This is a genomic window from Pseudomonas sp. FSL R10-1350, from assembly GCF_009600525.1.
GTDB lineage: Bacteria > Pseudomonadota > Gammaproteobacteria > Pseudomonadales > Pseudomonadaceae > Aquipseudomonas > Aquipseudomonas helleri.
The window spans coordinates 1-50,552 of the sequence record NZ_WIVR01000037.1; the positions used below are offsets into that span (position 1 = coordinate 1).

The 50,552-nt window shown below is 59.5% G+C and carries 42 protein-coding genes and 1 pseudogene; 24 read left to right on the forward strand and 19 right to left on the reverse strand.

All coding sequences use genetic code 11. From position 1 onward, the window contains the following. The 5 genes and pseudogenes from GHO25_RS16320 to GHO25_RS16340 all read right to left on the reverse strand — a co-directional run. Positions 1–633, reverse strand: a pseudogene (locus tag GHO25_RS16320) (electron transfer flavoprotein subunit alpha/FixB family protein); the annotation flags it as partial. Beyond that, positions 630–2,573, reverse strand: coding sequence for a dimethylglycine demethylation protein DgcB (dgcB, locus tag GHO25_RS16325; RefSeq protein ID WP_048372351.1), 1,944 nt, complete (start codon positions 2,571–2,573; stop codon positions 630–632). The gene dgcB and the pseudogene GHO25_RS16320, both read right to left, overlap by 4 nt. A 114-nt stretch (positions 2,574–2,687) precedes the next feature. Further along, positions 2,688–4,748: a dimethylglycine demethylation protein DgcA gene (gene dgcA, locus GHO25_RS16330; protein WP_153391260.1), complete on the reverse strand. Its 2,061-nt coding sequence runs from the start codon at positions 4,746–4,748 to the stop codon at positions 2,688–2,690. Positions 4,749–4,763: 15 nt separating this feature from the next. Then, a complete protein-coding gene (locus GHO25_RS16335; RefSeq protein WP_048372356.1) occupies positions 4,764–5,294 on the reverse strand; it encodes a 4-vinyl reductase in 531 nt (176 codons plus the stop codon). Between the two features lie 146 nt (positions 5,295–5,440). Beyond that, complete coding sequence (locus GHO25_RS16340) at positions 5,441–6,418, reverse strand: dipeptidase (RefSeq protein ID WP_048372357.1); 978 nt, start codon at positions 6,416–6,418, stop codon at positions 5,441–5,443. Between the two features lie 229 nt (positions 6,419–6,647). On the opposite strand from GHO25_RS16340, the gene GHO25_RS16345 reads away from it, so the two are divergent. The 3 genes from GHO25_RS16345 to GHO25_RS16355 all read left to right on the forward strand — a co-directional run bounded on the left by GHO25_RS16345 (position 6,648) and on the right by GHO25_RS16355 (position 7,982). After that, positions 6,648–7,049 (forward strand): lysozyme inhibitor LprI family protein, encoded by a 402-nt coding sequence (locus GHO25_RS16345; RefSeq protein WP_048372358.1) that lies wholly within the window; start codon positions 6,648–6,650, stop codon positions 7,047–7,049. A 14-nt stretch (positions 7,050–7,063) separates the two neighbouring features. Next, positions 7,064–7,480, forward strand: coding sequence for a DUF3010 family protein (locus GHO25_RS16350; RefSeq protein WP_153391262.1), 417 nt, complete (start codon positions 7,064–7,066; stop codon positions 7,478–7,480). Between the two features lie 247 nt (positions 7,481–7,727). Continuing rightward, positions 7,728–7,982, forward strand: coding sequence for a hypothetical protein (locus GHO25_RS16355; protein WP_048384993.1), 255 nt, complete (start codon positions 7,728–7,730; stop codon positions 7,980–7,982). Positions 7,983–8,071: 89 nt separating this feature from the next. On the opposite strand, the gene GHO25_RS16360 is transcribed toward GHO25_RS16355, so the two are convergent. Together GHO25_RS16360 and GHO25_RS16365 are read right to left on the reverse strand one after the other, a co-directional pair. Then, positions 8,072–9,175, reverse strand: coding sequence for a GlxA family transcriptional regulator (locus GHO25_RS16360; RefSeq protein WP_153391264.1), 1,104 nt, complete (start codon positions 9,173–9,175; stop codon positions 8,072–8,074). Between the two features lie 380 nt (positions 9,176–9,555). After that, a complete protein-coding gene (locus GHO25_RS16365; protein ID WP_153391266.1) occupies positions 9,556–10,656 on the reverse strand; it encodes an RHS repeat-associated core domain-containing protein in 1,101 nt (366 codons plus the stop codon). Positions 10,657–11,170: 514 nt separating this feature from the next. On the opposite strand from GHO25_RS16365, the gene GHO25_RS16370 reads away from it, so the two are divergent. After that, positions 11,171–11,518, forward strand: coding sequence for a DUF6124 family protein (locus GHO25_RS16370; protein ID WP_048373969.1), 348 nt, complete (start codon positions 11,171–11,173; stop codon positions 11,516–11,518). A 63-nt stretch (positions 11,519–11,581) separates the two neighbouring features. On the opposite strand, the gene GHO25_RS16375 is transcribed toward GHO25_RS16370, so the two are convergent. Beyond that, positions 11,582–12,673, reverse strand: a complete 1,092-nt coding sequence (locus GHO25_RS16375; protein ID WP_153391268.1) for an RHS repeat-associated core domain-containing protein — start codon at positions 12,671–12,673, stop codon at positions 11,582–11,584. Between the two features lie 158 nt (positions 12,674–12,831). Further along, on the reverse strand, positions 12,832–13,830 hold the full coding sequence (locus tag GHO25_RS16380) for an RHS repeat-associated core domain-containing protein (protein WP_153391270.1): 999 nt from the start codon (positions 13,828–13,830) through the stop codon (positions 12,832–12,834). A gap of 514 nt (positions 13,831–14,344) precedes the next feature. Here GHO25_RS16380 and GHO25_RS16385 point away from each other — a divergent pair. Then, positions 14,345–14,692 (forward strand): DUF6124 family protein, encoded by a 348-nt coding sequence (locus GHO25_RS16385; RefSeq protein ID WP_153391272.1) that lies wholly within the window; start codon positions 14,345–14,347, stop codon positions 14,690–14,692. A 57-nt stretch (positions 14,693–14,749) separates the two neighbouring features. Here the strand turns inward: GHO25_RS16385 and GHO25_RS16390 are convergent, their stop codons facing one another. Next, complete coding sequence (locus tag GHO25_RS16390) at positions 14,750–16,126, reverse strand: L-serine ammonia-lyase (protein WP_048373966.1); 1,377 nt, start codon at positions 16,124–16,126, stop codon at positions 14,750–14,752. A gap of 332 nt (positions 16,127–16,458) precedes the next feature. On the opposite strand from GHO25_RS16390, the gene GHO25_RS16395 reads away from it, so the two are divergent. The 3 genes from GHO25_RS16395 to choV all read left to right on the forward strand — a co-directional run bounded on the left by GHO25_RS16395 (position 16,459) and on the right by choV (position 19,495). Continuing rightward, positions 16,459–17,406 carry a choline ABC transporter substrate-binding protein gene (locus GHO25_RS16395; RefSeq protein ID WP_153391274.1) on the forward strand — a complete coding sequence of 316 codons (948 nt, stop codon included), beginning with the start codon at positions 16,459–16,461 and terminating at the stop codon, positions 17,404–17,406. Positions 17,407–17,474: 68 nt separating this feature from the next. Next, positions 17,475–18,320, forward strand: coding sequence for a choline ABC transporter permease subunit (choW, locus tag GHO25_RS16400; protein ID WP_048373962.1), 846 nt, complete (start codon positions 17,475–17,477; stop codon positions 18,318–18,320). Next, a complete protein-coding gene (gene choV, locus GHO25_RS16405) occupies positions 18,317–19,495 on the forward strand; it encodes a choline ABC transporter ATP-binding protein (protein ID WP_048373959.1) in 1,179 nt (392 codons plus the stop codon). The genes choW and choV overlap by 4 nt, the downstream gene beginning before the upstream one ends. Before the next feature lie 111 nt (positions 19,496–19,606). On the opposite strand, the gene betT is transcribed toward choV, so the two are convergent. Beyond that, entirely contained in the window at positions 19,607–21,601 is a 1,995-nt protein-coding gene (betT, locus tag GHO25_RS16410; RefSeq protein ID WP_048373956.1) for a choline BCCT transporter BetT, read from the reverse strand. A gap of 403 nt (positions 21,602–22,004) precedes the next feature. On the opposite strand from betT, the gene betI reads away from it, so the two are divergent. The 10 genes from betI to GHO25_RS16460 all read left to right on the forward strand — a co-directional run bounded on the left by betI (position 22,005) and on the right by GHO25_RS16460 (position 36,252). Beyond that, a complete protein-coding gene (gene betI, locus GHO25_RS16415) occupies positions 22,005–22,598 on the forward strand; it encodes a transcriptional regulator BetI (protein ID WP_048373954.1) in 594 nt (197 codons plus the stop codon). A 110-nt stretch (positions 22,599–22,708) separates the two neighbouring features. Then, positions 22,709–24,181 (forward strand): betaine-aldehyde dehydrogenase, encoded by a 1,473-nt coding sequence (betB, locus tag GHO25_RS16420; protein WP_048373953.1) that lies wholly within the window; start codon positions 22,709–22,711, stop codon positions 24,179–24,181. A 124-nt stretch (positions 24,182–24,305) separates the two neighbouring features. Further along, positions 24,306–26,009 (forward strand): choline dehydrogenase, encoded by a 1,704-nt coding sequence (gene betA / locus GHO25_RS16425; RefSeq protein WP_048373952.1) that lies wholly within the window; start codon positions 24,306–24,308, stop codon positions 26,007–26,009. A gap of 200 nt (positions 26,010–26,209) precedes the next feature. Beyond that, positions 26,210–27,652, forward strand: a complete 1,443-nt coding sequence (locus GHO25_RS16430) for a TldD/PmbA family protein (RefSeq protein WP_153391276.1) — start codon at positions 26,210–26,212, stop codon at positions 27,650–27,652. Further along, the gene (locus GHO25_RS16435; RefSeq protein ID WP_048370835.1) at positions 27,652–28,989 is read left to right on the forward strand and encodes a TldD/PmbA family protein; all 1,338 of its coding nucleotides are present in this window, start codon (positions 27,652–27,654) and stop codon (positions 28,987–28,989) included. Before GHO25_RS16430 ends, GHO25_RS16435 begins: the two co-directional genes overlap by 1 nt. Positions 28,990–29,126: 137 nt before the next feature. Next, positions 29,127–30,557 (forward strand): multidrug transporter subunit MdtD, encoded by a 1,431-nt coding sequence (mdtD, locus tag GHO25_RS16440; RefSeq protein WP_048370838.1) that lies wholly within the window; start codon positions 29,127–29,129, stop codon positions 30,555–30,557. Positions 30,558–30,774: 217 nt separating this feature from the next. Beyond that, positions 30,775–32,112: an ATP-dependent RNA helicase DbpA gene (gene dbpA, locus GHO25_RS16445; RefSeq protein WP_241486415.1), complete on the forward strand. Its 1,338-nt coding sequence runs from the start codon at positions 30,775–30,777 to the stop codon at positions 32,110–32,112. Positions 32,113–32,222: 110 nt separating this feature from the next. Beyond that, positions 32,223–33,401 (forward strand): NAD(P)/FAD-dependent oxidoreductase, encoded by a 1,179-nt coding sequence (locus GHO25_RS16450; RefSeq protein ID WP_153391279.1) that lies wholly within the window; start codon positions 32,223–32,225, stop codon positions 33,399–33,401. Between the two features lie 149 nt (positions 33,402–33,550). Beyond that, the gene (gene yccS, locus GHO25_RS16455) at positions 33,551–35,725 is read left to right on the forward strand and encodes a YccS family putative transporter (protein WP_048370844.1); all 2,175 of its coding nucleotides are present in this window, start codon (positions 33,551–33,553) and stop codon (positions 35,723–35,725) included. Between the two features lie 74 nt (positions 35,726–35,799). Continuing rightward, positions 35,800–36,252 carry a GNAT family N-acetyltransferase gene (locus tag GHO25_RS16460; RefSeq protein ID WP_178110113.1) on the forward strand — a complete coding sequence of 151 codons (453 nt, stop codon included), beginning with the start codon at positions 35,800–35,802 and terminating at the stop codon, positions 36,250–36,252. On the opposite strand, the gene GHO25_RS16465 is transcribed toward GHO25_RS16460, so the two are convergent. Both GHO25_RS16465 and GHO25_RS16470 read right to left on the reverse strand, forming a co-directional pair. Next, complete coding sequence (locus tag GHO25_RS16465) at positions 36,249–36,545, reverse strand: helix-turn-helix domain-containing protein (protein WP_153391281.1); 297 nt, start codon at positions 36,543–36,545, stop codon at positions 36,249–36,251. The two genes, GHO25_RS16460 and GHO25_RS16465, sit on opposite strands and share 4 nt — an antisense overlap. A gap of 98 nt (positions 36,546–36,643) precedes the next feature. Next, the gene (locus tag GHO25_RS16470) at positions 36,644–37,138 is read right to left on the reverse strand and encodes a YgjP-like metallopeptidase domain-containing protein (RefSeq protein ID WP_048385012.1); all 495 of its coding nucleotides are present in this window, start codon (positions 37,136–37,138) and stop codon (positions 36,644–36,646) included. Between the two features lie 189 nt (positions 37,139–37,327). Here GHO25_RS16470 and GHO25_RS16475 point away from each other — a divergent pair, with 189 nt between their 5' ends. Next, positions 37,328–37,720, forward strand: a complete 393-nt coding sequence (locus GHO25_RS16475; protein ID WP_153329435.1) for a hypothetical protein — start codon at positions 37,328–37,330, stop codon at positions 37,718–37,720. 129 nt (positions 37,721–37,849) lie between these two features. Here GHO25_RS16475 and fba read toward each other — a convergent pair whose 3' ends face one another. The 5 genes from fba to tkt all read right to left on the reverse strand — a co-directional run bounded on the left by fba (position 37,850) and on the right by tkt (position 43,761). Further along, positions 37,850–38,914, reverse strand: coding sequence for a class II fructose-bisphosphate aldolase (gene fba, locus GHO25_RS16480; RefSeq protein ID WP_007913760.1), 1,065 nt, complete (start codon positions 38,912–38,914; stop codon positions 37,850–37,852). Positions 38,915–39,145: 231 nt separating this feature from the next. Beyond that, positions 39,146–39,364 carry a hypothetical protein gene (locus GHO25_RS16485; protein WP_048370857.1) on the reverse strand — a complete coding sequence of 73 codons (219 nt, stop codon included), beginning with the start codon at positions 39,362–39,364 and terminating at the stop codon, positions 39,146–39,148. Between the two features lie 32 nt (positions 39,365–39,396). Next, positions 39,397–40,560 carry a phosphoglycerate kinase gene (locus GHO25_RS16490; protein ID WP_048370859.1) on the reverse strand — a complete coding sequence of 388 codons (1,164 nt, stop codon included), beginning with the start codon at positions 40,558–40,560 and terminating at the stop codon, positions 39,397–39,399. A gap of 26 nt (positions 40,561–40,586) precedes the next feature. Continuing rightward, complete coding sequence (epd, locus tag GHO25_RS16495; RefSeq protein WP_048370861.1) at positions 40,587–41,642, reverse strand: erythrose-4-phosphate dehydrogenase; 1,056 nt, start codon at positions 41,640–41,642, stop codon at positions 40,587–40,589. Between the two features lie 121 nt (positions 41,643–41,763). Next, a complete protein-coding gene (gene tkt, locus GHO25_RS16500) occupies positions 41,764–43,761 on the reverse strand; it encodes a transketolase (RefSeq protein ID WP_153391283.1) in 1,998 nt (665 codons plus the stop codon). Between the two features lie 261 nt (positions 43,762–44,022). Between tkt and GHO25_RS16505 the strand changes: the two genes are divergently transcribed. The 4 genes from GHO25_RS16505 (at position 44,023) to GHO25_RS16520 (ending at position 48,584) form a co-directional block, all read left to right on the forward strand. Then, complete coding sequence (locus GHO25_RS16505) at positions 44,023–45,018, forward strand: metalloregulator ArsR/SmtB family transcription factor (RefSeq protein WP_048370865.1); 996 nt, start codon at positions 44,023–44,025, stop codon at positions 45,016–45,018. Positions 45,019–45,037: 19 nt separating this feature from the next. Next, positions 45,038–46,228, forward strand: a complete 1,191-nt coding sequence (gene metK, locus GHO25_RS16510) for a methionine adenosyltransferase (RefSeq protein ID WP_048370866.1) — start codon at positions 45,038–45,040, stop codon at positions 46,226–46,228. Between the two features lie 234 nt (positions 46,229–46,462). Then, positions 46,463–48,100: an NAD-dependent DNA ligase LigB gene (gene ligB, locus GHO25_RS16515; RefSeq protein WP_153391285.1), complete on the forward strand. Its 1,638-nt coding sequence runs from the start codon at positions 46,463–46,465 to the stop codon at positions 48,098–48,100. A gap of 88 nt (positions 48,101–48,188) precedes the next feature. Next, complete coding sequence (locus tag GHO25_RS16520) at positions 48,189–48,584, forward strand: DUF1090 domain-containing protein (RefSeq protein WP_048370869.1); 396 nt, start codon at positions 48,189–48,191, stop codon at positions 48,582–48,584. Positions 48,585–48,668: 84 nt separating this feature from the next. Here GHO25_RS16520 and GHO25_RS16525 read toward each other — a convergent pair whose 3' ends face one another. Next, positions 48,669–49,118 (reverse strand): cytochrome c, encoded by a 450-nt coding sequence (locus GHO25_RS16525; protein ID WP_153329427.1) that lies wholly within the window; start codon positions 49,116–49,118, stop codon positions 48,669–48,671. 129 nt (positions 49,119–49,247) lie between these two features. Between GHO25_RS16525 and GHO25_RS16530 the strand changes: the two genes are divergently transcribed. Continuing rightward, on the forward strand, positions 49,248–50,390 hold the full coding sequence (locus tag GHO25_RS16530) for a murein transglycosylase A (RefSeq protein ID WP_153391287.1): 1,143 nt from the start codon (positions 49,248–49,250) through the stop codon (positions 50,388–50,390). The last annotated feature ends 162 nt before the right edge of the window (positions 50,391–50,552 follow it).

The following is a 50,552-nucleotide window of genomic DNA, read 5'->3' on the forward strand; positions in this document are numbered from 1 at the left end:
GCCCACGCACTGGCCGTCCTTGATTTGCCACACGCGTGTCGCCGGGCGTTCGCCCAGGCTGGCCGCCAAACGCCGCCCCAGTTCACCGCCACCCGAAAGGCTGTCGGGCAGCAACCAATGCTTGGGCGTGAACTGGTTATCCACAGCCCGCAAGCTCAACACCTGTTGTTCCGGTGCATAACCCTGGCTGTCGAGCTGTAACAAGCGGTCGACACCGGCCGTGGCAAACGCGGTTTCTTTGGAGTCACCGAACACCACCGCCAGCACCGCGCCGTCTGCACCCGCCAGTTGGTGGGCAAGCCCGAGCAGGTCGCGGTCATGGCTGCTCAAGCGGCCACCGACCATGTCCGGCACCACGGCGATGTAAAACGCCGGGGCGGGCACTTGATGCAACGGCAATTGCACCTCAACCCGGGCTGTGCGCTTGCTCGCGCCGCCCTGCTGCACGCCGCTGCGGTCGATGCGCTTGATGCCGTTGGGGCCGATAAAACCCACCCCGTGGACGTTTTTGCGCAGGACACCGTTAGGCCCCATCCAGCTTTGCTGCGTTGGCTGCAGAGCTGCGTGCAACGGGTGCAAGCGGTTACGGGCGATCCACTCGGCACGCGGGTCGCGGCGAATAATGTCACTCATGCGATCACCTCTTCGGGAGCACGCTGGGTGGCTTTGACCGGCGCTGCGGGTTCAACCAGCGCATCGGCCACCAGTTCAGCAATGTCTTTGATCAACGGCCGTGGCTCAACCACGCCTTCAAGCATGGCGGTGCACTGCGGGCAGCCCACGGCCACGCGCTCGGCGCCGGTTTCGCGAATGTCGTCCATGCGCATGTCGGGGATACGCTGCTTGCCGGGGATGTCGGTAATCGGCGCGCCGCCGCCACCGCCGCAGCACCGTGAGCGAAAGCCCGAACGCTGCATCTCTTTGACTTCAATGCCCAGCGCCCGCAGCACTGCACGCGGCGCCTCGTATTCACCGTTGTAGCGGCCCAAATAGCACGGGTCGTGATACGTCACGCTGCCACCGGTATCGGCGCTCACGTTCAATTGTCCGGCGGCCAGCAACTCGGCCATGTAAGTGCTGTGATGCTGCACCAGGTACTCGCCACCAAAGGCTGGGTACTCGTTTTTCAGCACATGAAAACTGTGCGGGTCGCAGGTAACGATGCGCTTGAAGCGGTACTGGGCCAGGGTCTGAATATTGCGCCTGGCCAGCGCCTGAAACGTTGCTTCATCGCCCAAACGCCGGGCCACGTCGCCGCTGTCGCGCTCCTCCAGGCCGAGCACGGCAAAGCTGACCTTGGCCGCTTTCAGCACTTTGACGAAGGCGCGCAAGGTGCGCTGGTTGCGCATGTCGAACGCGCCGTCACCGACCCAGAACAGCACGTCGACCGATGGCGTGTCGCGCATCACGTCGAGGTTCAAATCAGCGGCCCAGTTCATCCGCCCACCGGGTGCAAAACCGCCGGGGTTGTCGGTAGCGATCAGGTTGTCGAGCACCTGCGCCCCATTGTTCGGCGTCGCGCCTTTTTCCAGGGTGAGGAAGCGGCGCATGTCGACGATGGCGTCTACGTGCTCGATCATCATCGGGCACTCTTCCACGCAGGCGCGGCAGGTGGTGCACGACCACAGCGTTTCAGCGTCGACCAAACCATTGACGATCGGCTGATGCGGGTTGCCGCCGTGCTCGCCAATCGGCTTGCCGGGGTACGGGCTGCCAGCGAAGTGCGCGTCGGTGCCACCGGCCAGGCCCACGACCATGTCTTGAATAAGTTTTTTCGGGTTCAGCGGTTGCCCTGCGGCAAACGCCGGGCACGCCGCTTCGCACTTGCCGCACTGCACGCAGGCGTCGAAACCAAGCAGTTGGTTCCAGGTGAAATCCTTGGGTTTTTCTACGCCCAACGGCGCGCTGCGATCCGTCAGGTCGAGGGCTTTGAGGCCGGTAGAACGGCCGCCCCCAAAGCGCTCGGCGCGGCGGTGCCAGGCCAGGTGCAGCGCCCCGGCGAAGGCGTGCTTCATGGGCCCGCCCCAGGTCATGCCCAAAAACAATTCACACACGCCCCACGCCACGCCCACTGCCAGCAATGCCGCGAGGAACCAGCCGCCAAAGCCTTCGGGCAGCACCCCGGCGACCGGCAAGGTGAGGATAAAAAAGCTCGCTGAAAACGCCAGCAGGCTTTTCGGCAGGCGCATCCACGGGCCCTTGGACAAGCGGCTCGGCGGGTTGAGGCGGCGTTTAAACACAAACAGCGCGCCGATAAACATCAGCGCCGTGGCGAACAGCAAGGCGTAACCGAGGATCTGGTTATGCACGCCAAAGCCGTGCACCACAATCGCCAGCACCGCCGCCAGAACAAACCCGCCCGCCGTGGCCACGTGAGTGTTGGCCATGTATTTATCGCGTGCCACCACGTGGTGAAGATCGACCATGTAGCGACGCGGCATGGCCAGCAGGCCGCCGAGCAGATCGACCTTCGACGCACGGCCACGACGCCACATAGCCATGCGCCGCACCGCGCCCAGAATGGCGAGCGCGAGGGCGGCGAATAACAGGATGGGGAGGATGATAGTCAACATGATGAAGCTCCCGGGTCTCACACGATCCCTGTAGGAGCGAGCTTGTCTCGCGATCTTTTCAACGATCAAAAGATCGCGAGGCAAGCTCGCTCCTACAGAGGTATGGGGCGCTGCTTAGAAATCCTTGCACAACCGCAGGGCGTCATAGATGGCGGCATGCACGTTGCGCTGCGCCACACAGTCACCGAGGCGGAACAACAAGTAGCCGTCACCCGCTTCGCTCAGGCAGGGTTGCGGCTGGATCGCGTACAGCGCTTCAACGTCGATCTGGCCCTTGTTGCGCGAGTCGGGTTTGAGCGCGTAATACAGCTCTTCGTCCGGGCGCACGCCGTTTTCAATCACCACCTGGTCCACCACGCGCTCTTCCTTGGCGCCGGTGTATTCGTTCTCCAGCACGGCAATCACCTTGTCGCCTTCGCGGTACACGCGCTCCAGCATCATGTCGCCGGTCATGATCACTTCTTTGGGGTACAGGCTGCGGTAGTAGGTCGGGAACGACGTGCCGCCCACCGCCACACCGGGCTTGGTGTCGTCGGTGACGATCTCGACCTGCGAGCCTTTGTCGGCCATAAAGTCGGCCACGGACATGCCGGTGAACTCGCAAATGGTGTCGTACACCAGCACGTTTTTACCCGGCGCCACTTTGCCGTCGAGCACGTCCCAACTGCTCACCGACAAGCCCTCAGCGGCGCCCCAATGTTCGTTCTGCTCTACAAACGGGTGCCCGCCCACCGCCAGCACCACGATGTCGGGGCGCAGGTCGAGAATGGTCGCCACATCGGCCGCCGTGCCCAAACGCAGGTCGACGTTCAAGCGCGCCAGCTCCAGCTGGAACCAGCGGGTGATACCGGCCATCTGGTCACGTTGCGGGGCTTTGGCGGCGATGCTGATTTGCCCGCCAATGGCCTCGTTTTTCTCGAACAGGGTCACGTCGTGCCCGCGCTCGGCGGCCACGCGGGCGGCTTCCATCCCGGCCGGACCTGCGCCGACCACCACCACTTTGCGCTTGGGCCCGGTGGTTTTCTGGATGATGTGCGGTACGCCCATGTATTCACGGGAGGTAGCAGCGTTCTGAATGCACAGCACGTCCAGCCCTTGGTACTGGCGGTCGATGCAATAGTTGGCGCCCACGCATTGTTTGATCTGGTCGACCTGGCCCATTTTGATTTTGGCGATCAGGTGCGGGTCGGCAATGTGGGCACGGGTCATGCCCACCATGTCGACGTAGCCCCCCTCCAGAATCCGTGTGGCCTGGTTGGGGTCTTTGATGTTTTGCGCATGCAGCACCGGCGCCTTGACCACTTCCTTGATGCCCGCCGCCAAGTGCAAAAACGGCTCCGGCGGGAAGCTCATGTTAGGGATCACGTTGGCCAGGGTGTTGTGGGTGTCACAGCCCGAGCCGACCACGCCGATAAAGTCGAGCATGCCGGTGTCGTCGTAGTACTTGGCGATTTGTTTCATGTCCTCGTGGCTCAAGCCATCGGGGTGGAACTCGTCGCCGCACAGGCGGATGCCCACGCAGAAATCCGGACCCACTTCGGCACGCACGGCCTTGAGCACTTCCAGCCCGAAGCGCATGCGGTTTTCAAAACTGCCGCCCCATTCATCGGTGCGCTTGTTCACCCGTGGGCTCCAGAACTGATCGATCATGTGCTGGTGCACCGCCGATAGTTCCACGCCATCGAGCCCGCCTTTTTTGGCCCGACCCGCCGCGCTGGCGTAGTTGCCGATGATGCGCCAGATCTCTTCCGGCTCGATGGTTTTGCAGGTGGCACGGTGCACCGGCTCACGCACGCCGGACGGCGACATCAAGGTGGGCCAGTTAAAGCCGTCCCAACGCGAGCGACGGCCCATGTGGGTAATCTGGATCATGATTTTGGCGCCGTGCTTGTGCATGGCGTCGGCCAGGTTTTGAAAATGCGGGATGATGCGGTCGGTGCTCAGGTTGACCGAACTCCACCACTCCTGCGGGCTGTCGATGGCCACCACGGACGAGCCGCCACAAATCGCCAGGCCGATGCCGCCCTTGGCTTTTTCTTCGTAGTACTGCACGTAGCGCGCCGTGGTCATGCCGCCGTCCGTGGCATACACCTCGGCGTGTGCGGTGCTCAGCACGCGGTTGCGAATGGTCAGTTTGCCGATTTGAATCGGCTCAAACATTGCTTCGAACGCCATATCCCGATCCTCGATTTACAGCGGCTTGACGATAAACAGACCGTGGTCGTGGCCTTCTTCGGATCCGCTGTAGACCTGTTCGGCCACGGTGCGAATCTGGCTGCCGCGCGCTTGCAGAATCTGGTCCATGGCCCCGGCAAACCAGCCGGTGAACATGTAGTCGACCTTGCGCCCGACCTTGCCGTACACGTACACGAAACAGGAGTGTTCGAGCTTGATGGTGGCGGTGCCTTTGTCCAGGTCGATGTCTTCAATGGTGAACAAGCCCCAGCCACGTTGCGACAGGCGCTTCATGTAATGCTCGAACACCGCCACGCCTTCCAGGCCATGGCATTCGGCTTCTTTTTCGCACCAGTGCCAGGCCGATTTGTAGCCCGCCTTGTAGAGGATCTCGGCATAGGCGTCAGCGCCCAGCACCTCTTCGATGCCCATGTGGTTGTTGACGAAAAAGTGCCGTGGCACGTAGAGCATCGGCAGCGCGTCAGAGGTCCAGACGCCGGTCTCGCTGTCGACTTCGATGGGTAATTGCGGGGCGATTTTAGCCATGGAATAAAACTCCAAAATTCGATGCATTAGCCTGGATCCCTGTAGTCGCTGCCGAAGGCTGCGATAAGGGCCGAAGGACCTTCAAAATCTTAGGGTCGCTGCGCAACCCATCGCAGCCTGCGGCAGCGACTACAGGATGAGATGCGTCACTCGCCCCAGACGTCTTTGAGGACGTTGACCCAGTTTTCACCCATGATCTTGCGCACCACGCGTTCGCTGTGGCCGCGCTTGAGCAGGGTTTCGGTGAGGTTGGGGAACTCGCCCACGGTGCGGATGCCCAGCGGGTTGATGATCTTGCCGAAGCTGGTCAGACGCCGTGCGTAGCCTTTGTCGTGGGTCAGCATTTCGAAGAAATCCTGGCCATGGCCCTGGGTGAAGTCGGTGCCGATGCCGATGGCGTCTTCGCCCACGATGTTCATGGTGTATTCAATGGCTTCGGCGTAGTCGTCGACGGTCGACTCAATGCCCTTGGCCAAAAAGGGCGCGAACATGGTCACGCCGACAAAGCCGCCGTGGTCGGCAATGAATTTGAGTTCAGCGTCGGATTTATTACGCGGGTGTTCTTTAAGCCCGGACGGCAAACAGTGCGAGTAGCAGACCGGTTTTTTCGATTCGAGGATGACCTCTTCGCTGGTTTTGGAGCCCACGTGTGACAGGTCGCACATGATGCCCACGCGGTTCATTTCAGCGACCACTTCGCGGCCGAAACCCGACAGCCCGCCATCGCGTTCATAGCAGCCGGTGCCCACCAGGTTTTGCGTGTTGTAGCACATCTGCACCACGCCCACGCCGAGCTGTTTGAAGATCTCGATGTAGCCCAGTTGATCTTCAAACGCATGGGCATTCTGGAAGCCAAAAATGATCCCGGTTTTGCCCAGAGACTTGGCGCGGCGGATGTCGGCCGTGGTTTTGACCGGGATCACCAGGTCGCTGTTTTCGCGAATAAGGGTTTGGCTGGCGACAATGTTATTGATTGTGGCCTGAAAGCCCTCCCACACCGACACCGTGCAGTTGGCGGCCGTGAGCCCGCCTTTGCGCATGTCTTCAAACAACTCGCGGTTCCATTTGGCAATGATCAGCCCGTCGATAACGATGCTGTCTGCGTGCAACTCGGCTGGGCTCATCAGGCGTCCCCTTATAGGCGTTTGCTGCGCCGAATCGTCTGCCGGCGCTTTGGGGCCAGCATAGGCTTGGGGGTAAAAACAGCCGGGTGCAAAAGCGACAACGCGATTGCCGAAAGCGTCAATGCGCGACAAAGCGCTAGCGACCAGAACGCCAGCCGATGCGCCGGTGACTGTCTTTTGCGCGGCGCTTAAGCCAGAATCCGCCTCAACTATGGATTAGGAAGCCGCAATGAAATCGATTCTCCTGGCCTTGGCGTTGATCACCAGTGGCGCAGCTGCAGCCGATGATGCCGACCACAACCCGTGTGATGCCGTCGAAAACGACCAGCAAACGCTGGCGTGCTCGGTGTTTAGCCGCAATACCGCCGAACAGTTGTTGGCTGAAAACTTCGAAGCCCTGCAAGCGCGCATCAACGCGCTGTACGGCGCCAATGCCACGCAGCTCAACAACATCACCAGCAAAATCAAAACCGCGCAGACCCTGTGGGTGCACCAGCGCGATGCCGATTGCGCGATTGTGGTGTTCCCGGCCAAAGCCGGCACCGAGGCGTTCAACATTGCCCAAAACGACTGCATTGCGGCAGTCAGCGATGACCGCTCGGAGTTTCTGGAATCGATTGGTCAGGAATGACCCATGAGGCGCGTATGACTATTTGCGGGATTGAAATCAAAGGCAGTGAAGCCATTTTTGCCCTGGCCACCCAGGGCGCTGGCGGCCTTGAGCACGTGGCCATCAGCACCAAAAAAATTGCCCTGGACGACGATGAAAACGCCACCAGCGTCAAAGCCTTCGCCGCCCAACTGGCCGACTGTGTGAAGGCCAACGCCATCACCCGCATCGCGATCAAAAAACGCAGCAAAAAAGGCGAGTTTGCCGGTGGCCCCACCACCTTCAAAATCGAAGGCATCCTGCAATTGCTGGAGGGTTGCGAGGTGCAGTTACTGTCGCCGCAAACCCTTAACGCGCAATTTAAAAAGCACGCGTATGAGCTGCCAGCCTCGCTTAACAAATACCAGCACGACGCCTACAAAACCGCCTGCGCAGCGCTGCTCAAGGGCTGAACGCCAGGCACAAAAAAGCCCCGAAACTGCCGTGACAGTGCCGGGGCCAAGGGTGTGAGTGCCGTGACGGTGACCAAACCTCAGGCAGTGTTACTGAGCCCAGTCTGCCCGGCCCCGCGCCTTGGCACTTAGCCAAAAACGACCTGTTCTTAGGCATACCAGACATCGCGCCAAACCTCGCTTGCCCGTTCGTGGAAGCCCTACCAGAATCAAGCTTCGATCGCCTCTCTGTGAAAGGATAAAAAGCATGATGCACGCAGACTTGATTGATGAGCAGGACCTGCTGAGCCAACTGCGCTCGCTGGGCTTTGACGTGTCGGGTAACGCCGAGCAAGCCTGCTCTGCGGTGGTGTGCGGCCTGAACGAGACCAACGCGCGCGCACTCAAGGGCCTGGTAGAAAAGCTCTACACCGGCAGCGCAACCATCTTGCCCGCCGTGCGCCAGGCCATCGACCAGCAATTGCTGCCGGGGCTGGTGCAATACAAGCAAAGCCGGGTGTGAGCGTAACCCCCTGTAGGAGCGAGCTTGCCTCGCGATCTTTTGAACCGTTAAAAGATCGCGAGACAAGCTCGCTCCTACAGAGGCTTTGACTACACCCTCACACTGGCAAACGTCGACTCGTGCCGTGCCTGATGCAGCGATGCCATCGGCCCGGCCAGCGGGCTCAGCAGCAGGGACTGCGGGATCGGCACCAAGGTGGTTTGCTGTGCAGTATTGGAGCCCACACGCTCATCACGTGGCGGGATGCCAAAGTACTCGCGGTAACACTTGGAGAAATGCGGCGTCGAGACAAACCCGCACACCGCCGCCACTTCGATAATCGACATCGGCGTTTGTTTGAGCAATTGGCGCGCACGCACCAGGCGCAGCTTGAGGTAGTAGCGCGACGGCGAGCAGTGCAAGTATTTCTGGAACAGCCGCTCCAGCTGGCGACGCGACACGGTCACGTACACCGCCAGCTCATCGAGGTCGATGGGCTCCTCAAGGTTGGCTTCCATCAGCGCAACGATTTCCTGCAACTTCGGCTGATTGGTGCCCAGCATGTGCTTGAGCGGCACACGCTGATGGTCCTGTTCGTTACGAATGCGCTCGTACACAAACATTTCCGAAATGGCGGCCGACAATTCGCGGCCATGATCGCGGCTGATCAAATGCAGCATCATGTCCATCGGCGCCGTGCCACCCGAGCTGGTAGAGCGGCTGCGATCCAGGGTAAACAAACGGGTGCTCATGGACACCCGAGGGAAGGCTTCCTGCATCGAAGCCAGACATTCCCAATGCACGCTGCAATCAAAACCGTCCAGCAGCCCGGCATACGCCAGCGCCCAACTGCCGGTGCACACCGCACCCAAACGGCGCGATTGGCGCGCCTGGCTTTGCAGCCAAGACACGTGTTCGCGGGTCACAGTGCGTTGAATGCCGATACCGCCGCACACAATCACCATGTCCAGCGCCGGCGCCTTGTGCATGCTGGCGTCGGGGGTAATTTGCAAACCATCGCTGGCCCACACCTGGCTACCGTCAGCGCTTAAGGTGCTCCAGCGATACAACTCGCGGCCCGACAACTGATTGGCCATGCGCAGGGGCTCAATCGCAGACGCCAAAGAAATAAGTGTGAAATTGTCCAGCAGCAGAAAGCCGATGGATTTAGGCGTACGGTTCTGGGGTTGGGCCCCGGAGTTGAACGACGTCATGCGGTATCTCCTCACACAAAGCGGGTGATGGCCCCAGGCGCAGGCTCTTGTTATGACCCACCGTTTACGGGGGCTTTGCCATGACAATGCAAATGCCGCGCCTAAACTTGAATAGGTATTCAATAAAATCTGAAAACGACGTCGTAATGCGTCTAGGTGGGAGGTGCCGAACACGGCTCTAAACACCGTCTAAACAGACGTAGCGCAGGGCGCAGAGCCGTGTTGAGCAAATCGGTAGCACTTGTGGGAAACACGTAGGAACGCACCGTGTCACCAAAGGTGCAGGTGGGGATGTGCGCTTAAAGAGGGCGCGGTGCGCTTAAAAAGCGCGCCGAACAGAAAGCGCTAGACGTCGCCCACCCGACAGTAAAATCAAGTCTTCATCTTACCGAGGGAGTAAACACTCGGCTCCGATACCCTGGAAATGCACTCTCGTTACTTTCAAACTGTTCTGCACTTTTCAGAGCAGTATATTTTTTTTCTACTCTGACTCTGTCACGAATATTCAAAATTATCTCTTTGCTATGGAAAGCCTCCATTATTTGTTTAGGTCCAAATGTTGCCGCCAACTTCACTTCCATGCCTTTAACACTCTGCTGAGTAATATCCGCATAAGCCTGAGCTAAAGATCCGGCATCCCCCGCGCCCGAATAACATGACCAAATTCTGGATGTCGTATGTTCGTTATATCCCTTTTTCTTAACAAGCCGAGCCAAATAAGAAGCGGTTAGCCCTTGCCCTGCATCATTGACGATATATCCAACATTACCGTGGCCATGCAACGTCAATCTCAGCTCACCCGTGGCCCTGCGGTCATAAGCAGCAAAAATACCAGGCTCCAACTCTGAAATTCGAAAGAACTCTACAGTCTCTTTATTCACTGCTGCCCCAAAACGAGCTGCATATTTAGTCGAGGACTTTGAGCTGCGCTTAGATAGCAACCATGAGAAAAAGCCCGCACTGCTTGCTGCCCCCTTACCGCTCAAGAAAAAAACAGCATGCCCACTGTCATCACGTCTATTTATCGAATCCCCACCACAATACCCATAACAATTAATTCCACCATTCCCAAACGGGCTCCAACTGTCCGGGCTGTTAAAACGCATCAACACCGGGTTAAACGCCCGATAGCCATTGCCCAACAAATAATGCCCCGTCACCGGGTCAGCCCGTTCGCCATTAAAGCCCAGCACACTGGCCACGCCGCTTTCAGCCGGGCGATGGCCATACACGTTGTAAGCCATGGGTTGGGTTTTATCGGGGTTAACCGTGTGCAACACCGAGCGTTGCAGGTCGGTGGCCAGCAGGTTGCTGCCACCCGCCCCGCCCTCGGCCAACACGTGATCGCCCACCTGAAACACACTGCGCTGCACCGCGCCCTCAATTTCGGTGGTCATGCGCGAGCTGTTGTAAAAGCGCCGAATACCCGCCGTCTGGATTAAGCGGTCCAGCGGGTCGTAGGTATAGAGGACTGTGGGCATGTGTGTACGCTCGCCGTGTACAGGGACTTGCGCTCAGCTTGCACCGGCGCTGCACGGCTGCCTACTGGCAGATCTGCTAGGTACAGCCCTTGTAGGAGCGAGCTTGCCTCGCGATCTTTTGATCGTTAAAAGATCGCGAGGCAAGCTCGCTCCTACAGGCTCAACCACGCGTGGTGGAACCGTGAAAATCAGCCGTTTCGTACGACGTTTCGCTTTCAATCCAAGGACACTTCCGAGAAAATCCCGTTCGCTTGCGCCCACTCCATTCGGGGCATAGTCTCGGCCATCGCTGCAAAAAACAGCGGTCGGGTTTAGTAGCCCAGTTTGTGAGCAAGGCGCAAGGCGCCACCTGAGTGAGGCTTTTTTCGGCCGCAGCTTTATGGTGGCCGTGCGCAGGGCACCTTAGGGTGCGCCGGTTTCCAAGCTCACCGGTCTACTAACCTGCGTACGGCTGCCACCCACTCGTTTAGTAGCGGCAGGTGTCAGTTCCCTTAACGAGGTTGGAGCTGTAACCATGAAAAAACTGACACCCGATCCACCTGCCACATCCCCCGATGCCGTTGAGCGCACGTCACAGTTACTGGACCGTGCGGCGGCCGATCGCGCTCTTGATTACTACCTGCACAACCATAAGCCTCCACGGCACATGGATCAGGCCATGTATGCCATACCCGGCAGCGTCAATTTAGAAGCGGCTTTGGCCCAGGCGTCAGACTTGTTGCGCTGTATGGTTGCTTCGGCGAGTGAGGCGGGGAATGGTTTGAGCGGCAATCAGCGCGATGTGGTGCTATCCATAGGGCACTTGGCGGAGCTGGCCAAGACCTTTGTCGATACCTCGCTGGACCGTCTGGTCACGCACTAAGCGGCACGCGCCTGAGTGCAAGCAGGCGCGTTAAAAGCACTGCGTATTGCATTGAAATCGGGCTTATCCGGGTGTAAAAGTTACTGGCCTATAGTAATCACTGGATAACCCTTGCCTGATAAGAGCTGCTCTATCTGAAACCATTGAACTCACGCGTACATAGCGAGCCATTGGATCGGCTGCGGTACTATCAACAACATCCAACAGGTAACTTGAAGGCCTGCGCTGTACCTCCCCCTTGTAACCCGTTACGGGTACATTCAAATAATCAGAGAGTTCTTGAGCAAAAGATTTTCCCGTATAGCTGGCCACATCTGCAGAATGACACATTATTAAATTGACCTCTTTGGCCTTCTTCATAAGCCCATTTGACACTAGCGCTTTACCCAGCTCTTCTGCTGTAAACGCTTGGCCACTAGAAGCAATAACGCCTACCTGTTTACCACCGTGTTCATAAAAACCACCATGCCCCACTACCTCAAGCCTCGAGAATTTATGATCACTGGCTACTGTTCGGCCCACATAAATATTCGGCATTAACACTTTAAAATCCATCATTAACTGGCTCTCCAGGTCGATTGAGTTACGTCTGGCAATTACGGGAGCCGCCTGTACTGCGAGAAATCTTTTACTACCTGACTTAAACAACCAATTTTTCAACGCACGCCAAAAATGCCCGCTGGGATCAATCCGATTAACCGGATCGCCCCCCGCATACCCATAACTATTAATCCCGCCCCGCCCAAACGGGCTAAAACTGTCCGGGCTGTTAAAACGCATCAACACCGGGTTAAACGCCCGATAGCCATTGCCCAACAAATAATGCCCCGTCACCGGGTCAGCCCGTTCGCCATTAAAGCCCAGCACACTGGCCACGCCGCTTTCAGCCGGGCGATGGCCATACACGCTGTAAGCCATGGGTTGGGTTTTATCGGGGTTAACCGTGTGCAACACCGAGCGTTGCAGGTCGGTGGCCAGCAGGTTGCTGCCACCCGCCCCGCCCTCGGCCAACACGTGATCGCCCACCTGAAACACACTGCGCTGCACTGTGCCCTCAATTTCGGTGGTCATGCGCGAGCCGTTGTAAAAGCGCCGAATGCCCGCCGTCTGGATCAAACGATCCAGTGGGTCGTAGGCATAGATGACTGTGGGCATGGATGTGCGCTCGCCGTATAAGGTAGTTGACTCAATACCTAAGACCACCTACTGGTAAATATTTAAGCAACTTTAAATTCAACCACTCTCGCGCATTAGAACTGACCAAGACACACGTCGACACCTGTAAAAATCTGAATCCGCGCCATTCACACTGACTACAGTGAGCTTACAAATTTAACTTTTCCGGATTCCTGCCTAACAGCATTGAGTCGAGCCATTACTGTTTCTCCAAACGATGATATTCCAGAGGCAGGTGCCGAAGAAGGAAGAACTCCATCCACTTGACCAGACCTTACCGAAATGGGTAGGGCGACCGTTGATGCATCCAGACCAGGTTCCACTACTTGTTTGAGAGCCGCATAACGCGCATCCGAAACGCCTTGAATTAAATGGTTCATATGGGATGAAGTGCTCGCAAGGCTCACCATATCCGAGGAAGGAAGATACGATGTAACTTTGAATATAAGCTCTGGAGGGAGATGATTTAAAAAAGGAGTCGTCGTGTCCACGCGCTGAGCGTATCCGGGGACTTTGAGAGATTTTTTTACCACGCTTTCTGAAGTATCGAGCACAGGGGAACTGATCGCCTGCACACGCCCTTTAGCGCTAATAACCCCCCCTAATATGCTTTCATCAAACGATTTTAATGCTGTGAAAAAAGCTTTAATAACATGCCCTGTTTTATCGCCATTATTTATTGGATCGCCTAACACATACGCATAACTATTAAACCCGCCTTTCCCAAACGGGCTCCAACTATCAGGGCTGTTAAAACGCATCAACACCGGGTTATACGCCCGATACCCATTGCCCAACACATAATGCCCCGTCATCGGGTCTGCCCGTTCGCCATTAAAGCCCAGCACACTGGCCAGGCCGCTTTCAGCCGGGCGATGGCCATACACACTGTAAGCAATGGGTTGGGTTTTATCGGGGTTAACCGTGTGCAACACCGAGCGTTGCAGGTCGGTGGCCAGCAGGTTGCTGCCACCCGCCACGCCCTCGGCCAACACGTGATCGCCCACCTGAAACACACTGCGCTGCACCGCGCCCTCAATTTCGGTGGTCATGCGCGAGCGGTTGTAAAAGCGCCGAATGCCCGCCGTCTGGATCAAGCGATCCAGTGGGTCGTAGGCATAGATGACTGTGGGCATGTGTGTACGCTCGTCGTGTACAAGTACAAGTCCTCAGCTTGCACCGGCGCAGCGCGGCTGCCTACTGGCAGATCTGCTAGGTATAAACCCTCTGTAGGAGCGAGCTTGCCTCGCGATCTTTTGATCGTTAAAAGATCGCGAGGCAAGCTCGCTCCTACAGGCTCAACCACGCGTGTTGGAACCGTGAAAATCAGCCGTTTCGTACGACGTTTCGCTTTCAATCCAAGGACACTTCCGAGAAAATCCCGTTCGCTTGCGCCCACTCCATTCGGGGCATAGTCTCGGCCATCGCTGCAAAAAACAGCGGTCGGGTTTAGTAGCCCAGTTTAGTTCGGCGCAAGGCGCCACCTCCGCGAGGCGCTTTTTTACGGCCTGCGTTTTATGGTGGTCGTGCGCAGGGCGCCTTCGGGCGCGCCGGGTCCCGAACTTACCGGTCTACTAACCTGCGTGCGGCTGCCACCTTCGTTTAGTAGCGACAGGTACAGCTCCTTTAATTAAGTTCGGAGTTGTAACCATGAAAAAACTGACACCCGATCCACCTGTCACATCCCCCGATGCCGTTGAGCGCACGTCACAGTTACTGGACCGTGCGGCGGCCGATCGCGCTCTTGATTACTACCTGCACAGCCATAAGCCTCCACGGCACATGGATCAGGCCATGTATGCCATACCCGGCAGCGTCAATTTAGAAGCGGCTTTGGCCCAAGCGTCAGACTTGTTGCGCTGTATGGTTGCTTCGGCGAGTGAGGCGGGGAGTGGTTTGAGCGGCAATCAGCGCGATGTGGTGCTGTCCATCGGGCACTTGGCGGAGCTGGCCAAGACCTTTGTCGATACATCGCTGGACCGTCTGGTCACGCACTAAACGGCACGCGCCTGAGTGCAAGCAGGCGCGTCAATTTGAAAATATCGCAAGGCACACTCAACACTCCACGGCACTCACGGCCAGGCCGCCGCGTGAGGTTTCTTTGTATTTGTCGTGCATGTCGGCGCCGGTGTCGCGCATGGTGCGGATCACCCGGTCCAGTGAAATAAAGTGCTGACCGTCCCCGCGCAGGGCCATTTGCGCGGCGTTGATGGCTTTGACCGCCGCAATGGCGTTGCGCTCGATGCACGGCACTTGCACCAGCCCGCCCACCGGGTCGCATGTAAGGCCCAAGTTGTGTTCCAAACCAATTTCAGCGGCGTTGCACAGTTGCTCGGGGCTGGCCCCGAGGATTTGCGCCAGCCCGGCCGCGGCCATGGCGCAGGCCGAACCGACCTCGCCCTGACAGCCCACTTCGGCGCCCGAAATCGAGGCGTTCTTTTTGCACAAAATGCCAATCGCCGCCGCGCTTAATAAGTAGTCGACGACGTTGGCTTCACTGACCTCGTCGCTGAACTTCATAAAGTAGTGCAACACCGCCGGGATGATGCCCGCCGCGCCGTTGGTAGGCGCTGTGACCATGCGCCCGCCTGCGGCGTTTTCTTCGTTGACCGCCAGGGCGAACAGGTTGACCCATTCCATGGCGCTCAAGGTTGAGCCGATCACGTTGGGCTTGCCCAGTTCCTGCAAGCTGCGGTGCAAGCGGGCGGCGCGGCGACGTACGTTCAAACCGCCGGGCAGGATGCCTTCGTGTTTCAAGCCATGCTCGACGCAGTCCTGCATGGCGCGCCAGAGCTTGATCAGGCCACAGCGAATTTCATCTTCGCTGCGCCAGGTGCGTTCGTTGGCCATCATTAAGGCGGCCACGCTCAGGTGATGTTCGCGGCACAAATCAAGCAGCTCCACAGCGCTGCCAAAGTCATAGGGCAATTCGGTGCGGTCCATGTCCATGACACCGCTGGCCGCTTGCGCCGCATCCACCACAAAGCCGCCGCCCACCGAGTAATAGGTGTCGCGGTGCAGTTCGCCGTTTGCGGTTTCGGCGATCAGGGTCATGGCGTTGGGGTGAAACGGCAGGTTTTCGTCGAGCAGGCGCATGTCGCTGGCCCACACAAAAGGGATGGGCAGATAGCCATCGAGCAGCAAGGTCTGGCTGTCGTGCAGCTCTGCGATGCGCGGGGCAATCTGCGCCGGGTCAATGGCGTCTGGCCACTCGCCCATCAGGCCCATGATCACGGCGTTGTCGCTGCCATGCCCGATGCCGGTGGCCGACAGGGAACCGTAAAGCTGCACCTCAATGCGTCGCACCTGTTGCAGTTGGTCGCGTTCGCGCAACCCCTGCACAAACAGCGCAGCAGCCCGCATGGGCCCCACGGTGTGGGAGCTGGAAGGGCCAATGCCGATCTTGAACAGGTCAAACACGCTGATAGCCATGGGGACGAGCCTCGTAATGAGTGCTCGCATCATGGTCGGTTTTCAGCCCCTGAAAACGTCCAGCAACGACTCGCTATTGTCTGCCAGCGCCGTCGCCGTTTTATGCGGATCAGACGCGGGAAAAGTGCGGTTTTTTGGGAGGAAACGTCCAAATGCGACCTCGCAGGTATCAGATACGACCCTGCCTGTACTGGATGCGACGCGGGCGGTAGGCGTTTGATTTTGGCTGTTACATGATCAGTCTCGACTCGATTGCCAGATGCCAACCGGCATCACCCGAGGGGGCGGCTTTTCGATCGAAAACTGCCACCCAGACACACAGGAGTCGTTGCATGAAACATTCCTACCCTTTGCTGTTGGCTGCCGTACTGAGTCTGCCCGCCATCGCCCAGGCCGCCGAGCCTGCGCAGTGCAGCACGGTTAATTTTTCGGACGTGGGCTGGACCGACATCACGGTCACCACGGCGGTCACCAGCGCAGTACTGGATGCACTGGGCTACAAAACCAAAACCACCATGATTTCGGTGCCGGTGACGTACAAGTCCCTGGCCGATGGCAAAAACATGGACGTCTTTTTGGGCAACTGGATGCCCACCATGGAAAACGACATCAAGGCTTACCGCGATGCGGGCACCGTTGAAACGGTGCGCGCCAATCTGGAAAACGCCAAGTACACCCTCGCCGTACCGCAGGCGCTGTATGACAAGGGCCTTAAAGACTTCGCTGACCTGCCTAAATTCAAGAAAGAACTGGACGGCAAGATCTACGGGATCGAGCCGGGCAACGACGGCAACCGCACGATTCAAAGCATGATCGACAAGAACGCATTTGGCCTCAAGGACGCAGGCTTCAAGGTGGTTGAGTCGAGCGAAGCCGGGATGTTGTCGCAAGTCGAACGCGCTCAGCGGCGCGGCACCGACGTGGTGTTTTTGGGCTGGGAACCGCACCCCATGAACACCCGCTTCAAGATGAAGTACCTCACCGGTGGGGATGATTTTTTTGGCCCCAACTTCGGCCAGGCCACCATCTACACCAACACCCGCAAAGGCTACACACAGGATTGCAGCAACGTTGGCCAGTTGCTGAAAAACCTGGTGTTCACCCTCGACATGGAAAGCACGCTGATGGGCAAGGTGCTGGACGAAAAGATCAAGCCGGATGTGGCTGCCAAAGCCTGGCTTAAACAGAACCCGCAGGTGCTCGACACCTGGCTCGCGGGCGTGACCACGGTTGATGGCAAGCCGGGGCTTGAGGCGGTCAAGGCCAGCCTCGCGAAGTAATCGCGGACGCCAGGCGGCTTGCCGCGCTGGCTCCGTTTTCACTCCACTTGCATGCGGACGTTCATACCATGCTGATAGATCACAAAATCCCGTTGGGCGAGTACATCGCCGACTTCGTCGACTGGCTGACCAAACATGGCGCCAATATCTTCGATGCCATTGCGACCACACTCGAAGCCATGATCCATGGCGTGACGTTTGCGCTGACCTGGTTCAACCCGCTGGCGTTTATCGGGTTGATCGCGTTGTTTGCCCACCTGATTCAACGCAAGTGGGGGCTTACGGTCTTTGTTGCGTTGTCGTTTTTGCTGATCCTCAACCTGGGGTATTGGCAAGAGACCATGGAAACCCTAGCGCAGGTGGTGTTTGCCACCTTTGTGTGCGTGATCATCGGTGTGCCGCTGGGCATCGTCGCCGCGCATAAACCGGCGGTGTATACGTGCATGCGCCCGGTGCTGGACTTGATGCAAACCGTGCCGACGTTTGTGTACCTCATCCCTACCCTGACCCTGTTTGGCCTGGGCGTGGTGCCGGGGCTGATTTCGACCGTGGTGTTTGCGATTGCCGCGCCGATCCGCCTCACCTACCTGGGTATTCGTGACGTGCCCCATGAGCTGCTGGATGCCGGTAAGGCGTTTGGCTGTTCGCGCCGCCAGTTGCTCACCCGCATCGAACTGCCCCACGCCATGCCGAGCATCGCGGCCGGGGTGACCCAGTGCATCATGCTGTCGCTGTCGATGGTAGTAATCGCCGCGCTGGTGGGTGCTGATGGTCTGGGCAAACCGGTGGTCAACGCCCTGAACACGGCTGACATCGCGCTGGGCTTTGAAGCCGGGCTGGCGATTGTGTTGCTGGCGATCATGCTCGACCGGATCTGCAAACAGCCGGACGCCAAAAAAGGAGCTGACGCATGAGTATTATTCGCTTCGACAAGGTTGACGTGATCTTCGCCAAAAAACCGCGTGAGGCGCTGAGGCTGCTGGATGAGGGCCTTTCGCGGGATCAGATCCTGAAAAAAACCGGGCAGATTGTCGGCGTTGAAAAGGCCAGCCTGGACATCGACAAAGGCGAGATCTGCGTGCTCATGGGCTTGTCCGGCTCGGGCAAATCCAGCTTGCTGCGCTGTATCAACGGCCTTAACACGGTGAGCCGTGGCCAGTTGTTTGTGGAGCACGAAGGCAAGCAAATCGACATCGCCTCGTGTACCCCCGCCGAGCTGAAAATGATGCGCACCAAGCGCATTGCCATGGTCTTTCAAAAGTTCGCCCTGATGCCCTGGCTGACGGTGCGCGAGAACATCAGCTTTGGCCTGGAAATGCAGGGCCGCCCTGAAAAAGAACGCAAGGCGCTGGTGGATGAAAAGCTGGAGCTGGTAGGCCTGAGCCAATGGCGCAATAAAAAGCCCGACGAGTTGAGCGGCGGCATGCAGCAGCGTGTTGGCCTGGCGCGGGCGCTGGCGATGGACGCCGATATTCTGCTGATGGACGAACCGTTCTCGGCACTTGACCCGCTGATTCGTCAGGGCCTGCAAGACGAGTTGCTGGAACTGCAACGCAAGCTCAGCAAGACCATCGTGTTTGTGAGCCACGATCTGGATGAGGCGCTGAAACTGGGCAGCCGCATCGCGATCATGAAAGACGGCAAGATCATCCAGTACAGCAAGCCGGAAGAAATCGTGCTCAACCCGGCCGATGATTACGTGCGCACGTTTGTCGCGCACACCAACCCGCTGAACGTGTTGTGCGGGCGCAGCCTGATGCGCACGCTGGACAACTGCAAACGCATCAACGGCTCGGTGTGCATTGATCCGGGGGATGATTCGTGGATCGATCTGCACGAAGGCAACACCATCAAAGGCGTGCGCAATGGCGCGGGCGTGGTGGATTTACAGCAATGGAAAAGCGGGCAATCGGTCGACAGCCTGGGCCGCAGGCCGACGCTGGTGGACTCTAATATCGGCATGCGCGATGCGCTGCAAATTCGCTACCAGACCGGTAACAAACTGGTGCTGCACGACAATCAGAAAGTGGTGGGGATACTGGGCGATACCGAGTTGTACCACGCCTTGCTGGGTAAGAATCTGGGTTAAGCCATCATGTAGTCGCTGCCGAAGGCTGCGATAAGGACCGCAGGGCCTTCAAGAAACGGGTTGCTACGCAACCCTTCGCAGCCTGCGGCAGCGACTACGCTTGTTTTGCTCTTAGCTGTAAACGCGCCCAAGGAACTGGCGATGGCTTTCAAACTGGTCAAGCACGTCGCGGCAGATTTGCTCGTCAGTGAAGCCCATCAAGTCGTACTCCTGGTTGCCGTTGTGCAGGTACACCTCGGCCCGGTAGTAACGGCTGCGCACTTCGTCTTGCCCGGAGTCGCTCGGCGCGGCCAGGTAGCCGTCCAGGCTCACTTCGTAGACAAACGGGTTGCCTTCTTCCATGTCTACCCGCACGCCCATGCAGCGTTTGGCGGCGCCCAACAGGGTTTGCACTTGCAGACCTTGAGCACGCAATTGCGCCGCCGCTTCTTCCAGTGCCGGGGTCACGTGCCTGTCCATAAAGCGCTGCACCACCGCTTGGGTCGGTTGCAGGTCCTGGGTGGTCAAACGCTCGCTGAAACCACGACGACCACGGGCCGCCAGTTCCGCTTGCTCTTGCTCTACCAAGGTGTCTTGGCGCATGGCTTTGTGCAGGCCAAACATAAACAGCACCAGCACCACCGAGAACGGCAGGCCCGCCAGCACCACCATGGTTTGCATGGCCGCAAAGTTACCGGCAAACAACAAGCCAATGGTCACCAGGGTGATCACCACCGACCAGAAAATGCGCAGCCAGTGCGGCGCGTCTTCGTCTACGTCGCCGCCTTTGCACGACAGGTTGGCCATCATCACCGCGCCCGAATCCGCCGGGGTCAGGAACAACACGAAGCCAACAAAAATCGACACACCAATCACGATTTTCGACGCGGGGTAATGCTCAAGCAGTTGGTAAATCGCCATCGACGGTTGTTCAAGGGCAGTTTTGCCCAGTTCTACCGCGCCCTGATTCACCACCAGGTCCAGTGCCGAGTTACCGAAAATCGACAGCCACGCCAGGGTGAAGCCCAGCGGAATCAACAGTACGCCGGCGACCAGTTCACGCACGGTACGACCACGGGAAATACGCGCGATGAACATGCCCACAAATGGTGCCCAGGAAATCCACCAGGCCCAGTAGAACAGGGTCCACAGGCCCAGCCAGCCTTCGGTTTTCTTGCTGTCGCCTTCGTACACGTACAGGTCGAAGGTTTTCATGATGATGCCGTTGAGATAATCACCCACGTTCTGCACGAAGCCGTTGAGCAGGTGCAAAGTAGGGCCAAACAGCAGCACGAAAATCAGCAAGCCGCTGAACAGGATGATGTTCAGGTTGGACAGCCGACGAATTCCGTTTTCAACACCCGAGACCGCCGCGATGGTGGCCACGGTGCTCATCACGATGATCACGATCAGCAGGTTGGTGTTGCTGTGCGCCATGCCGAACAGGTTTTCCAGCCCCGACGACACTTGCATCGAGCCAATGCCCAGGTTGGTCACCAGACCCAGCAGGGTCACGAACATGCCGAAGCCGTCGACCGCGTGGCCCGCCGCGCCTTTGACCCAACGCTCGCCCATCAGCGGGTACAGCGCCGAACGCAGCGCCAGCGGCTGGTTGTGGCGGTAAGCAAAGTACGCCACGGCCAACCCCACCAGTGCGTAGATCGCCCAGCCGTGCAGGCCCCAGTGCAGGAAGGTCAGTTGCAACGCCTGACGCGCCGCTTCATGGCTGGCCGACACGCCCTCAGGCGGGTTGAAAAAGTGGTCCAGCGGCTCGGACGCGCCGAAGTACAGCAAGGAAATGCCGATACCCGACGAGAACAGCATCCCGGCCCACGCGCCGTAACTGAAGTCGGGCTTGTCTTGCTTGGTGCCCAGTTTCAGTTTGCCGTAGGACGAGAACGCCAGGCCCACGACAAAAATCAGATAGGCGGCAATCACCACCATGTAGTACCAGCCGAAGCTGCGCGACAGCCACTCTTGGGCAACGCCCAGAATGTGCCCGGCTTCTTCAGGGAAGGCGATCAAGATGGCAGTCAACAACAGTATCAAGGCGGTAGAGGTGTAAAACACCCAACCATTGACCGTCACCTTTTGTGGCGGGGTCTTTATAAGAGAGGCAGAACTCATTGCACGGGTGCTCCAGGCAAGTGCGACACAAGGACTAAAGGCAACGCACCACTCGACCAATCGGTTACATAGCGACCAACGGTCGAGTGATATAAAGACACCGCTAAAAAAACCGGACCCTGCCTGTCCCTGAGCAGGGCCTGCTTCTGTAGGAGCGAGCTTGCTCGCGATCTTTTGATCCGTTGAAAAGATCGCGAGGCAAGCTCGCTCCTACAAACGCAGGGGATCCGGCGGTATTTACCGTGTCGTTTTCGGCACTTGTTGTAGGAAAAGCACCACAGCACGCGACGAATTGTCGCAGATCTTATTCTTTGTTGATTGAACGTTCAATCAAAACAAAATAGACTGGCCGTCGTTCAGTGATTGTCATGCGCTGCGCGCCGGCCCCAAGGAGATGCACACAATGCCCAAGGTCGGTATGCAACCCATACGCCGCCAGCAGTTGATCGAAGCCACGTTGACGGCGGTCGATCAGGTCGGGATGGCAGATGCCAGCATTGCGCTAATCGCCCGTTTGGCGGGCGTTTCAAACGGCATCATCAGTCACTACTTCAAGGACAAGAACGGTCTGATCGCCGCCACCATGCGGTATCTGATGAACGTTTTGATCGATAACGTCGCCGAGCGCCGCCAAGCACTCGACGATGACAGCCCAAGGGCGCACTTGAAGGTGATCGTTGAAGGCAACTTTGACGCGAGCCAGGTCAGTGGCCCGGCGATGAAAACCTGGTTGGCCTTTTGGGCAGCCAGCATGCACCAACCGTCGTTGCACAGATTGCAGCGGATCAACGATCACCGCTTGTACTCCAATCTGTGCTGCCAATTTCGTCGCGTGTTGCCGCAGGCTCAAGCCCGCAACGCCGCACGGGGCCTGGCAGCGCTCATCGATGGTCTATGGTTGCGGGGTGCTCTGTCGGGTGACGCTTTCGACACCGAACAGGCACAACGCATCTGCTACGAATACATGGATCTACAACTGGCGAAACAGGTGAGTTAGGCCTCAATTAACGCTTAACCCCTGAACTGTCGTGAATCTGCGGTGCCACAGTTAGATGGCACCCGATTGACGATTAACGCCCACCACTTGTCTGCACTTGCGAGGATTTTATGGCCCGTTTCGAATTGCAAAAACTCTACATCGACGGCGGCTACACCGACGCCGGTAGCGACGCTACTTTCGATGCCATCAACCCGGCTAACGGCGAAGTCCTCGCACAAGTGCAACGTGCGACCAAGGAAGACGTCGAGCGCGCTGTTGTCAGCGCTGAAAAAGGCCAGAAAATCTGGGCCGCCATGACCTCCATGGAGCGTTCGCGCATTCTGCGTCGCGCCGTTGAGATCCTGCGCGAGCGCAACGATGAACTGGCGGCTCTGGAAACCCTGGACACCGGCAAGTCGTACTCCGAAACCCGTTACGTTGACATCGTCACCGGCGCCGACGTGCTGGAATACTACGCAGGCCTGGCGCCCGCCATCGAAGGCGAGCAGATCCCGCTGCGCACCACCTCTTTCGTTTACACCCGCCGCGAGCCGCTGGGCGTTGTGGCCGGTATTGGCGCCTGGAACTACCCGATCCAGATCGCCCTGTGGAAATCCGCACCCGCCCTGGCGGCCGGTAACGCCATGATCTTCAAGCCAAGCGAAGTCACCTCGCTGACCACCTTGAAGCTGGCTGAGATCTTCACTGAAGCGGGCCTGCCAGACGGCGTGTTCAACGTTCTGACCGGCAGCGGCCGTGAAGTCGGCACCTGGCTGACTGAGCACCCGCGCATCGAGAAAATCTCGTTCACCGGCGGCACCGACACCGGCAAAAAAGTCACCTCCAGCGCCACCAGCTCTTCCTTGAAGGAAGTGACCATGGAACTGGGCGGCAAGTCGCCACTGATCATTTTTGACGACGCCGACCTGGACCGCGCCGCTGACACCGCGATGATGGCTAACTTCTACAGCTCGGGCCAGGTGTGCACCAACGGCACCCGCGTGTTCGTGCCAACCGCACTCAAAGCCGCTTTCGAAGCCAAGATTCTGGAGCGCGTTGCGCGCATCCGCATCGGCAACCCGGAAGACGAAAACACCAACTTCGGCCCGCTGGTCAGCTTTGCTCACATGGAAAGCGTGCTGGGCTACATTGCCAAGGGTAAAGAAGAAGGTGCCCGCGTGCTGTGCGGCGGCGAACGTCTGACCGAAGGCGCACTGGGCAAAGGCGCCTTCGTGGCCCCGACCGTGTTCACTGACTGCACCGACGAGATGACCATCGTCAAAGAAGAAATCTTTGGCCCGGTGATGAGCATCCTGACGTACGACACCGAAGAAGAAGTGATCCGCCGCGCCAACGACACCGAGTTCGGCCTGGCCGCCGGTATCGTGACCAAAGACCTGAACCGCGCGCACCGCGTGATTCATCAACTGGAAGCGGGCATTTGCTGGATCAATGCGTGGGGCGAGTCCGACGCAAAAATGCCGGTGGGCGGTTACAAGCAATCGGGCATTGGCCGTGAAAACGGCATCAGCTCGCTGGCTCAGTACACCCAGATCAAATCGGTACAGGTAGAGCTGGGCGACTACGTTTCGGTGTTCTAAGCCCTGTGGGAGCGGGCTTGCCCGCGATGGAATCGCTGCGGTCTGCCTGACAGACCGCGTCGCATGAATCGCGAGCAAGCCCGCTCCCACGGTTTGTGCCACAACTTCAAAGAGGGTGCATTTTATGTCCCAAGAATTCGACTACATCATCATTGGTGCCGGCTCTGCCGGTAACACCCTGGCGACCCGTCTGACTGAAGACCAAGGCGTCACCGTGCTGCTGCTTGAAGCAGGCGGCCCGGACTACCGCTTCGACTTCCGTACCCAAATGCCTGCCGCGCTGGCGTTCCCGCTGCAAGGCCGTCGCTACAACTGGGCGTTTGAAACCGACCCGGAGCCGCACATGGACGGCCGCCGCATGGAATGTGGCCGCGGCAAGGGCCTGGGCGGTTCGTCGCTGATCAACGGCATGTGCTACATCCGTGGTAACGCGATGGACTACGACGGCTGGGCAAAAAACCCTGGCCTGGAAGACTGGTCGTACCTGGACTGCCTGCCGTATTTCCGCAAGGCAGAAACCCGCGACATCGGCCCCAACGATTACCACGGTGGCGATGGCCCGGTCAGCGTGACCACGCCTAAAGCCGGTAACAACGTGCTGTTCCACGCCATGGTTGAAGCAGGCGTGCAAGCCGGTTACCCGCGCACCGAAGACTTGAACGGCTACCAGCAAGAAGGCTTCGGCCCGATGGACCGTACCGTGACGCCGAACGGCCGTCGCGCCAGCACCGCTCGCGGTTACCTGGACATCGCCAAACAGCGCCCGACGCTGACCATCGTCACCCACGCCCTGACCGACAAGATTATCTTCGAAGGCAAGCGTGCGGTCGGCGTGCATTACATGACCGGCGACAACCACGTGCGCATTGAAGCCAAGGCGCGCAAAGAAGTCCTGCTGTGCAGCGGCGCCATCGGTTCGCCGACTGTGCTGCAACGCTCGGGTGTAGGCCCGGCCGAGCTGCTCAACAGCCTCGACATCCCGGTGGTGCATGACCTGCCGGGCGTTGGCCAGAACCTGCAAGACCACCTTGAGCTGTACCTGCAATACGCGTGCACTCAGCCGGTGTCGCTGTACCCGTCGCTGCTGTGGTGGAACCAGCCGGCCATTGGCGCCGAGTGGCTGTTCGCCGGCAAAGGCATTGGCGCCAGCAACCAGTTCGAAGCCGGTGGTTTTATCCGCACCCGCGAGCATTTCGACTGGCCGAACATTCAGTACCACTTCTTGCCGGTAGCGATTAACTACAACGGCAGCAACGGTGTGAAAGAGCACGGCTTCCAGGCGCACATGGGCTCCATGCGTTCGCCGAGCCGTGGCCGGGTCAACGTGAAGTCCCGCGACCCGCGTGAATACCCGAGCATCCTGTTCAACTACATGTCCACCGAGCAAGACTGGCAAGAGTTCCGCGACGGCATCCGCCTGACCCGTGAAATCATGCAGCAGCCGGCACTGGACGCTTACCGTGGCCGCGAAATCAGCCCGGGCATCGACAAGCAGACCGACGAAGAGCTGGACACGTTTATCCGTGAACACGCCGAAACGGCCTTCCACCCGTCCTGCTCGTGCAAAATGGGTACCGACGAGATGGCCGTGGTTGATGGCGAAGGTCGCGTGCATGGCCTGCAAGGCCTGCGTGTGGTCGATGCCTCGATCATGCCGTTGATCACCACCGGTAACCTGAACGCGCCGACGATCATGATCGCCGAGAAAATCGCCGACAAGATCCGTGGCCGCCAGCCATTGCCGCGCAGCACCGCCGACTACTACGTCGCAGGTGATGCCCCGGTGCGTGGCAAGCCCCTGCGTGAAGTGAGCCGTACCGCGCAGTAACACCGCAATAACTGTAGGAGCGAGCTTGCCTCGCGATCTTTTGATCGTTTAAAAGATCGCGAGACAAGCTCGCTCCTACAGATCCATGACGTTTCATTCTCCCCCGCTTGCCCCCACCTCTGCGCAGGCCTACTCTAGGGCCTCGTTTCGCGTCTCACTCCCCGCTGTACACCCGATTTCCCGCTTTCGGAGGTCCGTGCATGTTCGATTTCCACCCTCAGCTCAAGCAGCGCTTCGCCGCCCTGCGTACCCGAGCCGAGTTCTTTTCGCTGCGTTATGTACGTGAATCCGGGCAATACCTGTCGGTACGCAAGAACGTCGCAGAACCGCCTTATTTCAACCACGATCAAGGGGCAATGCTGACCGTCCGGCTCAAGGGCGTGGAAGCCTACGCGGCCACCAACGATTTATCCCAGGCGGGGCTGCAAGCTGCGCTGGAACGTGCCGAAGCCCAGGCCCGGTTGATCGCCGACCACGCGCTGCTCGACCTGAGCCACGAGCCGGTGTCCAACGCCAAGTCTGATTACTGCTCGCCCGATCTCGATCAGGCGTTCCCGTCCCTAAGCGACTGCTATGCGCTGCTGGGCGCCGAGTCGGCCGCCGTGCCCAAAGACGAGCGACTGGTGAGTTGGGTCGCCTCGCTGGGGCTGACCCACGTCGAGCAGATCTACCTCAACAGCGCAGGCGCCGAGCTGCGCCAGGCGCAACGTTTTGTCTTCCCCGGCATGAGCGTGACCGCCTACGACGGCCAAGACAGCCAAAGCCGCACCCTGGGCCGCGATAATTTTGGCCAGCAAGGCGGCGCCGATGTGATCCGCCGCTGCGGGCTGATCGGCGCAGGCCCCACGGTGGCCGACCAGGCGCTGCAATTGCTGCTCGCCCCCAACACCCCGCAAGGCACCCGCGACCTGCTGCTGATGCCCGACCAGATGATCCTGCAGATCCACGAGTCCATCGGCCACCCGCTGGAGCTGGACCGGATCTTGGGCGACGAGCGCAATTACGCCGGCACCAGCTTCGTCAAAACCAGCGACTTCGGTAGCCTGCAATACGGCTCCAAACTGCTTAACGTGACGTTCGACCCGACGATTCCCGAGCAGCTCGCCAGTTACAGCTTTGACGATGACGGCACCCCGGCCAGCAAAGAATTCTTGATCCGCGAAGGTCTGCTCCTGCGCCCGCTGGGCGGCGCGCTGTCGCAGTTCCGCGCAGGCCTCGAAGGCGTGGCCAACAGCCGCGCGTGCAGCTGGAACCGCGCCCCGATTGACCGCATGGCCAACCTCAATATCGAGCCGGGCGATCAGTCCATGGCGCAGTTGATTGGCGGCATCGAGCACGGCATTTTGATGGCCAACAACCGCTCGTGGTCGATTGACGATGCCCGCAACAAGTTCCAGTTCGGCTGCGAATGGGGCCAGTTGATCGAAAATGGCGAACTCAAAGGTGTGGTGAAAAACCCCAATTACCGGGGTATTTCCGAGCAGTTCTGGCGCAACCTCAGCGCCGTGGGCGACGCCAGCACCTTTAAAGTGCTGGGCACGCCCAACTGCGGCAAAGGTGAACCCAACCAGGTGATCCGCGTGGGGCACGCGTCCCCGGCCTGTGTGTTCAGTCAAATTGATGTGTTTGGAGGGGATGCCTGATGGGTACGCCAATGAGTCAGGCCGAGCAGTTCGAAGGGTTGGTGGCGTGGCTGCGCAAGGCGCTGGTCAGCCCCGAGCAGTTCACCGTGGGCTACAACGCCGAAACCTCGGAATTTATTCGCTTCAACAAGGGCAAAGTGCGCCAGGCCGGCGTGGTTCAGCAAGCCAGCCTTAGCCTCAAGCTGATCAACGAAGGCCGCCATGCCAGCGTCAACGTGACCCTGGCCGGTGAGCCTGCGGTTGACCAACAACGCGTGGCCGATGCGCTGAAACAACTGCGCGACACCGTGCCGCTGCTGCCGGTCGACCCGTACCTGCTGCTCAACCCCGAGCCGTGGCACAGCCACACCGAGCAGGCCGAAGCGTTGCCGGACACCGCGCAGGTGCTGGATGAAATCCGCCGCGCCGCCCACGGGGTCGATCTGGTCGGTTTCTACGCCAGCGGCCCGATCAGCTACGGCTACGCCAGTTCGCAAGGCGCGCTGGGCTGGCATGAGGCCAACAGTTTCAACTTTGACTGGAGCCTGTTCCACAGCAACGGCCAAGCGGTTAAAGCCAGCTACGCCGGTGCCCAGTGGGACAGCGAGCGCTTCGCCCAGCGCATGCAACTGGCCCGCGAGCAGTTGGCGTTTCTCGACCGCCCGGCCCACGTGCTGGCCCCCGGCGAGTACCGCGCTTACCTGGCCCCCGCGGCACTGGAAGAAGTCATGAGCATGCTCTGCTGGGGCGGCTTCTCGGCGCAGGCGCTGGCCAGCAAATACAGCCCGCTGCAAAAGCTCTATGGCGGTGATGCCGAGCTGAGCCCGCTGGTATCGCTGGACGAACACGTGAGCCAGTCGTTAAGCCCGGCGTTTTCCGGCGAAGGCTACCCGCGCCAGGACTTGTCGCTGGTCAAACACGGCAAGGCCGCCGAGCAACTGGTGAGCTCGCGCAGCGCGGCCGAATACGGCCTCAAGGTCAACGGCGCGCCGGGCAGCGAAGCACCCAGCGCACTGGCGATGGCGGCCGGGCAACTGGCGCAAGCCGACATCCTCAAGCAGTTGGGCACCGGGTTGTACATCAGCAACCTGTGGTACTTGAACTACTCTGATCAACCAGCAGCACGCCTGACCGGCATGACCCGGTTCGCCACGTTCTGGGTCGAAGACGGCGAGATCAAGGCCCCGGTCAACACCATGCGGTTTGATGACAGCGTGTACAGCCTGCTGGGTTCGCAGCTAGAAGCACTGACGGCAGAGCGGGAGTTGCTGGTCTCGGCCAGCACCTACGACCAACGCCAGACTGCATCGAATCTATTGCCGGGTGCAGTGGTCAAAAAACTCACGCTCACGTTGTAAGAGGCAGCATCACTCCAAATTGTGGGAGCGGGCTTGCTCGCGATGGCAGCGGCACGATGATGCAGGCATACCGAGTCGCCTGCATCGCGAGCAAGCCCGCTCCCACAGGTTTTTGAATGATCACAACAAGAGGTCCTATGCCCGAACGTCCGGTTCTCACGCCCGAAATTTTACGGTGGTTGCCTTGGGTAGTGGCCATCGCGTTCTTCATGCAGTCGCTCGACGGCACGATCCTCAACACCGCACTGCCGGCCATGGCCAGCGACCTCAAGGAAAACCCGCTGCGCATGCAAGGGGTGATCGTTGCCTACATGCTCACAGTGGCCTTGCTGATCCCGGCCTCGGGCTGGATCGCTGACCGCTTCGGCACCAAAAAAATCTTCTTCAGCGCCATTTTGCTGTTCAGCCTAGGTTCGCTGCTGTGCGCCTTGTCCGGCACGCTCAACGAATTGATCGCCGCCCGTGTGCTTCAAGGCCTGGGCGGTGCCTTGATGGTGCCGGTCGGGCGGCTGGTGGTGCTTAAGGCCTACCCGCGTTCAGAACTGGTGCGGATCATGGGCTTTATTACCATCCCCGGCCTGCTCGGCCCGCTGATCGGCCCCACCCTGGGCGGCTGGATGGTGCAGTACCTGAGCTGGCACTGGATCTTTTTGATCAACCTGCCGGTGGGCATGCTCGGCTGCTGGGCGGTCTGGAAAATGATCCCCGACTTGCGCGGCGACGGGCGCTCACGCTTCGATGCCTGGGGCTTCTTACTGTTTGGCGCGGCCATGGTGTTTATCACCATTGCCATGGAAGGCCTGGGCGAACTGCACATGCCGCACCTGCGGGTCATGTTGCTGCTGTTTGCCGGGCTGGCGTGCCTGGCGGCGTACTGGCTGCGGGCCGCCAACATCAGCAACCCGCTGTTTTCCCCGACGCTGTTTAAAACCAAGACCTTTGCCGTGGGCATTTTGGGCAACCTGTTTGCCCGCCTGGGCAGCGGCGCCTTGCCGTTTCTGGTGCCGTTGCTGCTGCAAGTGGCGCTGGGCTACTCACCGTCAGACGCCGGCATGAGCATGTTGCCACTGGCAGCCGCCGCCATGCTGGCCAAGTGGGGCGCACGGCCGTTGATCGAACGTCTGGGCTATCGCACGATCCTGACCGGCAACACACTGGCACTCGGCATCATGCTGGCCAGCATGGGCCTGGTCACGGCTCAAACCCCGTACCCGCTGCTGCTGACGATGCTGGCGATTTTGGGGGCCATCAACTCGCTGCAGTTCACTGCCATGAACACCGTGACCTTGATCGACCTGGACGATGCCAGCGCCAGCAGTGGCAACAGCTTGCTCTCGGTGGTGGCGCAGTTGTCGTTGAGCCTTGGGGTTGCCTGTGCCGGTGCCTTGCTGGGCGGGTTCTCGGGTGACGGCGCCGGTGACGACGTGCACACCGTGCTGGGGGCGTTCCAGTTGACGTTCCTGACCGTCGGCATCATGGCCATGCTGGCGGCGGCGATATTCTTGCAACTGTCACCGCAGGATGGGCGCAAGCCCAAAGCCAACTCGGAGCATGAGCTGGATCATTAACCCGTTCACTCTGTAGGAGCGAGCTTGCCTCGCGATCTTTTAAAAAGATCAAAAGATCGCGAGACAAGCTCGCTCCTACAGAATCCTTGGTGACTTCTCGTCCAGAATGTTCGGGCATTGGGCAACGGGCTGTTACACTGCGCGACATTTTGTTTTGCAGGCCAGTCCCGTGACCACCATTGCCACCGCTTTCAACACGCTCCCCCTGTCCGCCGCCATGCTGGCTAACCTCGACTCCCTCGGTTATGCCCAGATGACGCCGATTCAGGCGCAGAGCTTGCCGGTGATCCTCAAAGGCATGGACCTGATCGCTCAGGCCAAGACCGGCAGCGGCAAAACCGCCGCCTTCGGCATCGGCCTGCTGAACCCGATCAACCCGCGCTACTTCGGCTGCCAGGCGCTGGTGATTTGCCCTACCCGCGAACTGGCTGACCAGGTGGCCAAGGAAATCCGCCGTCTGGCCCGCGCCGAAGACAACATCAAAGTGCTGACCCTGTGTGGCGGCGTGTCGTTCGGCCCGCAAATCGGCTCGCTGGAACACGGCGCGCACATCATTGTCGGCACGCCGGGGCGTATCCAGCAACACTTGCGCAAAGGTTCGCTGGTGCTCGACGGTCTGAACACGCTGGTGCTCGACGAAGCCGACCGCATGCTCGACATGGGTTTCTACGACGCCATCGAAGACATCATTGTGCAGACCCCGGCACGTCGCCAGACCCTGCTGTTTTCGGCCACTTACCCGGTGGGCATCAAGCAGTTGGCCTCCAAGTTCATGCGCGACCCGCAGCAAGTCAAGGCTGAAGCGCTGCACACGGACAGCCAGATCGAGCAGCGTTTCTACGAAATCGCACCCGACGAGCGCATGAGCGCCGTGACCAAAGTGCTGGGGCACTTCCGTCCGCAGTCGTGCGTGGCGTTCTGCTTTACCAAGCAGCAGGTGCAAGAAACCGTTGACCACCTGACCTCCAAGGGCATTTCGGCGGTTGGCCTGCACGGCGATCTGGAACAGCGCGACCGCGATCAAGTGCTGGCGATGTTCGCCAACCGCTCGACCTCGGTGCTGGTTGCCACTGACGTGGCCGCCCGTGGTCTGGACATCGACGCGCTGGACATGGTGATCAACGTTGAGTTGGCGCGTGATTCGGAGATCCACATTCACCGCGTTGGCCGTACCGGCCGTGCAGGCGAAAAAGGCATCGCGATCAGCCTGGTGGCACCGTCTGAAGCGCACCGCGCCCAGGCCATCGAGCAACTGCAAAAGGCCCCGCTGAACTGGGAATCGCTGGACACCCTGACCTCCAAGGGCGGCGCCCCGTTGCTGCCCGCCATGAGCACTCTGGTGATCGGCGCAGGCCGCAAAGACAAAGTCCGCCCGGGCGACATTCTGGGTGCCTTGACCGGCGACGCAGGCATCCCCGGTGCCCAGGTCGGCAAAATCGCGATCTTTGACTTCCAGGCCTACGTGGCCGTGGATCGCACCGTTGCCAAGCAGGCTTGCCAGCGCTTGAGCGAAGGCAAAATCAAAGGCCGCTCGCTGCGCGTTCGGGTGTTGTAACCCCCCCCCTGTAGGAGCGAGCTTGCCTCGCGATCTTTTGATTTTTAAAAGCAAAGATCGCGAGACAAGCTCGCTCCTACACGATTATCTGAAGTTTTGAGGACACCGCTTTGCGTACCACCGACGTTGTGATTATTGGCGCTGGCGCCGCAGGTTTGATGTGCGCGCTGACCGCTGCCGGGCGTGGGCGCAAGGTGTTGCTGATCGACCACGCCAACAAGGCGGGCAAAAAAATCCTGATGTCGGGCGGTGGTCGCTGCAATTTCACCAATATGTACACCGAGCCGGGTAACTTCCTGTCGCAGAACCCGCACTTCTGCAAATCAGCGCTGGCCCGCTACACCCAATGGGATTTCATCGAACTGGTGAGCAAGCACGGCGTGCCTTACCACGAGAAAAAACTCGGCCAGCTGTTTTGCGATAACAAGTCCAGCGACATCCTTGAGATGCTCCTCAGCGAGTGCCAGCAAGCCGGTGTCAGCCTGCACCTGGACACCTCGGTTGAGCAGATCGAAAAAACCGACAGCGGTTACAGCCTCAAGACCACGCTGGATCAGTTGAACTGCCAGTCGCTGGTGATCGCCACCGGCGGCTTGTCGATCCCGACGCTGGGCGCCACCGGGTTTGGTTACCAAGTGGCCAAGCAGTTTGGCCACACCTTGCTGCCGACCCGCGCAGGGCTGGTGCCGTTCACCATTACCGATCAGCTCAAAGAGATTTGCAGCGAACTGTCGGGCACCTCGGTGGACTGCCTGGTGAGCTGCAACGATCAGAGTTTTCGCGAGAACATTCTGTTCACCCACCGCGGCCTGAGCGGCCCGGCGATTTTGCAGATTTCGTCGTTCTGGAACAGCGGTGACACGGTTGAGATCAACCTGTTGCCGGATCTGGACGCGCTGAGCTGGCTGCAAGCGCAACAGGCCGAACGCCCGAACAGCGAACTGAAAACCCTGCTCGGGGAAATCTTCACCAAGAAGATGGCCAACTTGCTGGCCGAACATTGGTTCGTGTCCAAACCCATGAAGCAATACACCCCAAGTGAACTGGCCGACGTGGCCAACAAGCTGGCGTGCTGGACCGTCGTGCCCGCCGGGACCGAAGGCTATCGCACCGCCGAAGTTACGCTGGGCGGCGTGGACACCCGCGAAGTGTCGTCCAAGACCATGGAATCGCTGAAAAGCCCGGGGCTGTATTTTGTCGGCGAAGTGCTGGATGTGAGCGGCCACCTGGGCGGTTTCAACTTCCAGTGGGCGTGGGCGTCGGGGTATGCCGCCGCGCAGTACGTGTAAGTGAAGCAGCTACAAGCTACAAGCGGCAAGAGGGGCGCAGTGTTTCATCTTGCCGCTTATAGCTTGTAGCTTGTAGCTTGTAGCTTGTAGCTTGTAGCTTGCCGCTCCTATACCTTATCTCTCAACTTTAACGCTAGCCTTGGTAGGCCATGTCATCGACCTCTTTCAGCCAATCACTGCGCCGCTTGTGGGCGCGGGACAAGTTCAGTTACAGCGTCCGGGTGTTCATCGCCCTGACCGGCAGCATGGCTTTTTGCTGGTATCAGGACGAGATGTCGCTGCTGATTCCTTTGTTCCTGGGGATTATTGCCAGCGCCCTGGCCGAAACCGATGACAGCTGGCAAGGCCGCCTGAATGCGTTGCTGGTCACGCTGGTGTGCTTCAGCGCCTCGGCGCTCAGTGTCGAATTACTCTTCCCCTACCCTTGGCTGCTGGTCATCGCGCTGGCCCTGGCCAGTTTTGCCCTGACCATGCTCGGGGCGCTGGGTGAACGGTACGGGGCGATTGCCTCGGCCACGTTGATTCTGGCCGTGTACACCATGATCGGCGTGGACCAGCGCGGTGGCGAAGTCACCGATTTCTGGCACGAGCCGCTGTTGCTGGTGGCCGGTGCGGCCTGGTACGGGCTGCTCTCGGTGCTGTGGCAGGCGCTGTTTTCCAACCAGCCGGTGCAGCAAAGCCTGGCGCGGCTGTTTTGGGAACTGGGCTTGTACCTCAAGCTCAAGTCGGCACTGTTCGAACCGGTGCGCAAACTGGATGTAGAAGCAGGCCGCCTGGAACTGGCCCGGCAAAACGGCCGCGTGGTGGCCGCGCTCAACACCGCCAAAGAGATCATTTTGCACCGGGTTGGCAACTCGCGGCCGGGCTCGAAAATCAGCCGTTACCTCAAGCTGTACTTCCTCGCGCAAGACATTCACGAACGCGCCAGCTCGTCGCACTACCCGTACAACGCACTCGCCGACGCGTTCTTCCACAGTGACGTGATGTTCCGTTGCCAACGCCTGCTGCGCCAACAAGGCGTGGCCTGCCAGCGCCTGTCGGAGTCGATCAAGCTACGCCAGCCGTTTGTCTATGACGACAGTTTTGCCGAGGCCTTGGGCGACTTGCACGCCTCCCTCGAACACTTGCGCATCCAGAGCAATCCGGCCTGGCGCGGGCTGCTGCGCTCACTGCGCGCGCTGGCGGCCAACCTCGGCACGCTGGACCGTTTGCTCAGCGATGCGAGCAACCCCGACGCCCTGGCCGATGCCACCGACAGCAGCCTGTTGGACCGTTCGCCGCGCAACCTCAAGGACGTGTGGTCGCGCCTGCGTCAGCACCTCACACCGACGTCGCTGATCTTTCGCCATGCCCTGCGCCTGCCTTTGGCGCTGAGCATCGGTTTTGGCATGGTGCACTGGATTCACCCAAGCCAGGGCTACTGGATCATCCTCACCACGCTGTTTGTCTGCCAGCCAAGCTACGGCGCGACGCGGCGCAAGTTCAGCCAGCGGATCATCGGCACGGCCATTGGTCTGGCGGTGGGCTGGGCGCTGTTCGACCTGTTCCCCAACCCCATCATTCAGTCGCTGTTTGCGGTAGTGGCCGGGGTGGTGTTCTTTACCAACCGCACCACGCGTTACACCTTGAGCACCGCCGCCATTACCTTGATGGTTCTGTTCTGCTTCAACCAGGTGGGCGACGGTTACGGGCTGTTCTTGCCACGGCTGTTCGATACCCTGGTGGGCAGCGTGATTGCGGCGGCAGCGGTGTTCCTGTTCTTGCCGGACTGGCAGGGCCGTCGGCTCAATCAGGCGCTGGCCAATACCTTGAGCTGCAACAGCCAGTACCTGCGCCAGATCCTCCAGCAATACGCCCAGGGCAAAAGTGACGACCTGGCCTATCGTCTGGCCCGGCGTAACGCCCACAACGCCGATGCGGCGCTGTCGACCACGCTGGCCAACATGCTGATGGAGCCGGGGCATTTCCGTAAGGACGCCGACATGGGCTTCCGCTTTCTGGTGCTCTCGCACACCTTGCTCAGTTATTTGTCGGGGCTGGGCGCGCATCGCGGCACTGAGCTGCCGGCAGAGCTGCGCGAGCAGTTGATCGAAGGCGCCGGGCGGCGCATTGCTGACAGCATCGACCAGATTGCCCAAGGCTTGAGCGCCAAGCTGCCGGTGCCGGTGCAAAGCGATGAGGAAGAAAAACTGGCCAATGAGCTGGAGCAGATGCCGGATGACATTGATGAGAACCTGCGGCTGGTGCAAACCCAGTTGGCGCTGATCTGCCGTCAACTCGGCCCATTGCGCACCCTAGCTGCACATTTGGTCAAAGCTCCGTAGGATTTATCGCAGCTTGGCGCCAGTCAGTATCACGCCTACTATCGGGCCATCGTTTCGATAACAAGGACAACACCGTGACCACTGACTGGCTCTGCAAACACCACGACGATCTGGGCAAAGAACAGCTCTACGCCATTCTGGAGCTGCGCTCGGAAGTCTTCGTCGTTGAACAGAAATGCGCGTATCAAGATGTCGACGGCCAAGACCTGTCGGGCGATACGCTGCACGTGATGGGCTGGCAAGACGACAAGCTGGTGGCCTACGCCCGCTTGCTCGACCCCGAATCCCTAGGCGGCGACGTGGTCATTGGCCGGGTGATCATTGCACCCCAAGGCCGCGGGCAAAAGCTTGGGCACCGCCTGCTGGAAGTGGCGCTGGAAAACATCGAAGAGTATTGGTCCGGGCAACCGATTTTCATGTCCGCGCAAGCGCACTTGCAGCCATTTTATGAGCAGCACGGGTTTCGGGCCGAAGGCGAGACGTACCTTGAAGATGACATCCCGCACATCGGCATGCGCCGGGCTTAAGGGTAACCGAGCACCTGCTTGATCTTCTCCAGGTGCTGGCCGACCCAGGCTTTGTCGATCGGCCCCCAGCTGTGAATCAGGTAGCGCCCGGCATGGTTGCGGGCGCCGTCCTGTTGTTCAAACTCACACACGATGTCCAGATCGGCCAGGGCGGCAATGGTGTCCTGGGCCGTGCGGCGCGGCATGCCGGTGACATCGGTCAGCGCTGGCACACTGCTGGCGGTTTGGCTGTCGATCAACCAGGCCACGTACAAACGCCGGTAAAAACTGCTTTTGGTTTTACTGACTTCCATTCAGAACTCCCGTTATGTAGTACGCCACCTGTAGGAGCGAGCTTGCCTCGCGAGCTTTTAAACGATCAAAAGATCGCGAGGCAAGCTCGCTCCTACGGTTAAGTGCGGGCATCGCGCCAGGTCAGGTACACCCGCAGGTCAAACTCCAGCTGGTGATAACCCGGCAGCATGTGTTCGCACAGTTTGTAGAACGCCTTGTTGTGGTCGGACTCTTTGAGGTGCGCCAGTTCGTGCACCACGATCATCTTCAAGAACTCTGGCGCAGCTTCCTTGAACAACGAGGCCACGCGCAGTTCTTTCTTGGCCTTGAGCTTGCCACCTTGCACCCGCGAAATAGTCGTGTGCAAGCCCAGCGCACGGTGGGTGAGGTCGAGGCGGTTATCAAACAGCACCTTGTCAAAGGACGGCGCGTTGCGCAGGTATTCCTGTTTGATCTCGTGCGCGTAGGCATACAAGGCCTTGTCGCTCTGCACCGCATGGCGCTGTGGATAACGCTCGTTCAGGTAGCTGCCCAATTGGTCGCGCTCGATCAATTGGCGCACTTGATCCTGCAACGATTGGGGGTATGCCTGAAGGTATTTGAGAACGGTCATGGGGCGCCAACGCACAGCGTAAAAGTTCGCCAGTGTAGCGAATCCAGCTTTTATGGCTACCTTGTCAGACGTTTACGTTGCCAAGAGGCGGACACTTCCGAGAAAGCGTGGGGACCGCAAGCGCTGCTTGCCGCATGGAAAGGCCGGGGGCTATCTTCTTGAGTCGCCGATGATCCCCGTGGAAGAGACATGAAAAAGACGACGCCCGACGGTCCTAAAGCAAAACGCATTCAGCGTGATGATCATCTGCACGATGATGCAACCCAAGACCTGCTCAAACGCCTGCGCGAAGACCCTCCCGTAGACCTGGAGACCTTGCAGCCGACACTAGCGCAAGGCATCAGCCCTGAGTCACCGTTTGCCGTGCTGGCAGATGTTCGCGCCCTGCAAGCTTTGCAGCACGTGTCGATCATGCTCAAGGGGGCAGAAGAGGTGTCGGATGAAATCACCGAAATGGCCAGCGGCATCGAGCGCGGGCTGGTGTGGTCGCTGGTGCACTCGGTCGAGATGGCCCGCTCACTGGTGGACGCCCTGCTCAAGGGCAACGGCATAGATCCCGAAAAAATACACCACACCTTGTAGGAGCGAGCACGCCTCGCGATCTTTTGATCGTTTAAAAGATCGCGAGACAAGCTCGCTCCTACAGATGAATCCGTGTACCAGGCACAAAAAAGCCCGCATCGCTGCGGGCTTTTTCATGACGCTTAAGGCTTAGTTGACCTTGGCGTTCAGCTCACCTTTGAGGTAACGCTGGTACATGGCTTCCAGGGAGATCGGCTTGATCTTCGAGGCATTGCCAGCGGTGCCGAAGGCTTCGTAACGGGCGATGCACACGTCGCGCATGGCCGTTACGGTAGCGCCGAAGAACTTGCGCGGGTCGAACTCGCTTGGGTTGGTTGCCATCAGGCGACGCATGGCGCCAGTCGAGGCCAGACGCAGGTCGGTGTCGATGTTGACCTTGCGCACGCCGTACTTGATGCCTTCAACGATTTCTTCAACCGGCACGCCGTAGGTTTCTTTGATGTCGCCGCCGTACTGGTTGATGATCGCCAGCCACTCTTGTGGCACCGAAGACGAACCGTGCATTACCAGGTGAGTATTGGGGATGCGCTTGTGGATTTCTTTGATGCGGTCAATCGCCAACACGTCGCCGGTAGGTGGCTTGGTGAACTTGTAAGCGCCGTGGGAAGTGCCGATGGCGATGGCCAGGGCGTCCACTTGGGTGCGTTTTACGAAGTCTGCGGCTTCTTCCGGGTCGGTCAGCATTTGGCTGTGATCCAGAACGCCTTCAGCGCCGATACCGTCTTCTTCGCCCGCCATGCCGGTTTCCAGGGAACCCAGGCAGCCCAGCTCGCCTTCAACCGACACACCGCAAGCGTGCGCCATGGCAACGGTTTGCTGAGTCACGCGAACGTTGTAGTCGTAGTCGGTAGGGGTTTTACCGTCTTCGCCCAGCGAGCCGTCCATCATGACCGAGCTGAAGCCCAGCTGGATGGAGCGCTGGCAGACGTCAGGGCTGGTGCCGTGGTCTTGGTGCATGCACACCGGGATATGCGGGAATTCTTCGATGGCCGCCAGAATCAGGTGACGCAGGAACGGCGCACCTGCGTACTTGCGCGCACCGGCCGAAGCCTGAACGATCACCGGGGAGTCAGTCTTGTCAGCGGCTTCCATGATCGCGCGCATCTGCTCAAGGTTGTTGACGTTGAAGGCTGGAACGCCGTAGCCGAATTCGGCGGCGTGGTCCAACATCTGGCGCATGCTGATAAGTGCCATTGTGTGTGTCTCTCCCGGACAAGGGTCGTTAATCGTGCAAGCCTGCCGTAGCGGCGGCTGCGATTCAAGTTATTGCAGATCGGGGGTTGGCCCCGGTGCTGCGAATTCGATGCGGCTGAAACGTTACAGCTCCAGCCCTGGCTGGTCGGCCCTATGCAGGAGCGAGCTTGCCTCGCGATCTCTTAAAAATTCAAAAGATCGCGAGGCAAGCTCGCTCCTACAGTATTAGCCTCAAGGGCACCCGCGCCCTTTTGAGGCTTGCGGGGTCTCGTATTTTTCCAGCGCTTCAGGCCCTGAGCGTTTATTGACCAGCGGCACGCTCTGCGCCTGCCAGTCGGCCTGGTAGCAACCACTCTCTTCGGGAGTGGCGGCCTCTGCCGGCGGCGGGGCCGAACCGGCGCAACCGGCCAAAAAGCCCGCAACTATCAACAGCGGTAACAACTTGACCATGTCCATGCTTCCTTTCAGGGCCTGAGTCATAGTCAGGCTTTGGCGCGGCTTTCCAGAATTTCAACAGCAGGCAGTACCTTGCCTTCAACGAACTCCAGGAAGGCACCGCCACCTGTAGAGATGTACGAAATTTGATCAGCAATGCCGTATTTGTCGATGGCTGCCAAGGTGTCGCCACCGCCAGCAATCGAGAAGGCTTCGCTGTCAGCAATGGCCTGGGCCAACACTTTGGTGCCGTTGCCGAACTGGTCAAACTCGAACACGCCTACCGGACCGTTCCACAGAATGGTTTTGGACGATTTCAGCAGGTCAGCGAAGTGCGCTGCAGTTTGCGGACCAATGTCCAGGATCATGTCGTCAGCGGCCACGTCGCCGATCAGTTTGACGGTCGCTTCGGCTGATTCTGCAAATTGCTTGGCAACCACAACGTCGGTTGGCAGCGGCACGTTGACCTTGGCCGCGATGGCGCGGGCAGTGTCCAGCAGGTCGGGTTCGTACAGCGATTTGCCTACCGGGTGGCCGGCAGCCGCCAGGAATGTGTTGGCAATGCCGCCGCCAACGATCAGCAGGTCGCAGATCTGGCTCAGGCTGTTCAGCACTTCGAGTTTGGTCGACACCTTGGAGCCGGCAACAATGGCCGCCATTGGCTTGGCCGGGGCGCCCAGGGCTTTGCCCAGCGCTTCCAGTTCAGCAGCCAGCAACGGGCCCGCAGCGGCAACCTTGGCGAACTTGGCAACGCCGTGGGTCGAGCCTTCAGCGCGGTGCGCTGTACCGAAAGCGTCCATCACGAACACGTCGCACAGGGCGGCGTATTGCTGGGCCAGTTCGTCAGCGTTTTTCTTTTCGCCCTTGTTGAAGCGCACGTTTTCGAACAACACGATGTCGCCCGCTTTAACGTCGACGCCGTTCAGGTAGTCGCTGACCAGCGGCACTTCGCGGCCCAGGGCTTTGCTCAGGTAGTCAGCGACTGGCTTGAGGCTGTTCTCGGCCGAGAACTCGCCTTCAGTCGGACGCCCCAGGTGCGAGCAGACCATAACCGCTGCGCCTTTTTCCAGGGCCAGCTTGATGGTCGGCAGCGAAGCAAGGATGCGCGCATCGCTGGCGACAACACCGTCCTTTACCGGGACGTTGAGGTCTTCGCGGATCAGTACGCGCTTACCTTGGAGATCGAGGTCGGTCATCTTCAACACGGTCATGGGTCGCAGTTCCTGAGTTTCTAATGTTAGAGAGCGGGTTTAGGGTGAGTGATGTGCAAATAGTGCTCGGCCACATCGATCATTCGATTGGCAAAACCCCATTCGTTGTCGAACCAAGCCAGCAGGTTCACCAGCCGTGGGCCGGAAACGCGGGTCTGGCTGGCATCGACGATGGCCGAATGCGGGTCGTGGTTAAAATCGCAACTGGCGTGCGGCAACTCGGTGTACGCCAACAGGCCTTTGAGCGGGCCGCTGGTCGCCGCCTCGCGCAGTACACGGTTAACTTCGGTGGCGTCGGTGTCACGCGCCGTGACCAAGGTAATGTCCAGACATGACACATTCAGGGTCGGCACACGTACGGCTTTGGCTTGAATCCGCCCGGCAAGTTCCGGCAATAAACGCTCAATACCTTTGGCGAGGCCGGTGGACACCGGAATCACCGACTGAAACGCCGAGCGTGTACGACGCAGGTCTTCATGGTGGTAGGCATCAATCACCGGCTGGTCATTCATGGCCGAGTGGATCGTGGTAATCGATACGTACTCAAGGCCGAACGCTTCGTCGAGCAGGCGCAACAGCGGCACGCCGCAGTTAGTGGTGCACGAGGCGTTGGACACCAGGCGCTCGTCGCCGGTGAGGGTGTGCTGGTTGACGCCATACACGATGGTCGCGTCGACATCAGCTTCGCTGGCCATTGGCTGCGAGAACAGTACACGGGGTGCCCCGGCATCGAGAAAGCGCTGGCCGTCGGCACGGGAGTGATAGACGCCGGAGCATTCCAGCACCAGATCCACGCCCAGCGCGGCCCAGTCGATACCTTCGGGGGTGGCACTGCGGAACACTTTCACGCAGTCGCCATTGATATGCAGGCAGTCGCCTTCGATCCGTATGTCGCCGGGGAACCGGCCATGGGTGGAGTCGAAGCGCGTCAAATATTCGAGGCTGGCCATATCGGCCAAATCATTCAGTGCAACAATTTCAAACCCGGCAGCCGCCCCTCGCTCAAACAACGCACGCAAGACGCAACGACCAATCCGGCCGTAGCCGTTGAGTGCAACTTTGTAAGGACGCAGTTGAGGCATGGGGTTCTCTTATCAGGGTGTAAACACAACGATCCCCCGTAGGAGCTGCCGCAGGCTGCGATCTTTTGATGTTTAAAAGATCGCAGCCTTCGTACCTCGGCAGCTCCTACGGGGGGATTGCTTAGTCTTCCAGCAGCTCTTCAGCCTGACCCAGGATGTTTTCCACGGTGAAGCCGAACTCTTCGAACAAGGCAGGCGCAGGCGCCGACTCGCCGTAGGTGGTCATGCCGATCACGCGGCCTTCCAGGCCCACGTACTTGTACCAGTAGTCTGCATGGGACGCTTCGATCGCAATACGCGCGCTCACTTGCAGCGGCAGAACCGACTGCTTGTAGCCTGCATCTTGAGCTTCGTACACGCTGGTGCACGGGATCGACACCACACGAACCTTGCGGCCTTGTTCGGTCAATTTCTCGTACGCCTGAACGGCCAGGCCGACTTCGGAACCGGCCGAGATCAGGATCAGCTCAGGCTCGCCTGCGCAGTCCTTGAGCACGTAACCACCGCGGTTGATGTTGGCGATCTGGCCAGCATCACGGGTTTGGTGGTTGAGGTTCTGACGCGAGAAGATCAACGCGGACGGGCCGTCGTTGCGCTCCAGGGCGAATTTCCAGGCCGCTGCGGATTCCACCGCATCGCATGGGCGCCAGGTGTCCAGGTTCGGCGTGGTACGCAGGCTGGTCAATTGCTCAACCGGCTGGTGCGTCGGGCCGTCTTCGCCCAGACCGATGGAGTCGTGGGTGAACACATAGATCACACGCTGCTTCATCAGGGCCGACATGCGGATGGCGTTGCGGGCGTATTCCATGAACATCAGGAAGGTCGCGCCGTAAGGCACCAGGCCACCGTGCAGGGTTACGCCGTTCATGATGGCGCTCATGCCGAACTCACGTACGCCGTAGTACACGTAGTTACCGCTGGCGTCTTCAGCGCTCACGCCTTTGCAGCCTTTCCACAGGGTCAGGTTAGAACCGGCCAGGTCAGCCGAGCCGCCCAGCAGTTCAGGCAGCAGCGGGCCAAAGGCGTTCAGGGTGTTTTGGCTGGCTTTACGGCTGGCGATGGTTTCGCCTTTGGCCGCGACTTCTGCGATGTAGGCGCTGGCCTTGGCATCGAAGTCAGCAGGCAGTTGGCCGCTCAGGCGACGGGTCAGCTCTGCAGCCAGCTCCGGGAACTCGGCAGCGTAGGCAGCGAAGCGCTTGTCCCACTCGGACTCAACGGCAGCACCGGCTTGCTTGGCATCCCATTCGGCGTAGATATCGGCCGGGATTTCAAACGGGCCGTGGTTCCAGTTCAGCGCAGTGCGGGTCAGGGCGATTTCGTCGTTGCCCAGTGGAGCACCGTGGCAATCTTCTTTGCCTTGCTTGTTCGGCGAGCCAAAACCGATGGTGGTTTTGCAGCAGATCAGCGTTGGCTTGTCGCTTTTACGCGCGGTGTCGATGGCGGTTTTGATTTCTTCCGGATCGTGACCGTCAACGTTGCGGATCACTTGCCAGTTGTAGGCTTCGAAACGCTTTGGCGTGTCGTCGGTGAACCAGCCTTCAACTTCACCATCAATGGAGATGCCGTTGTCGTCGTAGAACGCGATCAGCTTGTTCAGGCCCAAGGTGCCGGCCAACGAGCCAACTTCGTGGGAAATGCCTTCCATCATGCAGCCATCACCCAGGAACACGTAGGTGTGGTGATCGACAACGTTGTGGCCAGGACGGTTGAACTGCGCGCCCATGACTTTTTCAGCCAGGGCAAAGCCCACGGCATTGGCCAGGCCCTGACCCAATGGGCCAGTGGTGGTTTCAACGCCCGGCGTGTAACCGAACTCCGGGTGGCCCGGGGTACGGCTGTGCAGTTGGCGGAAGTTTTTCAGATCGTCGATCGACAGGTCATAGCCGGTCAGGTGCAACAACGAGTAGATCAGCATCGAGCCGTGGCCGTTGGACAGCACGAAGCGGTCACGGTCAGCGAACGAAGGATTGCTCGGGTTGTGCTTCAGATAATCGCGCCACAGTACTTCGGCGATATCCGCCATACCCATAGGGGCACCTGGATGGCCGCTGTTGGCTTTTTGCACGGCATCCATGCTGAGTGCACGAATGGCGTTGGCACGCTCACGACGGCTGGGCATCGCTGTTCTCCTGGGTATTGAAAGTTAAATCGAAACGGAAAAAAGGTGAGCATTTTCCCTCACCCACCGCCTTCGGGGCAATGACAGATAGTCGCTTGAAGCGTTTTTCATGCGCTTAACCGTTCAACCTGTTGAAGGTCGGACATTTCATTTCGTTATTGAGTGCAAGACATCCGACCAACGAACCGGTTATCGATCAATATCAAAAAGTTTTGATATTGAACTTGCGAGGTGTGAGACGGGTAACTAGACTGCGCCCCCATGAACTTACGCGTGCCTTCTATCCGCCATGACGATTGCGACGAGCTCTCCGCCCTGTGCAAGGCCGGAGGTGACCCGCTGCGACTCAATGTGCTGCGCGCGTTGGCCAACGATTCATTTGGAGTGCTGGAACTGACGCACATATTTGCCACCGGCCAGTCAGGCATGAGCCACCACCTCAAGGTGTTGTCCCAGGCACAACTGGTGGCCACGCGTCGCGAAGGCAATGCCATTTTTTATCGTCGTGCCCTGCCCCACACCGAACTGCTGGGCGGCAAGTTGCATGCTGCATTGCTGGAAGAGGTCGACAATCTGACCCTGCCCGCCGACGTGCAAGCGCGCATCAGTGCCGTACATGGACAACGAGCAGCGGCCAGCCAGGACTTTTTCTCGCGTATCGCCGAGAAATTTCGAGCTCAACAGGACTTGATCGCTGGCGTGCCACAGTATCGGGACAGCGTGTTGACGCTGCTCGACAAACAGAGCTTCAGCCCAGCCGCCACGGCCCTTGAAGTCGGCCCCGGAGACGGCAGTTTTTTGCCCGACCTGGCCCAACGCTTCCAGCACGTCACGGCACTGGACAACAGCTCGGTAATGCTTGAGCTGGCCCGCCAGCTGTGTGAACGCGAGTCACTGAACAACGTCAGCCTGCTCTTGGCCGACGCGCTGCACGATGCGCACCTGCAGGCCGATTGCGTGGTGGTGAACATGGTCTTGCACCATTTCGCGGCACCGGCCGATGCACTCAGGCAACTGGCCACCTTGTTGAAACCTGGCGGTAGCCTGCTGGTAACAGAGTTGTGTAGCCATAATCAGGCGTGGGCCCGCGAGGCTTGCGGCGATCTGTGGCTAGGTTTTGAACAAGATGATCTGGCCCATTGGGCCACCGCTGCGGGACTCGTTCCCGGGGAAAGCCTCTATGTAGGCTTACGTAATGGTTTCCAGATTCAGGTCCGCCACTTTCAGCGGCCGGCTGGCGACACTCACCATCGGTAAATATTAGGAAACCGTCGAGATGAGCGAATACTCCCTTTTCACCTCCGAGTCCGTGTCTGAAGGGCATCCGGACAAAATCGCCGACCAGATTTCTGATGCGGTGCTGGACGCCATCATTGCTGAAGACAAGCACGCCCGTGTGGCCTGCGAAACTCTGGTGAAAACCGGCGTGGCAATCATTGCAGGCGAAGTCACAACTTCGGCCTGGGTTGACCTGGAACAGATCGTTCGTGACGTGATCACCGACATCGGCTACACCAGCTCCGACGTCGGTTTCGACGGCGCGACCTGCGGTGTCATGAACATCATCGGCAAGCAGTCCCCTGACATCAACCAGGGTGTTGACCGCGCCAAGCCTGAAGATCAGGGCGCCGGTGACCAGGGCCTGATGTTCGGCTACGCCAGCAACGAAACCGACGTGCTGATGCCAGCACCGATCACCTTCTCGCACCAACTGGTTCAGCGTCAGGCTGAAGCCCGTAAATCCGGCCTGCTGCCGTGGTTGCGCCCGGACGCCAAGTCCCAGGTCACCTGCCGTTACGAAAACGGTAAAGTGGTTGCCGTTGACGCCATCGTGCTGTCGACCCAGCACAACCCGGAAGTGTCGTACAGCGACCTGCGCGAAGGCGTGATGGAGCTGATCGTCAAGCACGTGCTGCCGGCTGAACTGCTGCACAAAGACACCCAGTTCCACATCAACCCGACTGGCCAGTTCATCATCGGTGGCCCGGTGGGCGACTGCGGCCTGACCGGCCGCAAGATCATCGTTGACACCTACGGCGGCATGGCCCGTCACGGCGGCGGCGCGTTCTCGGGTAAAGACCCGTCCAAGGTTGACCGTTCGGCGGCTTACGCCGGTCGTTACGTGGCCAAGAACATCGTGGCTGCCGGCCTGGCTGAGCGTTGCGAGATCCAGGTTTCCTACGCAATCGGCGTCGCTCAACCGACTTCGATTTCGTTGAACACCTTCGGCACTGGCAAGATCTCTGACGACAAGATCATCAAGCTGGTACGTGAAGTGTTCGACCTGCGTCCATACGCCATCACCACCATGCTCGACCTGCTGCACCCGATGTACCAGGAAACAGCCGCTTACGGTCACTTCGGCCGCACGCCGCAGACCAAAACCGTTGGCAACGATACCTTCACCACGTTCACGTGGGAGCGTACCGACCGCGCTGAAGAACTGCGCGCCGCCGCTGGTTTGTAAGTAAGCCAGAAGCCCCGGACAGGTCACTGTCCGGGGCTTTTTTGTGCCTCACAACATCTGCCCCTGTGGGAGCGGGCTTGCTCGCGATGGCATCGACGCAGTTTGTCTGACACACCGCGCTGCCTGAATCGCGAGCAAGCCCGCTCCCACAGAAACACCCGGCAATCTTCTGCCCAAGCGCCACGGCCATCCTCCACTAGCCTTAAGCGTTCACTCCGGGCAAGGACGCTCATGATGCTGGCCATACTCCGCGTTTTCAGTGGGCTTCTGCTCGCGTGTCTCAGTTTCAACACCCTCGCCAACCCCTGCGCCGACGAGCAAGCCCTGCGCCAACAACTTAAGGTGTGGGACGACAGTTACCACCGCTTGGGGGTTTCTCTGGTCAGCGATGCGGTGTACGACCAACTGCGCAGCCGCCTGGAACTCTGCCGTGCTGTGGATAACCCACTGCAAACGGCAAGCGGCCCGATGGCTCATCCCGTGGCGCAAACCGGGCTGGCCAAGCTGGCAGATGAACGCGCCGTTGAACGCTGGATCAAGGGTCGTCAGGACCTGTGGGTACAACCCAAAGTGGATGGCGTGGCCGTCACCCTGACCTACCAGCAAGGCCAATTACAGCACGTCATCAGCCGCGGCGACGGGCTTAGCGGGCAGAACTGGACGGCGGCTGCACAGGTGATCAGCGCCATCCCGCAACGCTTGCCACAGCCTGTGGACATGTTATTGCAAGGTGAACTCTATTGGCGGGTGCCCGGCCATGTTCAGGCCAAGGCGGGCAGCGTCAACGCGCGCAGCACCGTGGCCGGGTTGATGGCCCGCCATGCGCTGAGCCCTGAACAAGGCCAGGGCATTGGCCTGTTCGTATGGGATTGGCCCCAAGGCCCGCACGCACAAAGCGAGCGACTGGCCCGTTTGGCCGAACTGGGCTTTACCGACAGCCAAACCTACAGCCAGCCCATCGACCATCTGGACCACGCCCGGCACTGGCGCGAGCATTGGTTTAACACCCCGCTGCCGTTCGCCAGCGATGGTGTGGTGTTGCGCCAAAGTCAGCGCCCGGCCGCCGAGCGTTGGCAAGCCAAACCTCCCAACTGGGCCGCCGCGTGGAAATACCCGCACGCCCAGGCGCTGAGCGAAGTACGTAAGGTTACGTTCAACATTGGCCGCACCGGGCGCATCACGCCCATGTTGGAACTGACCCCGGTGCGCCTTGATGACCGCACGATCAAACGCATTAGCGTGGGCTCGCTGCAACGCTGGCAAGATCTGGATATTCGCCCCGGCGACCACGTGGCCATCAGCCTGGCGGGCATGACCATTCCCCGGCTCGACAGCGTGGCCTTGCGCGCCAGTGAACGAGTTGAAGTCCTGGCGCCCCAGCCCAATAACTTCCATGCCTTGAGCTGCTGGTCGGCAACACCGGGCTGTGAACGTCAGTTTTTGGCGCGGCTCAATTGGCTCAGCAGCAAGAAGGGGTTGGCCATGCCGTTTGTCGGGCCCGGCACCTGGAATACGCTGATTCAAGCCGGTGAGGTCAATAACCTGCTCGATTGGTTGACCCTGGACGCCGCCCGGCTTGCTAACATTGGCGGCTTCGGCGAGCGCAGCAGCGAACGTTTGCTCGCCAGTGTGCACGCGGCGCGGCAACAACCGTTTGCTCGATGGGTAAAAGCCCTTGGCTTGCCGCCCACCGGCGATGCGCCGTTGGGGCAGTCATGGCAAGCGCTGGTCGCGCGCGATGAACAGGCCTGGCAGGCATATGCCGGGATAGGTGCCCAGCGTGCTGCGCAATTGACTGAATTTATGCGTGAGCCGAACGTACAGGCTTTAAGTGAACAGTTACGGCCTGCCGGAATTGCCGGTTTCGACTAGAAACTGCCCACAGCGTTACGCGAGGCGTATGCTGCGTCCGGGTTTTTGAATTGTGTTTATTGTCATTATTTTTGTCACGGAGCTTTTTATGAAACGTTTTTCACCGCTTGTTCTCTTGACTGTTTGCGGCCTGCTGGCCGCCCCTGTGATGGCTGCCGACCCTGCTCCAGAGCTGACCGGTTGCGCCGCTAAAAAACAAGCCATCACCCTGCAACTTGAACAGGCACGCGCCCACGGCAACAGCAACCAAGCGGCCGGCCTGGAAAAAGCCCTGAGCGAAGTGACGGCGAACTGCACCGACGCAGGCCTGCGCAAAGAGCGTGAAAACAAGGTGCTCGACGCCAAGCACGAAGTTAGCAAGCGCCAGGCCGACCTGGACAAAGCCATGAAAAAAGGCGATCCGGAAAAAATCGACAAGCGCAAAACCAAGCTCGCCGAGTCTCGTAAAGAGCTGCAAGAAGCGCTGGATCAGTTGGACAAGTAAGTCGCTGAACCGCCCTGTAGGAGCGAGCTTGCCTCGCGATCTTTTAAACAATCAAAAGATCGCGAGGCAAGGGATTGTGCCCACTCAGTGATTCCTGAATGCCTTGTGGCACGCACTGCACGTGTCCTGAACTTTCTGCACCGCAGGCGTCAGGTTGCTGGCTGAGTACGGCTGCTGCTGGCTGGCGATCACCAGCGCTCCTGTCGCCGCTTCCAGCTCGCGGGCCAATGCTTCAAACCGTGCCTGTTGCTGCCAGACCGCGTCGGTGGCGCTGGTTTTATCGGAGTCCTTCACCTGCGGGAAATGCGCCCAGGGCTGATACGCCAGCGCATCGAGCTGCATGGCGGCTTCAGCAAAGCGCGGACCGTTAAACGGTACCCGGCCCTTCAACATGCCGCTCAGCTCTTCACTGGTACTGAGCATTTGTTTGAAAATCGCTTTACGCTGACCCAGCGGTGAGTCCGGATCAATGCCGCCACACGCCGACAGCGTCAGGCAGGCCAGCAACACAATGCAACATTGTTTAAAAGTCATGGTGGCTTCACGTCACGAAAATCGGTCGCCAGTATCCTCGTGTCACTCGCAAAGACCAATACCCCTATTAAATATACGGGTTGCCTCGACGGTTATTTGACCTCGGCAACTCTTGAAGGAACCTCGCTGATGAGATCACTTTTCAAGCCGCTGGCGTGGGCGCTGCCGATTGTCATGCTGCTGGCCGGGTGCAATGGCACCGACAAAGACACCGCCAAACCGGTCCCGCATACCACCTACAGCAAGGCGGACTGGAGCGCGCTGCCGGAAGTGACCGGTGTTGACCTGCAAAACGGTTTCGCCTCATGGCGCAGCGCGTGCACACGGCTCAAGGCCGACCCTAACTGGGGCAGCCTGTGCAGCGCTGCCGCCAGCTTGCCGGCCAACCCGAGCGTGGCTGAAGTGAGCAGTTTTCTGCAAACCCACCTGGACGTGTACAGCTTGCGCTCGGCCGAAGGCAGTAGCGACGGCTTGATCACCGGCTACTACGAGCCGGTCTACCCTGGCAGCCTGAAACAGACCTCCGCGGCCCATGTGCCTATTTACGGCGTGCCGTCTGATTTGATCGTGGTGAACCTGGACAGCATCTACCCGGAACTCAAGGGCAAACGCCTGCGCGGTCGCCTTGAAGGGCGTGTGCTCAAACCGTACGACACCGCAGAAACCATCAACAACCAAGGCCTCAATGCGCCGGTACTGGCCTGGCTGACCGACCCGATGGACCTGCAATTTCTGCAAATTCAGGGGTCGGGCCGCGTGCAACTCGACAATGGCCGTCAACTGCGCATCGGCTATGCCGACCAAAACGGCCACCCGTACAAACCGATTGGCCGCTGGTTGGTGGAACAGGGCGAGCTGAAAAAAGAAGACGTCACCATGGGCAGCATTCACGCCTGGGCAGTGGCTCACCCTGAGCGCGTGCACGAACTGCTGGCCAGCAACCCAAGCTACGTGTTCTTCACGCAAAACCCTGACAGCAACGAAGGCCCGCGCGGCTCGTTGAACGTGCCATTAACGGCAGGTTACAGCGTGGCAGTGGATCGCAGCGTCATCCCGCTGGGCAGCTTGCTGTGGTTGTCGACCACCCAGGCAGACGGCCAGCCGATCGTACGCCCGGTTGCCGCCCAAGACACTGGCGGCGCCATTGCCGGTGAAGTGCGCGCAGATTTCTTCGTAGGCACCGGCCCCGAGGCCGGGAAAATCGCGGGCGACATGAAGCAGAAAGGCAACATCTGGCTGCTGTGGCCCAAAGGCGCAGCGTTGCCGCAATAACAACCAATGCCTCTGTGGACCTGCCGCACCGTCTTCGACGCCGCGCTGTCGCGCAGCAAACAGGTCACCGAGTATCTTCAGCATTCCCCAATCGGTTCCCTCTCCTTCGGGAGTGTATGGACCGGGGACATAGCGAACACAATGTTCGGAGACATCGCGAAC

Excerpts from the sequence above, each read along its gene's own strand:
- betB (WP_048373953.1), top strand. The coding sequence starts at position 22,709 with ATGGCCCGTTTCGAATTGCAAAAACTCTACATCGACGGCGGCTACACC.
- dgcB (WP_048372351.1), bottom strand. The coding sequence starts at position 2,573 with ATGTTGACTATCATCCTCCCCATCCTGTTATTCGCCGCCCTCGCGCTC.
- GHO25_RS16390 (WP_048373966.1), bottom strand. The coding sequence starts at position 16,126 with ATGGCTATCAGCGTGTTTGACCTGTTCAAGATCGGCATTGGCCCTTCC.
- GHO25_RS16520 (WP_048370869.1), top strand. The coding sequence starts at position 48,189 with ATGAAACGTTTTTCACCGCTTGTTCTCTTGACTGTTTGCGGCCTGCTG.
- GHO25_RS16360 (WP_153391264.1), bottom strand. The coding sequence starts at position 9,175 with ATGACGTCGTTCAACTCCGGGGCCCAACCCCAGAACCGTACGCCTAAA.
- GHO25_RS16485 (WP_048370857.1), bottom strand. The coding sequence starts at position 39,364 with ATGGTCAAGTTGTTACCGCTGTTGATAGTTGCGGGCTTTTTGGCCGGT.
- dbpA (WP_241486415.1), top strand. The coding sequence starts at position 30,775 with ATGCTGGCTAACCTCGACTCCCTCGGTTATGCCCAGATGACGCCGATT.
- GHO25_RS16395 (WP_153391274.1), top strand. The coding sequence starts at position 16,459 with ATGAAACATTCCTACCCTTTGCTGTTGGCTGCCGTACTGAGTCTGCCC.
- GHO25_RS16380 (WP_153391270.1), bottom strand. The coding sequence starts at position 13,830 with ATGCCCACAGTCATCTATGCCTACGACCCACTGGATCGCTTGATCCAG.
- betA (WP_048373952.1), top strand. The coding sequence starts at position 24,306 with ATGTCCCAAGAATTCGACTACATCATCATTGGTGCCGGCTCTGCCGGT.
- dgcA (WP_153391260.1), bottom strand. The coding sequence starts at position 4,748 with ATGGCGTTCGAAGCAATGTTTGAGCCGATTCAAATCGGCAAACTGACC.
- betI (WP_048373954.1), top strand. The coding sequence starts at position 22,005 with ATGCCCAAGGTCGGTATGCAACCCATACGCCGCCAGCAGTTGATCGAA.
- GHO25_RS16335 (WP_048372356.1), bottom strand. The coding sequence starts at position 5,294 with ATGGCTAAAATCGCCCCGCAATTACCCATCGAAGTCGACAGCGAGACC.
- metK (WP_048370866.1), top strand. The coding sequence starts at position 45,038 with ATGAGCGAATACTCCCTTTTCACCTCCGAGTCCGTGTCTGAAGGGCAT.
- GHO25_RS16505 (WP_048370865.1), top strand. The coding sequence starts at position 44,023 with ATGAACTTACGCGTGCCTTCTATCCGCCATGACGATTGCGACGAGCTC.
- choV (WP_048373959.1), top strand. The coding sequence starts at position 18,317 with ATGAGTATTATTCGCTTCGACAAGGTTGACGTGATCTTCGCCAAAAAA.
- GHO25_RS16355 (WP_048384993.1), top strand. The coding sequence starts at position 7,728 with ATGATGCACGCAGACTTGATTGATGAGCAGGACCTGCTGAGCCAACTG.
- choW (WP_048373962.1), top strand. The coding sequence starts at position 17,475 with ATGCTGATAGATCACAAAATCCCGTTGGGCGAGTACATCGCCGACTTC.
- GHO25_RS16470 (WP_048385012.1), bottom strand. The coding sequence starts at position 37,138 with ATGACCGTTCTCAAATACCTTCAGGCATACCCCCAATCGTTGCAGGAT.
- epd (WP_048370861.1), bottom strand. The coding sequence starts at position 41,642 with ATGCCTCAACTGCGTCCTTACAAAGTTGCACTCAACGGCTACGGCCGG.
- mdtD (WP_048370838.1), top strand. The coding sequence starts at position 29,127 with ATGCCCGAACGTCCGGTTCTCACGCCCGAAATTTTACGGTGGTTGCCT.
- GHO25_RS16465 (WP_153391281.1), bottom strand. The coding sequence starts at position 36,545 with ATGGAAGTCAGTAAAACCAAAAGCAGTTTTTACCGGCGTTTGTACGTG.
- GHO25_RS16340 (WP_048372357.1), bottom strand. The coding sequence starts at position 6,418 with ATGAGCCCAGCCGAGTTGCACGCAGACAGCATCGTTATCGACGGGCTG.
- GHO25_RS16365 (WP_153391266.1), bottom strand. The coding sequence starts at position 10,656 with ATGCCCACAGTCCTCTATACCTACGACCCGCTGGACCGCTTAATCCAG.
- GHO25_RS16350 (WP_153391262.1), top strand. The coding sequence starts at position 7,064 with ATGACTATTTGCGGGATTGAAATCAAAGGCAGTGAAGCCATTTTTGCC.
- ligB (WP_153391285.1), top strand. The coding sequence starts at position 46,463 with ATGCTGGCCATACTCCGCGTTTTCAGTGGGCTTCTGCTCGCGTGTCTC.
- GHO25_RS16430 (WP_153391276.1), top strand. The coding sequence starts at position 26,210 with ATGTTCGATTTCCACCCTCAGCTCAAGCAGCGCTTCGCCGCCCTGCGT.
- fba (WP_007913760.1), bottom strand. The coding sequence starts at position 38,914 with ATGGCACTTATCAGCATGCGCCAGATGTTGGACCACGCCGCCGAATTC.
- GHO25_RS16530 (WP_153391287.1), top strand. The coding sequence starts at position 49,248 with ATGAGATCACTTTTCAAGCCGCTGGCGTGGGCGCTGCCGATTGTCATG.
- GHO25_RS16435 (WP_048370835.1), top strand. The coding sequence starts at position 27,652 with ATGGGTACGCCAATGAGTCAGGCCGAGCAGTTCGAAGGGTTGGTGGCG.
- GHO25_RS16525 (WP_153329427.1), bottom strand. The coding sequence starts at position 49,118 with ATGACTTTTAAACAATGTTGCATTGTGTTGCTGGCCTGCCTGACGCTG.
- GHO25_RS16385 (WP_153391272.1), top strand. The coding sequence starts at position 14,345 with ATGAAAAAACTGACACCCGATCCACCTGTCACATCCCCCGATGCCGTT.
- GHO25_RS16345 (WP_048372358.1), top strand. The coding sequence starts at position 6,648 with ATGAAATCGATTCTCCTGGCCTTGGCGTTGATCACCAGTGGCGCAGCT.
- yccS (WP_048370844.1), top strand. The coding sequence starts at position 33,551 with ATGTCATCGACCTCTTTCAGCCAATCACTGCGCCGCTTGTGGGCGCGG.
- betT (WP_048373956.1), bottom strand. The coding sequence starts at position 21,601 with ATGAGTTCTGCCTCTCTTATAAAGACCCCGCCACAAAAGGTGACGGTC.
- GHO25_RS16490 (WP_048370859.1), bottom strand. The coding sequence starts at position 40,560 with ATGACCGTGTTGAAGATGACCGACCTCGATCTCCAAGGTAAGCGCGTA.
- tkt (WP_153391283.1), bottom strand. The coding sequence starts at position 43,761 with ATGCCCAGCCGTCGTGAGCGTGCCAACGCCATTCGTGCACTCAGCATG.
- GHO25_RS16475 (WP_153329435.1), top strand. The coding sequence starts at position 37,328 with ATGAAAAAGACGACGCCCGACGGTCCTAAAGCAAAACGCATTCAGCGT.
- GHO25_RS16370 (WP_048373969.1), top strand. The coding sequence starts at position 11,171 with ATGAAAAAACTGACACCCGATCCACCTGCCACATCCCCCGATGCCGTT.
- GHO25_RS16375 (WP_153391268.1), bottom strand. The coding sequence starts at position 12,673 with ATGCCCACAGTCATCTATGCCTACGACCCACTGGATCGTTTGATCCAG.